46 protein-coding genes and 3 pseudogenes (1 of these 49 cut by a window edge) are annotated in these 47,660 nt (G+C 70.7%); 30 read left to right on the top strand and 19 right to left on the bottom strand.

All coding sequences use genetic code 11. The features are described 5' to 3' along the window. Positions 1 to 798: 798 nt before the first annotated feature. Positions 799 to 1,485, bottom strand: a complete 687-nt coding sequence (locus ACIRG6_RS26525) for a ScbR family autoregulator-binding transcription factor (RefSeq protein ID WP_364684179.1) — start codon at positions 1,483 to 1,485, stop codon at positions 799 to 801. Between the two features lie 532 nt (positions 1,486 to 2,017). On the opposite strand from ACIRG6_RS26525, the gene ACIRG6_RS26520 reads away from it, so the two are divergent. The 3 genes from ACIRG6_RS26520 to ACIRG6_RS26510 all read left to right on the top strand — a co-directional run bounded on the left by ACIRG6_RS26520 (position 2,018) and on the right by ACIRG6_RS26510 (position 5,311). Then, the gene (locus ACIRG6_RS26520; RefSeq protein WP_403324779.1) at positions 2,018 to 2,812 is read left to right on the top strand and encodes an HAD family hydrolase; all 795 of its coding nucleotides are present in this window, start codon (positions 2,018 to 2,020) and stop codon (positions 2,810 to 2,812) included. 408 nt (positions 2,813 to 3,220) lie between these two features. Next, on the top strand, positions 3,221 to 4,492 hold the full coding sequence (locus tag ACIRG6_RS26515; RefSeq protein WP_403324778.1) for an alpha-L-fucosidase: 1,272 nt from the start codon (positions 3,221 to 3,223) through the stop codon (positions 4,490 to 4,492). Positions 4,493 to 4,765: 273 nt separating this feature from the next. Then, positions 4,766 to 5,311 (top strand): EF-hand domain-containing protein, encoded by a 546-nt coding sequence (locus ACIRG6_RS26510; protein ID WP_350720847.1) that lies wholly within the window; start codon positions 4,766 to 4,768, stop codon positions 5,309 to 5,311. A 92-nt stretch (positions 5,312 to 5,403) separates the two neighbouring features. On the opposite strand, the gene ACIRG6_RS26505 is transcribed toward ACIRG6_RS26510, so the two are convergent. Beyond that, positions 5,404 to 6,351: an alpha/beta hydrolase gene (locus ACIRG6_RS26505; protein WP_403324777.1), complete on the bottom strand. Its 948-nt coding sequence runs from the start codon at positions 6,349 to 6,351 to the stop codon at positions 5,404 to 5,406. A gap of 116 nt (positions 6,352 to 6,467) precedes the next feature. Here ACIRG6_RS26505 and ACIRG6_RS26500 point away from each other — a divergent pair, with 116 nt between their 5' ends. The 3 genes from ACIRG6_RS26500 (at position 6,468) to ACIRG6_RS26490 (ending at position 8,033) form a co-directional block, all read left to right on the top strand. Beyond that, positions 6,468 to 6,914 carry a MarR family winged helix-turn-helix transcriptional regulator gene (locus tag ACIRG6_RS26500; RefSeq protein WP_403324776.1) on the top strand — a complete coding sequence of 149 codons (447 nt, stop codon included), beginning with the start codon at positions 6,468 to 6,470 and terminating at the stop codon, positions 6,912 to 6,914. Between the two features lie 119 nt (positions 6,915 to 7,033). After that, positions 7,034 to 7,483, top strand: a complete 450-nt coding sequence (locus ACIRG6_RS26495) for a nuclear transport factor 2 family protein (RefSeq protein ID WP_364684167.1) — start codon at positions 7,034 to 7,036, stop codon at positions 7,481 to 7,483. Positions 7,484 to 7,661: 178 nt separating this feature from the next. Further along, on the top strand, positions 7,662 to 8,033 hold the full coding sequence (locus tag ACIRG6_RS26490) for a hypothetical protein (protein ID WP_364824284.1): 372 nt from the start codon (positions 7,662 to 7,664) through the stop codon (positions 8,031 to 8,033). Positions 8,034 to 8,131: 98 nt separating this feature from the next. On the opposite strand, the gene ACIRG6_RS26485 is transcribed toward ACIRG6_RS26490, so the two are convergent. Together ACIRG6_RS26485 and ACIRG6_RS26480 are read right to left on the bottom strand one after the other, a co-directional pair. Further along, a complete protein-coding gene (locus ACIRG6_RS26485; RefSeq protein WP_364684163.1) occupies positions 8,132 to 8,962 on the bottom strand; it encodes an SDR family NAD(P)-dependent oxidoreductase in 831 nt (276 codons plus the stop codon). 178 nt (positions 8,963 to 9,140) lie between these two features. Beyond that, positions 9,141 to 9,731, bottom strand: coding sequence for a TetR/AcrR family transcriptional regulator (locus tag ACIRG6_RS26480; protein WP_364824280.1), 591 nt, complete (start codon positions 9,729 to 9,731; stop codon positions 9,141 to 9,143). 257 nt (positions 9,732 to 9,988) lie between these two features. Between ACIRG6_RS26480 and ACIRG6_RS26475 the strand changes: the two genes are divergently transcribed. Both ACIRG6_RS26475 and ACIRG6_RS26470 read left to right on the top strand, forming a co-directional pair. Beyond that, positions 9,989 to 10,903 (top strand): alpha/beta fold hydrolase, encoded by a 915-nt coding sequence (locus tag ACIRG6_RS26475; RefSeq protein ID WP_403324775.1) that lies wholly within the window; start codon positions 9,989 to 9,991, stop codon positions 10,901 to 10,903. A gap of 222 nt (positions 10,904 to 11,125) precedes the next feature. Further along, positions 11,126 to 11,251, top strand: a complete 126-nt coding sequence (locus ACIRG6_RS26470; protein ID WP_403324774.1) for a hypothetical protein — start codon at positions 11,126 to 11,128, stop codon at positions 11,249 to 11,251. A gap of 489 nt (positions 11,252 to 11,740) precedes the next feature. Here the strand turns inward: ACIRG6_RS26470 and ACIRG6_RS26465 are convergent. Together ACIRG6_RS26465 and ACIRG6_RS26460 are read right to left on the bottom strand one after the other, a co-directional pair. Beyond that, positions 11,741 to 12,580, bottom strand: a pseudogene (locus ACIRG6_RS26465) (cryptochrome/photolyase family protein); the annotation flags it as partial. Next, positions 12,481 to 13,239 (bottom strand): SMP-30/gluconolactonase/LRE family protein, encoded by a 759-nt coding sequence (locus ACIRG6_RS26460; RefSeq protein ID WP_403324773.1) that lies wholly within the window; start codon positions 13,237 to 13,239, stop codon positions 12,481 to 12,483. The pseudogene ACIRG6_RS26465 and the gene ACIRG6_RS26460, both read right to left, overlap by 100 nt. A 154-nt stretch (positions 13,240 to 13,393) precedes the next feature. On the opposite strand from ACIRG6_RS26460, the gene ACIRG6_RS26455 reads away from it, so the two are divergent. Further along, the gene (locus tag ACIRG6_RS26455) at positions 13,394 to 13,687 is read left to right on the top strand and encodes a hypothetical protein (RefSeq protein WP_403324772.1); all 294 of its coding nucleotides are present in this window, start codon (positions 13,394 to 13,396) and stop codon (positions 13,685 to 13,687) included. Here ACIRG6_RS26455 and ACIRG6_RS26450 read toward each other — a convergent pair. Beyond that, complete coding sequence (locus tag ACIRG6_RS26450; protein WP_318216226.1) at positions 13,671 to 13,832, bottom strand: hypothetical protein; 162 nt, start codon at positions 13,830 to 13,832, stop codon at positions 13,671 to 13,673. The two genes, ACIRG6_RS26455 and ACIRG6_RS26450, sit on opposite strands and share 17 nt — an antisense overlap. Before the next feature lie 465 nt (positions 13,833 to 14,297). Here ACIRG6_RS26450 and ACIRG6_RS26445 point away from each other — a divergent pair, with 465 nt between their 5' ends. From ACIRG6_RS26445 to ACIRG6_RS26415, 7 genes are all read left to right on the top strand, one after another. Beyond that, the gene (locus ACIRG6_RS26445) at positions 14,298 to 14,465 is read left to right on the top strand and encodes a hypothetical protein (protein WP_403324771.1); all 168 of its coding nucleotides are present in this window, start codon (positions 14,298 to 14,300) and stop codon (positions 14,463 to 14,465) included. A 337-nt stretch (positions 14,466 to 14,802) separates the two neighbouring features. Then, a complete protein-coding gene (locus tag ACIRG6_RS26440) occupies positions 14,803 to 15,318 on the top strand; it encodes a lytic polysaccharide monooxygenase auxiliary activity family 9 protein (protein ID WP_225636531.1) in 516 nt (171 codons plus the stop codon). A 309-nt stretch (positions 15,319 to 15,627) separates the two neighbouring features. Continuing rightward, positions 15,628 to 15,999: a hypothetical protein gene (locus ACIRG6_RS26435; RefSeq protein ID WP_392135874.1), complete on the top strand. Its 372-nt coding sequence runs from the start codon at positions 15,628 to 15,630 to the stop codon at positions 15,997 to 15,999. Positions 16,000 to 16,135: 136 nt separating this feature from the next. Then, positions 16,136 to 16,918, top strand: coding sequence for a calcium-binding protein (locus ACIRG6_RS26430; RefSeq protein WP_403324770.1), 783 nt, complete (start codon positions 16,136 to 16,138; stop codon positions 16,916 to 16,918). Between the two features lie 68 nt (positions 16,919 to 16,986). Continuing rightward, positions 16,987 to 17,643, top strand: a complete 657-nt coding sequence (locus tag ACIRG6_RS26425) for an alpha/beta fold hydrolase (RefSeq protein WP_403324769.1) — start codon at positions 16,987 to 16,989, stop codon at positions 17,641 to 17,643. Continuing rightward, positions 17,640 to 18,248: a hypothetical protein gene (locus tag ACIRG6_RS26420; protein WP_364685006.1), complete on the top strand. Its 609-nt coding sequence runs from the start codon at positions 17,640 to 17,642 to the stop codon at positions 18,246 to 18,248. The genes ACIRG6_RS26425 and ACIRG6_RS26420 overlap by 4 nt, the downstream gene beginning before the upstream one ends. Before the next feature lie 225 nt (positions 18,249 to 18,473). Then, positions 18,474 to 19,103 carry a DUF4291 domain-containing protein gene (locus ACIRG6_RS26415; protein ID WP_403324768.1) on the top strand — a complete coding sequence of 210 codons (630 nt, stop codon included), beginning with the start codon at positions 18,474 to 18,476 and terminating at the stop codon, positions 19,101 to 19,103. Between the two features lie 65 nt (positions 19,104 to 19,168). Here ACIRG6_RS26415 and ACIRG6_RS26410 read toward each other — a convergent pair whose 3' ends face one another. After that, positions 19,169 to 20,308 (bottom strand): glutathione-independent formaldehyde dehydrogenase, encoded by a 1,140-nt coding sequence (locus ACIRG6_RS26410; RefSeq protein WP_364685008.1) that lies wholly within the window; start codon positions 20,306 to 20,308, stop codon positions 19,169 to 19,171. A gap of 210 nt (positions 20,309 to 20,518) precedes the next feature. On the opposite strand from ACIRG6_RS26410, the gene ACIRG6_RS26405 reads away from it, so the two are divergent. Both ACIRG6_RS26405 and ACIRG6_RS26400 read left to right on the top strand, forming a co-directional pair. Continuing rightward, the gene (locus ACIRG6_RS26405) at positions 20,519 to 20,710 is read left to right on the top strand and encodes a hypothetical protein (RefSeq protein WP_318216452.1); all 192 of its coding nucleotides are present in this window, start codon (positions 20,519 to 20,521) and stop codon (positions 20,708 to 20,710) included. Between the two features lie 638 nt (positions 20,711 to 21,348). Next, positions 21,349 to 22,185, top strand: coding sequence for a prephenate dehydratase (locus ACIRG6_RS26400; protein ID WP_364685010.1), 837 nt, complete (start codon positions 21,349 to 21,351; stop codon positions 22,183 to 22,185). Positions 22,186 to 22,639: 454 nt separating this feature from the next. On the opposite strand, the gene ACIRG6_RS26395 is transcribed toward ACIRG6_RS26400, so the two are convergent. After that, positions 22,640 to 23,338, bottom strand: coding sequence for a type 1 glutamine amidotransferase domain-containing protein (locus ACIRG6_RS26395; protein ID WP_403324767.1), 699 nt, complete (start codon positions 23,336 to 23,338; stop codon positions 22,640 to 22,642). A gap of 15 nt (positions 23,339 to 23,353) precedes the next feature. Next, positions 23,354 to 23,848 (bottom strand): MarR family winged helix-turn-helix transcriptional regulator, encoded by a 495-nt coding sequence (locus tag ACIRG6_RS26390; RefSeq protein WP_403324766.1) that lies wholly within the window; start codon positions 23,846 to 23,848, stop codon positions 23,354 to 23,356. Between the two features lie 56 nt (positions 23,849 to 23,904). On the opposite strand from ACIRG6_RS26390, the gene ACIRG6_RS26385 reads away from it, so the two are divergent. Further along, the gene (locus ACIRG6_RS26385; RefSeq protein WP_403324765.1) at positions 23,905 to 24,396 is read left to right on the top strand and encodes a hypothetical protein; all 492 of its coding nucleotides are present in this window, start codon (positions 23,905 to 23,907) and stop codon (positions 24,394 to 24,396) included. A 736-nt stretch (positions 24,397 to 25,132) separates the two neighbouring features. After that, complete coding sequence (locus ACIRG6_RS26380) at positions 25,133 to 28,900, top strand: S8 family peptidase (protein ID WP_403324764.1); 3,768 nt, start codon at positions 25,133 to 25,135, stop codon at positions 28,898 to 28,900. Between the two features lie 148 nt (positions 28,901 to 29,048). Here the strand turns inward: ACIRG6_RS26380 and ACIRG6_RS26375 are convergent, their stop codons facing one another. Further along, positions 29,049 to 32,333 (bottom strand): AfsR/SARP family transcriptional regulator, encoded by a 3,285-nt coding sequence (locus ACIRG6_RS26375; protein WP_403324763.1) that lies wholly within the window; start codon positions 32,331 to 32,333, stop codon positions 29,049 to 29,051. 117 nt (positions 32,334 to 32,450) lie between these two features. Here ACIRG6_RS26375 and ACIRG6_RS26370 point away from each other — a divergent pair, with 117 nt between their 5' ends. The 4 genes from ACIRG6_RS26370 to ACIRG6_RS26355 all read left to right on the top strand — a co-directional run bounded on the left by ACIRG6_RS26370 (position 32,451) and on the right by ACIRG6_RS26355 (position 35,261). Further along, complete coding sequence (locus ACIRG6_RS26370; RefSeq protein ID WP_318216246.1) at positions 32,451 to 32,777, top strand: hypothetical protein; 327 nt, start codon at positions 32,451 to 32,453, stop codon at positions 32,775 to 32,777. 747 nt (positions 32,778 to 33,524) lie between these two features. Then, a complete protein-coding gene (locus ACIRG6_RS26365; protein WP_403324762.1) occupies positions 33,525 to 33,740 on the top strand; it encodes an NADPH-dependent FMN reductase family protein in 216 nt (71 codons plus the stop codon). Between the two features lie 86 nt (positions 33,741 to 33,826). Then, on the top strand, positions 33,827 to 34,774 hold the full coding sequence (locus ACIRG6_RS26360; RefSeq protein WP_403324761.1) for a DUF5996 family protein: 948 nt from the start codon (positions 33,827 to 33,829) through the stop codon (positions 34,772 to 34,774). Between the two features lie 229 nt (positions 34,775 to 35,003). Beyond that, a complete protein-coding gene (locus ACIRG6_RS26355) occupies positions 35,004 to 35,261 on the top strand; it encodes a hypothetical protein (RefSeq protein WP_403324876.1) in 258 nt (85 codons plus the stop codon). Here the strand turns inward: ACIRG6_RS26355 and ACIRG6_RS26350 are convergent. The 4 genes and pseudogenes from ACIRG6_RS26350 to ACIRG6_RS26335 form a co-directional block, all read right to left on the bottom strand. Continuing rightward, positions 35,257 to 35,457: pseudogene (locus tag ACIRG6_RS26350) on the bottom strand (protein phosphatase); the annotation flags it as partial. The gene ACIRG6_RS26355 and the pseudogene ACIRG6_RS26350 sit on opposite strands and share 5 nt — an antisense overlap. A gap of 32 nt (positions 35,458 to 35,489) precedes the next feature. Beyond that, positions 35,490 to 35,939, bottom strand: coding sequence for an SHOCT domain-containing protein (locus ACIRG6_RS26345; protein ID WP_403324760.1), 450 nt, complete (start codon positions 35,937 to 35,939; stop codon positions 35,490 to 35,492). A 142-nt stretch (positions 35,940 to 36,081) separates the two neighbouring features. Continuing rightward, a complete protein-coding gene (locus tag ACIRG6_RS26340) occupies positions 36,082 to 37,431 on the bottom strand; it encodes a hypothetical protein (protein WP_403324759.1) in 1,350 nt (449 codons plus the stop codon). A gap of 90 nt (positions 37,432 to 37,521) precedes the next feature. Then, the gene (locus ACIRG6_RS26335; protein ID WP_403324758.1) at positions 37,522 to 37,779 is read right to left on the bottom strand and encodes a hypothetical protein; all 258 of its coding nucleotides are present in this window, start codon (positions 37,777 to 37,779) and stop codon (positions 37,522 to 37,524) included. 233 nt (positions 37,780 to 38,012) lie between these two features. Between ACIRG6_RS26335 and ACIRG6_RS26330 the strand changes: the two genes are divergently transcribed. Both ACIRG6_RS26330 and ACIRG6_RS26325 read left to right on the top strand, forming a co-directional pair. After that, positions 38,013 to 38,318 carry a hypothetical protein gene (locus ACIRG6_RS26330; RefSeq protein ID WP_403324757.1) on the top strand — a complete coding sequence of 102 codons (306 nt, stop codon included), beginning with the start codon at positions 38,013 to 38,015 and terminating at the stop codon, positions 38,316 to 38,318. Beyond that, on the top strand, positions 38,315 to 39,724 hold the full coding sequence (locus ACIRG6_RS26325; protein WP_403324756.1) for a DUF2252 domain-containing protein: 1,410 nt from the start codon (positions 38,315 to 38,317) through the stop codon (positions 39,722 to 39,724). The genes ACIRG6_RS26330 and ACIRG6_RS26325 overlap by 4 nt, the downstream gene beginning before the upstream one ends. 46 nt (positions 39,725 to 39,770) lie before the next feature. Here the strand turns inward: ACIRG6_RS26325 and ACIRG6_RS26320 are convergent, their stop codons facing one another. The 4 genes from ACIRG6_RS26320 to ACIRG6_RS26305 form a co-directional block, all read right to left on the bottom strand. After that, positions 39,771 to 39,968: a hypothetical protein gene (locus ACIRG6_RS26320; RefSeq protein ID WP_239770626.1), complete on the bottom strand. Its 198-nt coding sequence runs from the start codon at positions 39,966 to 39,968 to the stop codon at positions 39,771 to 39,773. Between the two features lie 152 nt (positions 39,969 to 40,120). Then, positions 40,121 to 40,660, bottom strand: a complete 540-nt coding sequence (locus ACIRG6_RS26315) for a hypothetical protein (RefSeq protein WP_254718802.1) — start codon at positions 40,658 to 40,660, stop codon at positions 40,121 to 40,123. Then, on the bottom strand, positions 40,657 to 42,288 hold the full coding sequence (locus ACIRG6_RS26310; RefSeq protein WP_403324755.1) for an MFS transporter: 1,632 nt from the start codon (positions 42,286 to 42,288) through the stop codon (positions 40,657 to 40,659). Before ACIRG6_RS26310 ends, ACIRG6_RS26315 begins: the two co-directional genes overlap by 4 nt. A 229-nt stretch (positions 42,289 to 42,517) precedes the next feature. Further along, positions 42,518 to 45,193 (bottom strand): LuxR C-terminal-related transcriptional regulator, encoded by a 2,676-nt coding sequence (locus ACIRG6_RS26305; RefSeq protein ID WP_403324864.1) that lies wholly within the window; start codon positions 45,191 to 45,193, stop codon positions 42,518 to 42,520. A gap of 131 nt (positions 45,194 to 45,324) precedes the next feature. On the opposite strand from ACIRG6_RS26305, the gene ACIRG6_RS26300 reads away from it, so the two are divergent. From ACIRG6_RS26300 to ACIRG6_RS26285, 4 genes and pseudogenes are all read left to right on the top strand, one after another. Beyond that, positions 45,325 to 45,474 (top strand): hypothetical protein, encoded by a 150-nt coding sequence (locus ACIRG6_RS26300; RefSeq protein ID WP_403324754.1) that lies wholly within the window; start codon positions 45,325 to 45,327, stop codon positions 45,472 to 45,474. A 402-nt stretch (positions 45,475 to 45,876) separates the two neighbouring features. Then, on the top strand, positions 45,877 to 46,110 hold the full coding sequence (locus ACIRG6_RS26295) for a hypothetical protein (protein ID WP_403324863.1): 234 nt from the start codon (positions 45,877 to 45,879) through the stop codon (positions 46,108 to 46,110). A gap of 239 nt (positions 46,111 to 46,349) precedes the next feature. Further along, positions 46,350 to 46,931 (top strand): hypothetical protein, encoded by a 582-nt coding sequence (locus ACIRG6_RS26290; RefSeq protein ID WP_403324753.1) that lies wholly within the window; start codon positions 46,350 to 46,352, stop codon positions 46,929 to 46,931. 388 nt (positions 46,932 to 47,319) lie between these two features. After that, positions 47,320 to 47,660, top strand: a pseudogene (locus ACIRG6_RS26285) (transposase) (its annotated part continues 32 nt past the right edge of the window); the annotation flags it as partial.

The following is a 47,660-nucleotide window of genomic DNA, read 5'->3' as shown; positions in this document are numbered from 1 at the left end:
GGCGCGGGGCCCCGGGGGGGGGGGGGCGGCGGGGGGGGGGTGGGGGGGGCCCCGGGGGGGGGGGGGGGGCCGGGGGGCGCCCCCCCCCGCGGGGGGGGGGGGGGGGGGGGGGGGGCCCCCCCCCCCCCCCGCCGCTGCCTCAGCCGGCCCAGGACGGCGAGCTCGGCCGGGCCGCGCCCTACGAGCTCCGCTCCCGAACAACAGGTCGTAGCCGCAGGAAAGTTGCTTCAGAGCGCGATCGGCGGCGGCCCCCGGCAGCAGCTGGACGGCACTGCGCCACCTGGCTGGCGGTGAGCAACACATCCGGCTCCTCGTCACTCACCCGCCTGCCTGACGCCCCGATCAGCCAGCCAACGCCGCGCAGCCTGGAGCGGACGCGTACGCCCCCGTGTGGGTCCCGCCGGACCATCCAGACGCACCTGCCGGATGGTCCGGCGGGCTGGAGCCGCAGCCGCCGCAGCTCGGGGAGACGGGCATCGCCCGTCCCGGCTTCGACCCCGCCCGTCTCACCGTGCAGGAGGTCACCTACGGCCGCGAGGAGGCGCTGCGCCGCTGGCTGCACCTGGACGGCGCCCGCCCGCCGGCCATCGTCACCACCGATCCCGGCGGCCTGGGCGAGCACACTCCGGGCGAGCTTGCCGTCGCCCGGCTCCTGCACGACACGGACGACGCCCGGCTCACCCGGCAGCTGGCCGACTGGCTCCACCAGCGCAGTACCGCCGCACCGCCGGGAGCAGCTCCAGTGGAGCGCCGCGACGGCTGCCTGGGCGTGCCACATGCGCGCTGCAGGGCCGGCCGCTACCGGGTGCCGCCGTGCCCGGCGGTGGTGGGCGCCGGCGGGGCCGCCCCGAAGGCGAGCGGAGCGCCGTCGGCCGGAGGGGGCACCGGGGCGCGCTCCGGGGGCGGGTCCCGCTGGAGTGAGGGAAGGGTCAGGTGCCACCAGTCGGCGAGACGGCCGGTGAGCGCTTCCGGCCCTTCCAGTGCCTCGGTGAGGACACAGAAACCGAAGAAGGCGCGGACCAGGGTGCGGGCGGTGGGGGCCGGGCGGACATGGGCGGCCAGTTGACCCTCACTGAGGGCCTGGGCGAGCAGCCGCGTGGCCGCGGCAGCCCAGAGGGCGAAGGGGTCGGGAAGCTGCGCGTTGATGGTGTTGCGCTCCGCCCACAGTCGGGCGCCCGCACGCGTCAGGGGGTCCTCAGAAAGGGCGCGGGCGATCTCGTAACTCAGAACGACGAGGCGGTCGAGCGAGGGCACGGTCCGGTCCTCGTACCGCGGGGCGAGGCCGGACCAGGTGGCGAAGCCGTCGCGGACGACGGCGAGGGCGATGCCTTCCTTGTTGGCGTAGTGGAAATAGACGGAGCCGCTGGTCCGCCCGGACCGGGCGCATATCTCGTTGACGCTGGTCCCCGCGTACCCCTGCCGGGCGAAGAGGCAGGCGGCCGCCTCCAGGAGTGATCTGCGGGTTTCTCTGGCCCGTTCCTGCACGTTCCCGTGCCCCTCGCCTCGTTGTCGGATGAACGACGGAAAATGTAGTGCGCCCGCGTACGCCTGGAGCAAACAGGCGTCAACTGCGTGCCGTTATTGCACGTTTTTTCGAATGCACGCGCGCGAGAGTGGCAAGTGACTCTTCAGGGTTGATTCCCGCGCCGTCGGTCGACGGCGTCGTCGCACGTCGGCGGAGTGTGCGTGCCACGGAGGCTCGCGCCAAGTCCCCCTTTTCCACGACGCATTGGCTGACTCGGAAACCGGATCCCGGACTCACCGCAAAGGCCCGTGTACACCCTTTCCGCGCCGCGGTCGAGCACTCGAAGTAGTGATTGTGCTGCCGTTCGCGCTCAAAATAACGTAGCTGTCGCAATGTTTTCCTTTTGCGGCTGATGCCTCGAAATGCGAATCGTTCCGGTCGAGGGGATCGACGACGGGACGGCGACGGCCCTGGAGGGCCCGTCTCGGACGGCCGCAACCTTCACTCCGCGGTCCCGCGACACGCGTGACCGCCCGCCCCCAGGAGGCCACCGTGGCACCGATGTCACGTTTTCTCCAGAACTGGTACCCCGAGGCGGTCGTCTTCGACTGCGACGGGACCCTGATGGACACCGAGCGCCACTGGCAGGACGCCCGCAACCGGGCCTTCCGCGAGTTCGGACTGCTGCCGCCGCCGGGTTTCGCGGAACGAGCCAAGGGCGTGCACTACGTGGACTGCGGGCGCCTCATGGCCCAGGAGACGAACAAGCCCGAACTGGCCACGGAGCTGACGGCGGCGCTCCTCGGGCACTTCCTGGCCCTCGTCGCGGAAGACCCGCTGACCATGCCGGGCGCCGCCGAGTTCGTACGGCTGTGCGCCCGCCGGGTTCCGCTGGCGGTGGCCAGCAACTGCCCGCTGGAAGTGGTGGACGAGAGCCTCGGCCGCGCCGGACTGCGCCGGTACTTCCGCCACGTCGTCGTGCCCACGGTGATGCCGGGCGAGCCCGGCGCGGAGGAGACGGCGAAGGCGGCGGCGCTGGGTGAGGAGGGCCAGGTGGTGCGGCCCAAACCGTGGCCCGACGTCTACAGCACGGCGGCGCGCCTGTGCGGGGTCCCTCCAGCGACCGCCCTCGCCGTCGAGGACTCCCTCACCGGGATCGAGTCGGCGTGGCGCGCGGGTCTGCGGGTGATCGGGGCAGGCCCGCTGCCGAACGGCGGTGACACCGGGCACGCCGACGTCTGGGTCACGGGGCTGGACGCCGAGGAGGTGCTGGCGTGGGCACGGGAGGCGATGCCGGCCCGGGGCCCGGGCGCCGAACGCGCCGATGGGGACCCCACATCGACGTAGAAGGCGTCCCGCGCCGTAGGACGGAGCAGTGGATCTGGGGTGGCACGAACCCGCGTCCATCAAGGTTCGGTGGCACACCCACTGTGCGATGGCATCGAACAGTGGGTGTCCTGCGCCACCGAAGTCCGTTCGTCGTCACCGAAGTCCGCCGATCAGCAGATTCGTGTCAGCGAAGTTCGGCCGAGGGGACGCGGAGAGGCGACGGCCGCCCCCGGCGCGCCGCATCGTCGCCCGCTCCGGCAGTACACACGGGCCGGCGATACATCTGGTTTTCGCCGGTGATCCTGGTCTACCTTCCCAGAAGATCCACGATCCTGAAGTCGAGACGACTTTTCCTCATACCCTGAGCGGCAGCAACCTGGGCTCGTCGGCACGATGTCTTCCCCAAGATCTGCGAGGAACGGTTCCATGACCATGCAGCCCTGGTTCACCGAGGCCAAACTGGGCGTCTTCGTGCACTACGGCATCTACGCGGTCGAGGGAGTTCCTGAATCCTGGGCCTTCTTCGACTCGGTCATGCCGCACGACCAGTACATGCGCCAGCTCGACGGCTTCACCGCCTCCGCCTTCGACGCCGGCGCCTGGGCACGGCTCTTCGCCCGCGCCGGTGCCGGCTACGCCGTTCTGACGGCTCGTCACCACGACGGAGTGGCTCTGTGGGACACGGGGTTCGGCGATCTCAGCGTGGTCCGCCGCACACCCGCGGGCCGCGACCTGGTCGCCGAATACGTGAAAGCGATGCGAGAAGGAGGTCTGAAGGCCGGCCTCTACTACTCGCACTCCGACTGGAACCATCCCGACTACGCCACCGTGCGGCACCCCCGGCCGCCGCACCCCGAGCTGGTCGACAGCCCGTACGTGTCCCCGGCCCCGGGGGCGGAGGACCCGCGTGCATGGAACCGCTACCTCGACTACCGGGACGGTCAGGTACGCGAACTGCTCACCCGGTTCAGGCCGGACCTGATCTGGTTCGACGGTGAATGGGAACGCTCGGCGGAACAGTGGCGCATGTCCGAACTGGCCCGGACGATCCGCGACCTGTCACCGGACACGATGTGCAACGCCCGCCTGCTCGGCCACGGAGACTACGCCACCCCCGAGCAAGGACTGCCCATGTCCGCCCCGGCCACCGCCTGGGAGCTGTGCCTGACGGTCAACGACTCCTGGGGGTACCGGCCGCAGGACGGCAACCACAAGACGGTCGGACAGCTGGTGCGGTACTTCGCGGAGACGATCGGCATGGGAGGCAACCTGCTGCTCGGCGTCGGCCCGCGGGCGGACGGCACCATCCCGGCGGAGCAGGCCCAGCGGCTCGAAGGGCTCGGAGACTGGACACGGCGCCACTCCGCGGCCGTCCACGGCAGCGTCGCCGGACTGCCGCCGGGGCACCACTACGGTCCGAGTACCTTGTCCCCGGACCACCGCACGCTGTACCTGGTCTGCTTCGATCCGCCGAGCGAGACGGTCTCCGTGCGCGGATTGCGCAACGCGGTACGCCGGGTCAGTGTGCTGGGAACCGGGACCGAACTCGCCCACCGGGTCACCGGCGGCCTGCACGACGTCCCCGGCGTGCTGTGGATAGACGCGCCCCCGCAGGCCGACATCGCCCCGCACGGCACCGTCCTCGCCGTCGAACTCGACGGAGAACTGGAGCTCTACACCGGTCGGGGCCGCGACTGATTGAGGAGAGCGCGGCTGGTGCGAGGGCGGCGATACCGGATCACCGGCAACAAGTGCCTGGACACCGCGCAGACCGTCTTCCCCACCGATCGGGCCGGGCGCCGCGTCATCACGGCAGTCAGGACGCCTCGCCCCCCGGGGGCAAACCGGCGCGGGGGGTTGTTCGGACGGGGCGTTGTGTCACGCGCCGGGACTGGAGCGATCCGGTGCGCTGTTGGGTGAGGGGCCGGACGGGACAGGCTGTCCCCAACAGGAAGCGTCAGGGGGCTTGTGGTGGCCAGTGGGTTTCAGAGAGCGAAGATTCAGGCGATGTTCGACGCGTTCGACGCGGACGGCAACGGTTATCTGGAGGAAGGGGACTTCGAAGCGCTCGCGGCGCGCTGGGGTCGTCTGCCGCGGGTGGCGGCCAGTCCGGAGCTCGCCGGGCGTGTGCGCAGCGTGACCCTGGGGTGGTGGCCGTATCTCGCTGAGGCCGCTGACGCGGACGGGGGCGGACAGGTCGGCATGGACGAGTTGATGACCGTGGTCGATCGTCTGCCGTTGATGCGGGAAGCCGTCGCGGCGACGGCAGAGACCATCTTCGACGCGGTGGACGAGAACGGGGACGGCCGAATCTCCCGCGTCGAACACCAGCGGCTGATCGATACGTGGCACGGCCGCAGCACGACCACGGGGGAGGTCTTCGACCGTCTCGACCAGGACGGCGACGGGTACCTCAGCCGTACGGAGTTCGCCCTGCTGTGGACCCAGTTCTGGATCAGCGACGATCCGGCCGAGCCCGGCAATGTGATGTGCGGACCCATCACTCCAGCCGCCTGACGCTGCGTCAGAACTGCTGGCCGGAGTGGTGTCGCGGTGTCCGCCTCGCCGTCGGGTCCGGTCCCTCCGGCCGGCACGCTCGGCCGTCACCGTCAGGTGGTCCGCCACTGTGGACGCACCGGGTCGAGACGGTCGCCGTCCGCTTCGTCGCCGTTCAGGTGGGCGTTGAGGAAACGGGCGGCGCGGTCCAGTGCGGCGTCCGCCTCGTCGAGACGTCCGTAGTGGTGCTGGAAGACATGGGGGAGTCCGGGGCCTACTTCGAGAGTGACCTCGACATCGTCGGCGCCCGCGCGCCCGGCCAGCCGCACCGCGTCATCGAGCAGCACCTCGTTCGCCCCGACCTGCACGAGGAGTGGGGGCAGTCCGGTGAGGTCGGCGAACACCGGGCTGGCGAGGGGATGCGCCCGGTCGCCTGCGCCGAGGTAGAGATCGGCGTAGGCGCGGATGTCGGACTCGGTGAAGATGGGGTCGGCGTCCTCCTTGGAACGGATGCTTCTTCCGGCGAGGGTGAGGTCGGCCCAGGGGGAGAAGACGACCACGGCGGCTGGTTGCGGCAGCCCGGCTGCCCGGGCTGCGAGCAGGGTGGCGATGCTCAGGCCGCCGCCGGCGGAGTCGCCTGCCACCACGAGGTCCCGCGGGTCGGTACCCCCTGCCAGCAGCTCGCGGTAGGCCGCGAGCCCGTCGTCGACGGCTGCGGGGAAGGGGTGTTCCGGCGCCAGCCGGTAGTCCACCGATATCGCTCGCAGCCCGGCACGGCGGGACAGTTCGCCGACCAGGCCGGCATGGGTGTCCGGCGAGCCGATCACGTAGCCGCCGCCGTGCAGGTAGAGCAGCCGGCCGCGGCCGCGGACTCCGGCCGGCTCCAGCTCCAGGGCAGGCCGCCCGCCCAGGACGGTCCAGCGGGAGACCACGCCCTCCGGCGCGGGGCGGGCGACGGCCGCTGTGAAACCGTTGCGCTGTTCCTCGACAGTGGGTCGCGTCTCGTTGCGAGGGGCGGAGCGGAGCAGGGCGTCCAGGGCGTCGCGCTGTTGACGGGACATGCGGGGCCTCCGTGAGTCGGGTGCGGTGCGAGGATGGATTCCAAGGAATCCATCTGCCTGAGCCCAACCGGATTCGATGGAAGATGATTCCCGGGAATCCACTGGAGGTTGTTGTCGTGAGCCGCGTCACCCCGATCTTCACCGACATCGTCCGCGTCGAGACCCGGCTCTACAACGCGGTGAGCGCTCGCCTGCGTGCCGAACGGGGTATAGGGCTGGGGCAGTTCGAGTTCCTGGAGATCATCGACCGCCTACCGGGATGCCGCGTACTCGACATCGCCGGTGAGCTGGCGATCACGGTGGGGGCCGTCAGCAAGGCGGTCGACCGGCTGGTGGCTGCGGGCTGGTGCCTGCGGGACGCGCACCCCCAGGACCGCCGGTCCTCCGTCATCCGCCTCACTCCCCAGGGTGAGAAGGAGCTGGCCACCTCCCGCCCCATCGTCGAAAGCGAACTCGTCTCGCTGACCGCGGTGGTCCCCCCTGAAGACATGTCCCGTATCGCCTCAGCCCTGGCCACCCTCCGCGCGAACCTCGAGGAGAACTCCCACGGTCAGCCGGGCTGAGGGGACCTGGCCTGAGCTCGCGAACGGCGACGCTCCCGTCCTAGCTCAGTCCGGACGCGCCGCACAACGATGTCTGATTGCCGCCAGCAAGGCTCGTCCGTAGTGCTCATGCTGGCGGCATGACACTGTCATTCACCACGGAGTCGGCAGAGGTCCTGACCGGCATGTACGCGGCTGAGGCGGAATATCTGGCGGCGGGAGGACCCGGCGAGGCGTCGTTCGACCTGCTCGCCCCCTTCTTCGCGCCGGATGTCGAGCTGCATCAGGCCGACGCTCTGCCCTACGGGGGTGTTTGGCGTGGGCACGAGGGCATGACCCAGTTCTTCCTCCTGATGGGAGAGGTGTGGGAGTCGTTCCACATGGTGGAGCAGCAGTTCCTTGCCACCGGTGAGACCGCGGTCGTGCTCACGCAGGTCCGTGCTCGCGCTCGCGCGAGCGGCCGTGAACTCGGCTTCCCGATTCTGCAAGCGATCACGGTCAAGAACGGGCGGATCACCGAGGTCCGTCCGTTCTACTGGGACACGCGGGCGATCGCCGATGCCTGCGCCGTGCCGACACCGACAGACTGAGGTCGACGGCGCAGCCACCGATGCACCGACAGCCGGTGTGGAGGCCCGTCGGGCCGCTGGACCCGTGAGATCATCATGTCCTGAGGCTCGGTCCTTGGTGCTGCCTTCCTGCTGACCACAGGCTGAACGGTCGCTCGGGGTCCGGCGGCACCGAACTGCGGCAGGTGGGGGATCGGGCGTGGGGGACAGCAGGGCGACGGATGCGCGCCGGGAGCGTGCTCGTGCCGAGCGGCTGACCGAAGGGCTGACCGTCGCCCTGGCGTCGGCTTTCTCGTTCGGCCTGCTGGCCGGCCCGGCGGTGGTCTTCGGTACGACCACCTGGCACCTGGTCACCGACACCGGCACCACCACGTTCAGCCGATTCTTGGTTCCAGTGGTCTTCCTCGCTCTGGTGGCGCTGCCGCTCATCTCGGCCCGCGAGGTGTTCCGCTCGGGTCGGCGCAAGAACAAGGAGCGACTGACGGCGGCCGTCCCGGCGGCACTGACCTTGCTCGGCGCGTCCGCCGTGCCGTTCGCGGTTCTGTGCCTGGTCTTCGTGTACGCCGACTGACCTCGAATCGGTCCTCGTCATCCATCTGCCGTCACCGTCCGCCTGATCGCCGACCCGGGCATGCTGTGCCGCGACCCTCGGTCACGGGGCGGTGGCTGTTACGCGTGGGGCGGGCGCAGGTCAAGGAGTCGGTGGGTCAGTTCCATCAGGCGCTTGCGGGCCTTTGCGTCGTACGCCTGCTCGTGGGCGCGCGTGTCGGTGAACTGGTCGAAGTAACGCCCGGTGGTGTCTTCCAGGTCCGGGTCGAGCACCAGTCGCACGGTGGGCCGCACGCCCTCCTCGATGCCGGCGACCGGAGTCAGGCCGTACGCGCGCACTCCCGCGGTGTCCATCAGATGCGCGGGGTGGAGGGTGTTGACCGTGACGGAGGTCCCTTTCAGCTCGGCGGCCAGCTCGAACGTCGCCATGATCATCGCGAGCTTGCTGCGGCAGTACGCGCGCAGGCCCTCGTAGCCCCGCTCCAGCATCACATCGTCGAAGTCGACGGCTTCCTGCCCTGTGGAGGCGACGTTGACCACGCGAGCGGGCGCGGAGGCCGTCAGCAGGGGCAGCAGGTCGCGGGTGAGGGCGTACGGGGCGAGGTGGTTGACGGCGAACCGCAGCTCGTGTCCTTGTCGGCTCACTTCCCGGCGGAGGGGTTCCGCGCCGCCGCCGGCGACGGCGTTGTTGACCAGTGCGTCAAGGCGGGGTTCGGCGGCGCGGATCCGGGCGGCCATGTCGTGCACCTGGTCGAGGTCGGCCAGGTCCGCGAGGTAGGTGCGTACGGTGGCGCCGGAGACGGTGTTCCTCACCTCGGAGGCCACCGCCTCGAGGCGCCGGCGGTCACGACCGTGCAGCAGGACGGTGTGGCCCCGCTCGGCGAGTTCGAAGGCGACACCACGGCCCAGGCCCTGGCTCGTACCGGTGATCAAAACGGTGCGTCGGCTCATGTCGATCACCCTGACCGGGGGGCCGGTGACACAGGGAGAGCGTGATGAGCCTGGTGTCAGCACCACCAGCCAGGAGTCACCCGTCATCGGCAAGATCGTGCCGCTCGGCTGCGGAGGGAAGTTCGACACAGGCCTCATCGCGGTGACGCATGCCCCGCAGGAACCTTTTGGGAGCCGCCTATTCGCGAGCGCGCAAAGCGTGCGAGAGGGCGTCAACGGTCACGTTCACTACGGCCAGGAGCTGTGCCGGGCTCGCCCCGGCTCTGCTCATGACGGCGAGAGACTGGTTCACGGCCGCCGCGTGGACAGCGAAGGCTTCGGCGTCCTGGTCGGTCATTCGGCCCGCCGTCAGCGCCGCTCGCAGACGCAGGCGCTGGAGGCCGAGCGCCTGCCTGGCGTGCGCCGCGACGACCGGGCTCAGCACGGGAATCGCCATGGCCGACTGAGTGATCAGGCATCCATCGGGCACTTCGGGATCGGCGATGCGTTCGAGGGTGACGTCGAAGAACGCGCGGACAGCCGCAAGGGGTTCGGAGGCCGCGCACGACAGGGCGGCGTCGTACTTGTCGCCGTAACGCGCGGCGTAGCGATCCAGGCAGCGCAGGAAAAGCGTGTCCTTGTCGCCGAGCGAGGAGTAGATCGAGCTGCGGTTGAGGCCGGTTGCCCGCGACAAGTCGTGGACTGAGGTGTCGGCGTATCCGGCGCGCCAGAACTGGATCATCGCGGCGTCGAGCGCCGTGTCCATGTCGAACTGCTTCTTGCCTGCCACGTGGCACTTCCTTGCCGGTGAGTCGGTGCTCCGGATGCTGCCCGTCATCCTATCTTGAACTGATCGGTTCAAGATGTGCTAGCCTTCCGGCGTGATCATGACCAGGCGTCGCCGCAGACCGATGCAGAGCGGCCTGGCCGTCCTGCCGGCCTCGTCAGGAGCAGTGACCTCCTCAATCGCGGACATCGCCCGAGCGAGCACGGCCCTCGGGCGAACCGCCGGACCAGCACACTCCAACACCACCGATGGAGGAACTCATGACCGTCTCCGGAAGCAGCCCCGTCCGCGACCTGCCTCTGCACGACCTGGCCGGATTCACCCACCGCTGGGTCGACGCAGACGGCATCCGCCTTCATGCCGTCGAAGGCGGCCGGTCGGCCGGCCCGGCTGTCGTCCTGCTCGCCGGGTTCCCGCAGACCTGGTGGGCCTGGCGGAAGGTCATGCCCAGCCTCGCCGACCGGTTCCGTGTCATCGCGATCGACCTGCCGGGCCAGGGCCACTCAGACCGCCCGGAGGGGAGCTACGACACCCACACGGTCGCCGCCCACGTCCACGCCGCAGTCACGGCGCTCGGAGTGCCGGCCTACTGGCTGGCCGCTCACGACATCGGGGCCTGGGTGGCCTTCTCCCTCGCCCTCAACCACGAAAGCCAACTGCGCGGGGTCGCCCTGCTCGACGCCGGAATTCCCGGCATCACCCTCCCGGAAGCGATTCCCACGGACCCCGCCCGGGCGTGGAAGACCTGGCATTTCGCGTTCCACCTCGTGCCCGACCTGCCCGAGACCCTGCTCGCCGGCCGCGAACGGGAGTACGTCGGCTGGTTCCTGAAGGCGAAGGCCCTCGATCCCGGCACATTCGACGACGCCGATCTCGACCACTACGCAGCGGCCCTCGCCGCCGACGGCGGCCTCCGGGCCTCCCTCGCCTACTACCGAGACGCCGCTGAGTCGGCGCGCAAGAACCACCAGGCGCTCGACCGGCAGCATCTGACCGTGCCCGTCCTCGGAATATCCAGCAGCCGCGGCTCCATCCCGGACATGGCGGCCTCCATCAGCCCATGGGCCGACAAGACCACCGGGGTCGTCGTGCCCGGTGCCGGGCACTTCATCCCCGATGAGCAGCCCGAAGCCGTCGCTGCCGCGATAGCCGACTTCATCACCGGCGGCGACTGACGCCGCTCAGGCCTGCCGGGCTGCGCACCCGCCCGGTGCGCACCGCCGGCAGCGTCGTCCTGAACTGTCGGGATGCATGACAGAAGTCCGCCGTGAAGTCCGCCTGTACGTCGGTCAGCCCCGCGTCGCCAGGCCGAGGAGACCCGGCATGGTGAGCGGCTCCATCACCCGCCCTGCTTCCCGGTCGACCGGTCCCGGCACGGACAGCCCGATGCCCCCGACGTGGGAAGCGGGGACATCGGCCGCGGCGATCAGGTCCGGGACCAATTCCGCCCCATCGCGGTCTGCGAGGCGCAGGGCTACGCCTACGACGCGCTGCTGCGCGCGGCAGCAGGCGCGGAGACCTGACCTGCGTCAGGCCGATCGACCGCTGCCTCGGGAGGTACGGTCGCCTGCGTTGGGCGCCTCGGCCCGCGCAGGCCGGCTTCGACCGGCGAACTGCACCTCGGCCGCCGGCCCGGACGGCTTGGGCCCCCTTCTGGTGCGCCACCATACGAACAGCGCGCCGGTGAGCAGGGGGCACGCCAGACAGGCCGTTCGGTGACGGGTGGCGAGAGTGCGGCGCGGGTGACCGGAGGCGGGCGAACACCGGATCCGTGTCGTGGGCGCGTTCCAGCGCGTCGTCGAGGAGACGCCCGAGCTCCGCTTCGACGGCCCGGGCCGCGTCGCGGGCCGTGAGCGGACCGTCGAACCGCCCGACCTGATCGGCCACCGTGGGCCGCGGTCCCAGCATGCACAACCCCTTGTCGCTCCCGATCACCCGCACGCCAGTGCTTCGGCTGAGTGCCCTTCTATGGATGCGCCGATCCCCGGCCCACCGGCCCAGCAGCGGTCGCCTCATGGCGGCGCGTCACCCCGGGTACGCTCCCGGTGGCGCACCTCATCGAGACCCGCCAGCCCTTCCAGTCGGCGCACCGGCCGGGCGGTTCGGTGGTTGTGGACGAGCCGTTCCCGGTGCCGGTCGAGGAAGGCCCAGTAGCCGGACGTGTAGGGGCACGCGCGCTCTCCGGTCCGGTCGCCCGGCCGGTAGCGGCACGGTCCGCACAGGTCGCTCATCCGGTGCACGTAGGCGCCGCCCGACGTGTAGGGCTTGGTCGTCATGCGGCCTCCGTCGGCGTACTGGGACATGCCGACGACGTTGGGCACCATGACCCAGTCGTACCCGTCCACGAAGCAGCGGTGGAACCAGTCCATGACCGCGGCGGGGTCCCAGCCCCGTTGGAGCGCGTAGCTGCCGAGGATCATCAGCCGGGGGATGTGGTGGGTCCACCCGGTGTCCCGCACCTGGGCCAGAACCGTGTGCAGGCACCGCGCCTCCACCGCGTCCGCATCCAGCCCGTTCCACCAGCCGGGCAGCGGGGCGGTGTGCCGCAGGACGTTGGAGCGCCGGTACTCCTCACCGAAATACCAGTACAGCTGCCACACGTACTCGCGCCAGCCCGCGATCTGCCGGACGAACCCCTCCACGCTGTTGAGCGGTGCCCGGCCGGCGCGCCACTCCGCCTCCGCCTGCTCGGCGCACTCGGCGGGATCGAGCAGACCGAGGTTGAGCGAGGACGACAGCAGGCTGTGACTCATCACCGGGTCCGCGGCGAGCACGGCGTCCTCGTAGGGGCCGAAGGTGGGAAGCCGGTGGATGAGGAACCGCTTGAGTGCCGCCCGTGCCTCGGCACGGCTGTGGTGCCCGTTTTCGGGCCGGAGAGCCAGTAGCGGCTGATGCGGTATCCGGTGGTCTCGGCCAGGAGCAGGTAGGAGGCGTCGGGCGCCAGGAGAAGGCCGTTGGCGAATTTCAGCCCGTCGCGCAGCACGGTGACGGTGCCGTCGGAGGTGCGACGTACCAGGAGGCCGGTGCAGGAGTGTTCGAAGACGTCGCCGAGGTAGCTCTCGAGGTGCCAGCGGCGGGTGGAGACGGTGAACCAGATGGTGCCGTCCGGGCCTTCGGTGACGTTGCTGGCGAAGGTCAGGGGCCGGCCCGCGACGGTGTCGACGAGTACGTCGACGGATCCGTCGGGGGACATGCGCAGCAGTCCCCGGTCGTGGTCGCAGATCAGGATCGCGCCGTCCCTGGAGGGCTGCAGCCCCAGCGGGCGGCCTCGGGTGTTGCCGATGGCGGTGCGGTCGCCGGTTGTCGGGTCGATGCGGAGGATGGTGCCGTCGGCGAGTCCGGTGAGCAGGCGGCCCCGTGGGTCGAAGATCACGTCCTCGGGACCGTGGCCGCCGGTCGGGATGCGGCGGGTGACGACGAAGGGACGCGTGGCGTGCGTGCGGCCTTGGTTGGCGGGGGCCGGGGGCGGGTTCCAGCGGCGGGGTGAGAGGAATCGGCGTGTCGGGGTCACGGTTGGCTTCCTGCCTGGGTGTCGACGATGTCGGGGGGCATCTGCGGGGCGGCGGAACCCCCGCCCACCGACAATTCACCGCGTCTGGGGCTGGGCATCCGAGGAAGACGGCCCGGACATCGACCCCTGCTGAACAGCTGCAGCCCGCCACGAGGTGGACCGGCGCGTCCTGCGCTTCCAGCACCTGGCCCAACAGGTGCCCGCCGTCTGCGCGCAACTCGACCTGCCCGAGCGGGAGCGAGCCGACGTGGCCGCCTACATGCGCGTCATGACCCCGTGGATGAGCTGCCACCACGCCTGCCAGGCCGCGAGCCGGCGCCACGACGCCCCTCGGGTGGTGCCGCCTTCGCGCCCCGGGCACTTCGACGAAGTCCTGCGCTCCGGCGCCCGCCGGCCGCGGCGTGGAGCGCGTCCGGAGCGCAGGGCCGCTCTCAGCAGGAAGCGGTGACGTTGCCGCAGTAGATCCAGCCGTAGAAGTCGTGGGGCGTGCCGTTGCCGGCTGTGTACCTCACGTAGTACCAGCGGTTGCCGGCACTGTTGTATGCGTAGTGGCTCCAGTACACCCAGGAGCCGGGGTCCGTCCGTATGACCACGTCGCACGAGGCCGCGTAGCACTCCCTGATCGGCGCTGAGCTCGGTGTGGTGGTCCGGGTCCATGCGGCAGCAACGGCGTCGCCCGTGGGACCGGGGGCGCTTTGGCCGGCTGCTGCGGAGGCGGCAGGGGCCGCAGCGACCAGACCCATGGGCAGTGCGGCCACGCTCATGGCGGCTGCAGTGATCTTTGCGTTGAACACCACGACTTCCCCCTCGCAGAGATTTGGCATGGGCGCGACCATCGTGGGGGCGGGGGTCGCTTCCATGCAGCCTCACGAGAAGGAATGTCCGGTATCTTCCGCGTACTTGTCCTGTTCTCAGGGCCCGTCCCGCGAGAGCTGCTGTGTCCTGCGACTCGGACTTCACGCCTGTGGCAGCCTGTCGTCATGCTGGCGAGCTGTTCGACCTGGCCCCACCTGCTCCATGAACCAGCGCATGATCTCGTAGGGGACGACGAGTTCGTCATGACCGTGGAGGTGGACGGTCGGCCAAAGGTGCGGATCCTCGTCGGGACGAACGCCACCAAGAAGGCGGCTCCGGGACGGTGCCTGTCGGCGCTGGGGTTCTCGACCTTCGCGGCCGGCACCGGGTCGGCTTCGCTCAGCTCCACGGCCCAGGCATCGTCGGGCTAGGCGGCTGCCGCATCGCGTTCCGGCAAGACGGAAAGCAGTGAAGGACGCCAGGGCCGCTCCGTCGCGGCCCCCGATGGCGGTGCGTCGGTGACGCCGGAAAGCCTGAGATATGAGTGTGCTTCGGCTGCGCGAGCGTGTTCCGGAGAAGCGTATGGAAGCTCCGCCGAGACCGCCCTGATACGCGTCGGTCGCGCACGACCCCTAGTTTGGTCTAGACCAAGAAGGGTACGGTTACCTCGCCACCATGGAACGCCCCACGGTCTTGGTGGTGTGATTGACATGCTCATGCCTGACTGCCCTCGGGTGGGCAGGCGCCAACCCCCACACAGGAGTTGTCATGAAGAGCAAGAGGATGCTGGCCGTCGCCATAGGCGCGGGAATCGCCCCGCTGCTGGCCGTGACCCTGCCGGCCGGCAACGCGAGCGCGCACGGCTACATCTCCTCGCCCCCCAGCCGCCAGGCCCAGTGCGCCGCCGGCACGGTCTCCTGCGGTTCCATCAAGTACGAGCCGCAGAGCGTCGAGGGCCCCAAGGGCCTGATGAGCTGCAGCGGAGGGAACTCCGCCTTCGCCGAACTCGACAACGACAGCAAGGGCTGGAAGGTCACCCCGGTCAGCCGGACGACCAGCTTCAACTGGCGGCTGACGGCCCAGCACGCCACCTCCACCTGGCAGTACTACGCGGGCGGCCGGAAGATCGCGGAATTCAACGACGGAGGTGCCCGGCCCGGTGCCACCGTCACCCACCAGGTCAACTTCGGCAGCCTGACCGGCAGGCAGAAGGTGCTGGCCGTGTGGAACATCGCCGACACCGCCAATGCCTTCTACGCCTGCGTGGACGTGAACGTGAGCTGACGCGGTGCCGCCACCCGGCCCTGCTGGGCCGGGTGTGCCACGGTGCCGGGAGCGCCCGTCGCCCCCGGGGGACCCGGCACCGGACCGCCTCTCCCTCACCCGGTCGTCCAGCGGCCGGGGACCATCGGACGACCACATGGAAGGGTGGGTACGACGGTGGAGAGAACCGGCGCGCGAAGCCGTCACCTCCCTCGGCAGTCCGGCCCGGCGGAAGCCGGGAACGGCGGACGGATCACCCGAGCGGTCGGGTCACTGGCCGACAAGATCCAGTGGTGCGGTCCGGCGCTCCTCCGGGTCTCCGTCGGCGCGGTGTTTCTCTGGTTCGGCGTCCTCAAGTTCTTCCCCACGGCCAGCCCCGCCGAGGGGGTCGCCGTCCGCGCCGCGACGAAGCTCACCCTCGGCCTGCTGCCGCCGGACGTGACGCTACGGGTGCTGGCGGCAGCCGAAACGGCCATCGGTCTCGGCCTCGTCACGGGGGTCCTGCTCCGCGTGGCCCTGATGGGGTTCTTCGCCCACATGACCGGCGTCTTCTCCGCGCTCCTGCTGCTCCCGGGCGAGATGTGGCAAGGGGACGTGCCGGTTCCCACGCTGGAGGGCCAGTACGTCATCAAGAACGTCGTCCTGGTGGCGGCCTGTCTCGTGGTGGCGGCCGACGAGTGGAGCCGGACGGCGCCGCCGTGAGCACGCCCGGGGCACCGGATCACGACCGCACGCCGAGCCGCCGCCCGTCCTGCCCCGCTGCGCCGGCCAAACCGCCCCCAGCCGCGGCACGCCTCCCCCCACAGCCCACCAGCCGTCACATTGAAGACGAGGTCCCATGAACCGACACGGAGTCACCGCCGCGGCCGCCGCGGCCTTGCTGGGCACCGTTCTTGCCACCGGCCTCGCCGCCGGCCCGGCGACCGCCGCTCCCACCGCCACCGGCGAGGCCAAGGCCCGCGTCGGCGCCGACTGGGCCACCGGGTCCGTCGTCTACACCGCCGCCGAGGGGCAGACCAACGACCTCCACGTGATCCCCATGGACCATGGCGCCGGGACCCGCCGGATCGGCTTCCGCGACCAGGTCCCGCTCGCACCCGGCGACCACTGCGCGTACCTCGAACCCGGGGACGACACCTTCGTCGTCTGCGAACTTCCCACCGGCGACGCCCGGCCGGAGCGGATCGACGTCTTTCTCGGCGACGGCGACGACACGATCGTCACCAGCGACCCCGCGGTGGGTACGGTGCGGGGCGGCCCCGGCGACGACACCCTGCACGCCCACACCGCGCACACGGTGCGCGGCGACGCGGGCGACGACATGGTCATGGGCCGCGCCGTCCTGGACGGTGGCGACGGCGCGGACCACCTGATGGGCGACGACGGCGACCAGTGGCTGGCGGGCGGCCGGGGCGACGACATGATCGAGACGTACGGCGGCGCGGACACGGTGTACGCCGGCCCCGGCGACGACCACGCCCTCGGCGGAGACGGCGACGACCTGCTCCTCGGCGGTCCCGGCGACGACAGCCTGCATGGTGAGGAGGGCGATGACCTGCTCCTCGGCGGCCCCGGGACGGACACCGTCGAGGGCGGCCCCGGCCGCGACATCGTCCTCTGACACACGCTCCGCGACACGGCCTCCGACCGGGCAGGCGCGTCGAGGCGCGTCGTCCCCGGCGGCACACCGTGTGGTCCCCACCGACAGGGGGGACGGGCGGTGGCGAACGCACGCCCACGGCCCCGCACGGTCCGACGAGACGTTCCTGGACCGCCCCCGAGCGCTGCGGCAGGGTGGTACCGCTGGCGCGGCGGCTGGCGGCGAGGGGATTCACCGTGCTTGTGCCGGACCTGCCGGGCAACGCGCGGTCACGGGCCGTCGTACGCCGGATGCCCGACGTGGTGCGGACCGCCGACGTCCTTGCCCGCTGGCACCGGCGGCTCGTGCCGGGGCCGAGTCTGCTGGTGGCCAACTCGGTCGGCTGTCAGGTGGCCGCGGCCCTCACGTACCGTCATCCGAGTCTTTCCCACAGGCTCGTCATGCTCGGCCCGGCACTCACCCCGGGGGCGTCCGCCTGGCGCCAGGCAGGTCGGTTACTCGCGGACGCGCCCCGAGAGCAGCTCTCCCTGATCGGGTTGGCCGCCGCGGACTACCTGCTCACCCTCGTCGTGCGCGGGGCCGGTGACACCATCGCATCCGAGGCCTGGACCCGGCGCATCACGCAGCTGATCGCCGACGGACGCGCCATCGAGGTACCGGACGCCGCGCACGCGGCGCACTACAGCAAGCCGGAAGCCGTGGCCAAGCTGATCGAGGCATGTGCGGCGGCAGGGGAGCACCGATGAAACCACCGGCCTCGTCCGACCCGCCCGACCGCCCCTCGCCCCGCTTCCCGCACTCGGATCCTCGGCCGCCGTCCCCGCACGGGGCTCACCGTCTGCCGTCCGCCCGCACGGTCCGTCGGTCGCCGTGGGTGCGCCTGCTGCCCGGTATCTCCTCCGAACGCCGCGGCTTCGTCCTCGCCTGGTGGGGATTCGCCCTCACCTTCGGCGGCATGCGCCTGCTCACCTGGCTGATCCACATCGACGTGGCCGGAGTGGGAGACGTCCAGGCCGGCGGCGTGCACATCCACCACTACGTGTGGGGCATCCTGCTGCTCGCGGTCGTGGGCGCGGCGGGCCTGGTCAAACGCTCGGCACGCGCACGGGCCTGGATGGGGCTCACCTACGGCGTCGGCATGGCCCTGATCGTCGACGAGGCGGCGCTGTTGATCAGCCTCGAGGACGTGTACTGGGACACCGAGGGCTGGGTCAGCATCGCGCTGGCCATCGCACTGATCGCCGTCGTGGGAGGCGTGCTGGCGGTGACACGCGGGCGACGTGCTGCGACACGGAACCGAAGCGGCGGTTCGGCCGACGAGCGAGAGCCGTCCCCACGTCCGCAGGAGTGACGGCGCACCCCCCCGACTGCTGATCAAACAGTGACGAGCCAGGTCTCCGGCGGGGAACACGTCTCGGTGCCGGTGCCTGGGCGAGGGCGCTGGGGATGTACCGCAACCGGTACTCCTGAGGCCGGAGCCTCGAGAACAGCGGAAGCGGCGGTGACGGCAGCAGTTGCCGACAAGGCGGTGGTCGGCGGGCCTAGTCCAACGTGTAACTTCCCGCCGCGTAATTCGATGGCGCGTGCGGAGACGTGCGATCACCCTGATCCAGTGACAGAACCCAAGCATCAGATCCGAGCCGTGCACACGGACTCCACGATCACCGTCTACCAGGCGTACTCGCCGGAAATCGGTCTTGCCGCGGCCCGAGACGGCCGTTTCCCGGCGACGTGGCAGCGGGACCGGATGACGTGGATCAAGCCGTCGTTCCTGTGGATGATGTACCGCTGCGGATGGGCCACCAAGGAGGGACAGGAGAAAGTCCTCGCCGTCGAGATCACTCGAGAGGGCTTCGAGTGGGCGCTGCGTCACGCCTGCCTGTCCCACTACGAGCATGGGCTCCACACCGACCGCGCCGCATGGAAGCGCCAGTTGAGAGGAACTCCCGCCCGGGTGCAGTGGGATCCCGAACGCGACCTACAGCTTCAGCCGCTTCCGCACCGATCGCTACAACTCGGCCTCGCCGGCGAAGCCGCACAGCTCTACGCCGACGAGTGGATCGTCTCCATAGCCGATGTCACACCGCTGGCTCGCGCGATCCACGCCCATGTACGAGACGGAGAGTCGGACCTCGCCCGGCAGCTCCTGCCGCGTGAACGCCCGTACCCCGTGAGTGATGAGGTGCTGGCCCACCTGCACCGGTAGGCCAGCGCCACCGACTACGGCGTCGGGCTGGGAAAGCAGCTCTGTCTGGGCTCTGGACCGATTCCTCAGCCGTGGGGGTGGAGGACGACTTTGGTGTAGCCCTCGACGCGCTTGTCGAACTTCTCGTACGCCGACGGCGCCTGGTCGAGAGGCAGCTCGTGGGAGACGACGAAGCTGGGCTGCGCGCGTCCCTCGATGATCAGGTCGCGAAGGTGCCGGTTGTAGCGCTTGACGTTGCACTGACCGGTGCCCATACGCAGCCCCTTCTCGAACATGCGGCCGATGGAAACCATCAGCATGCCCTGCTTGGCCTGCTCGTCCGGCCCGCCCGGATCGCTCGGGACGTACAGTCCCGGCACACCCAGAGCGCCCGTCGGCCGTACCGTCTCGACCAGCGAGTTCAGAACGATCGCCGGTTCCTCGCGCGCCTCGCCGCCGACCTGGGCCTGGTAGCCGACCGCGTCGATGCCCTTGTCCGTGCCCTGCCCGTCGGTGTGCTCCTTGATCTGCTCCACCGGGTTGCCCTCGGCGAAGTTGACCGGGATGGCCCCGATCTCCTCGGCCTTCTGCAACCGCTCGGTCACCCGGTCGACCACGAACACCTTGCTCGCCCCGCGCAGCAGCGCGGAGTAGGCGGCCATCAGTCCGACGGGGCCACCGCCGTAGACGGCTACGGTGTCACCAGGGCGGACGTCAGCCAGTTCGTTGCCGTGGTAGCCGGTCGGGAAGATGTCGGCGAGCAGGATGAAGTCGGTCTCCTTCTCTGTGCCCTCGGGGAGCTTCAGGCAGTTGAAGTCCGCGTAGGGCACCTTCACGTACTCGGCCTGGCCTCCTACGTAGGGACCCATGGCCACGTAGCCGTACGCACCCCCGGCGAACCCCGGGTTCACGGTCAGGCAGAAGCCCGTGAAGCCGGCCGTGCAGTTCTTGCAGAAGCCGCACGCCACGTTGAAGGGCATGACGACCCGGTCACCGCGGCTGAGCGACGTCACCCCCTCACCGACCTCCTCGATGACGCCGAGGTTCTCGTGGCCGAAGACGATCCCCGGCTCGGCGGCGGTCCGACCCTCGTACATGTGCAGGTCCGAACCGCAGATGGCGGTGGACGTGACACGTACGATCACATCGTTCGGGTGCTGAATCCGAGGATCCTCCACCTGCTCGACCGCTACTTCGAACGGTCCCTTGTACACGACGGCCTGCATCGTCGAGCACCTCCACTCAGCGCACTCGCTCGATCACTTTCGGGAACAGTGGCTTCTCGGGAGCGTCTCCATGCTCTGCTGAGAAACCAAGATCCATACAGCTAGTTCAGTTCTTTGTGGGTTCCCTCACTGTCCAGACTGGTCCAGGATGCAATGCTTTGCACGTAGAGAAAGCAAATTTCCGGTTATGTGGCACGGAAAGGATCAGCAATCGTGACACGACGTCTCGGCGTACTGCTCGTCCCGGTCTCCGGGCTGTCCGGCACCAGCTATCCGGTGGGGACACGGGTAGCCATCCGGGGGACCGGGGCCTCCGTCGACGGCTTCGTGGACGGTGACTGGCTGCCGCTCGCGTGGTGGGAGTTCTCGGATGCCCAGCCGGACGACACGCCTCTTGCCTGAGCACGCTCGGGCGTGATGGTGCGACGCCTGAGTGAAGTGCGGAATGCGCGACTGGGTGGTCCCGTCCATGCTCGGCAAAATCTGCCGGCCTCTGTGGTCAGCCTTCGGTGTGCGGTGTCGACGGTCACGGCTGTAGCGCTCCAGTCGGCCCGGCGAATGTGCTGGTCGCGGCTCCGTATCCGGACGCCGGGGGCTTCCCCCGCGGCCGGTGGACCGGATCACCCGCGAGCATCACGCCGGGTCCTCCGCCCTCGGTGTCCCCGCCTCCGCACAAAGGGCCCCGTTGAGGCCGCCCGGACCCGCCACCGGCCTCAAGCGACTGCTCGCGGTCGACGAACCGCGTGCCCTCGCGGGCCCGGCCGGGGCCTCGCGGGCCTCCACCGGCGCCTGCCGGCCGGGTGCCGTGCCTGACCGTGCCCTTACGGACTGCCCCTGGGCCCAGCTGCTACCGGCTCGCCGGCCCCGGCCGCCACGTCCTCGCGACGACCCTCGACCTTGTGCCGACGGACAGGCGCGGCGACGGGAGAGAACCCCGTTGGCCACTGGGAAGACAACTTCACCGATACTTCAGAAGGCGCGGCACGCAACCGAGCGTCCGCCGCCTGATGAACAGACCTCCCTCAGAAAGGCCCAACGCGGTGACGACCGTCGCATACCAGGGTGAACCCGGCTCCAATTCGGCGACCGTCGCGCGTGCCCTGTACCCGGGCGCCGCCGAACTGCCCTGCACCGGCTTCGAGCAGGCCCTGGACGCGGTGACCCTCGGGGACGCCCACCTGGCTGTGATCCCGGTGGACAACTCCGCGGCCGGACGCGTCGCCGACGTCCACCACCTGCTGCCGGAGTCGGGGCTGTTCATCATCGGTGAGTACTTCCTTCCCATCCGCTTCGATCTGATGGGCGTCCCCGGCACCACGCTGGACCAGGTGGAGTGCGTGCGCAGCCACGTGCACGCCCTGGGCCAGTGCCGCAAACTGCTGCGGGAGGGCGGCTGGCGGACCCTGGTCAGCGACGACACCGCCGGGGCGGCCCGGGAGGTGGCCGAGCTGGGCGACGCGCGGCACGCGGCCCTCGCGCCGCCCGCCGCGGCCGGGCTGCACGGCCTCGACGTCCTGCGCGCAGGGGTCGAAGACGACCCGGACAACACCACGCGGTTCGTCGTCCTGTCCCGGCAGGCCGCTCCCGCCCCTGACCCGGGACAGCCGACGATGACCAGCCTGTTCTTCAGCGTGCGCAACATTCCGAGCGCGCTGTACAAGGCCCTCGGAGGATTCGCCACCGGAGGGGTGAACCTCACCAAGATCGAGAGCTACCAGATCGGCGCGGGGCTCAACGCCAGCCGCTTCTACGTCGAGGCCGAGGGCCACCCCGACGAGCGCCGCGTCGTCCTCGCCCTGGAGGAACTGCGGTTCTTCTCGTCCGAGGTGCGCGTCCTCGGCGTCTACCCTGCCCATCCGCACCGGCTGAAGGTCTGACCGGGCGGGGAGGCGGTGTGGTCCGGAACAGCGCCGCGGCCGACGGAACGCCGCTGCGCGACGGCACGTGCCTGTACCCGCGTGCCGTACGACCTCGCGCACACGGCGCCGGTGACGGCCGGATCCTGGCCAGTGTCGTCACCTTCGACGGCGACAGCGGCATCGGCGCCCTTCACAAGAGCACTGACGACGGCCCCACCTTCCACGGGATGGGCCGGTGGGCGACGCGCACGCCAACCCCGCGGACACGGGCACCGCAGCCGGCATGCGCACTGAACTGGAGATACACCGCAATGTCGCGGTGTTCGCCGTACCCGTCCCGGCGGATATCCGGACCGAGCCGCGTGAGGAGGCCTGCTGGACGAACGCACCGGTTTCCGAGCCCTGGCGGCGGACCGTTTCTCAGGCAAGCAGATGCCAGAGGCGTGCCGGTCACCGGGCGGTGGTCCAGCTGTCAGCCGAGGTGTTTGACGACCGCGTCGGCGACTGCCTTGGCACTGGCGGGGTTCTGCCCGGAGATCAGCCGGCCGTCCTCGACGACGTAGGAGTCGAAGGGCTTCTCCGCGGTGCTGTAGGACGCCCCGAGCTTCTTCAGCCCGTCCTGGAGGCTGTAGGGGACGGCGTCAGCGCGCTGCGCGAGTTCCTCCTCGGGCCAGGAGAATCCGGTGACGTCCTTGCCCTTCACCAGGGGCTCCCCGTTGCTGAGGGTGACCTCGAGCAGTCCGCACGGGCCGTGGCAGACGGCCGAGACGAGACGGCCGGTTTCGTAGAACCGGGCGATGAGGGTCTCCAGTGCCTGGCTCTGGTGGAAGTCGAACATCACGCCGTGCCCACCGGTGAGGTAGATGGCGTCGTAGTCCTCGGCCTTGACCTCGGCCACGGAGACGGTGTTCTCCAGCTTGTCCATGAACTTCCGGTCCGCGTAACGCTTGTCGGTGCCCAGCTCCCCGAGGACGTCGTGGGCCAGGCTCTCCGGGTCGAGCGGGACGTGCCCGCCGTCGATGCTGGCGATCGTGAGCTCGTAACCGGCCTGCTCGGCGACGTCGTAGAAGTGGGTCAGCTCACCCAGCCACAGGCCGGTGCGGTAACCGACCTTCTCGTATTCGCCGACGCTCGTGACGATGATCAGGATGCGGTTGGTCTTGGCGGCCATGACGCGGCCTCCCCTTCAGAGTTCCTCGGCGGACGCAGTCCTCCCGCTGCGGCTGGCTTCGTCCCGGGCCTGGCGGGCCAGACGGGACAGCAGCGACCGGAACTGCTTCTGTTCGGCAGGCTGCAGAGCGGTCAGGGCCGCCTCTTCAGCCGCGGTGACCCGCTCCTGCAGCGTCCGGAAGGTCTCGACGCCCAGCGCGGTAGCCACGACCTTGCGTGCTCGCCGGTCGGCTGGATCCGGCTGCCGCTCGACCAGCCCCGCCTCCACCAGGTCGTCGATCACATACGGCAACACCGAGCGGTCGATCCCCAGGTAATCGGCAAGCCGAGACTGATTGGGCATGGCCTTGCACACCACGGTGTACAGCAGCTGATACCCGCGGCCACCGCGCGGAAGATCAGCGACGCACGGCCCCACCTGCGTCTTGTAGTGACGCATCAGCATCCCGATCGACCAGCCAAGATCACACTCGGCCGCTTCGGGGTACGGGCCCTCGCTGAGGCCTGCCATGCCTCGAGCCTAACGCGGACCGTATGTGAGGCAACTCAGTTGCATCACATACCAACGTGCTCGAGCGCGTGCCGTCATCCGCGATGCCCGGGGACGTCGACGGGATGCCGTGGGACGACCTCCCCGCGTGGGTCGCCGGCGTTCAAGGGTCCCGCCCGCCGGCCGACCTGACGGCGTACGAAGCGCGGCTGCCTGTGCAATGCGAGCTGCTCGGCCTGCCGGTCGGCAGCATCGAGGACGCCTTCACGGCGGCGACCGGCCCGAACATGAGCGAGATCAACTGGGACGGCCTGTGCAGTCCCGACGCGCCCGACGTCGCCGCACGGGCGGGCTTTTTGGCACCGGTCACCCGGGCAGCGGGGTGGTGGTCACCGAGTGCGGCGACATGCTCATTACGGGGCTGCGAGAGGGACCGTGGCGACGAGGTGGCCGTCACGGTCCGGCCGAGCAGTATCCAGGGCGTTCATACGGGCGGCCAGGTTCCCGATCACAAAGATGTGACGGCATGTATGCAACCAGCGAATTCGCGATGCCTGAGCACCATTTGAGCAATGCCTCCGGCGGACTGCTTGCACAGGCAATGGCGCCGAGGGCCGAGCTGGGCGCCTGAGCGGCTTCGTCATGCTGGTGGCGCGGAGCGGCCCGGCGGAGACGAGGACGACGAACTGCCGGGGACGGGGCAGTCGCCGAACGCCCCTGAGGAGCAGGCCGGCATCGGCGGGCTGAGGCCCGCCGGCTCAAGGCCATGGCCCGGGTCCCGGTCCTCGCCGACCACGACGAGCCGCTGGGCGACCAGGCCGCGGACCGGGTGGTGGCGCGGGCCGTACGCCGCGAGCTGGCGGCGGCGCCGGCCGGGATCAGGGTGCCCGGTGTGACCGCGCGGCGCCGCCACCCATCGTCCCCTACGGACCGACGGCCCAGTGCCAGGCCGTGCTGCCCGGCTTCTGCGGCGCCCACTCGATGGCCGTCCGGGTAGTGCGGCGGTGTGCGAGATCGGGTCCCCTCCGCAGCTCCAAGTGTCCCGAACGCGCGCTGCAGACAGAGTCCTGCGTTTCGTAGAGACCTACGGCTTGCTGCATCCCCGGTCCCTCCCGGCTGCCATGCTTCCCTGCCGTGCGGAGTTGCCCGGCCGGCCGTGGCGGATAGCGGCCACGGCGTAAACCCGCCGTGGCACATCATCCCTTTACCGCCCGTCGCGCTGCCAATGTGTCGTCACCGCAGCATCAACAGCGTCTGGAAAGCGGGCCCTTGCGCCTTACCGTTCTGGTCTACTTGGGGAGAGCGATGCGTCCGATATCGCGTACGGCATTGGGGGCGGCCACAGCCGCAGTCCTCGCCTGCACGGTGATCGCACCGTCCGTGGCAGCGCCACAGGACGACGTGATCACGAAGAGACCGCTGACCGGCAGTGCGGCTGCCGCCACCGATGGGAACAAGCCGGTCACCGTCACGCTGGTCACCGGCGACAAGGTACTGGTGAGCACCGACAGTTCGGGCAACGCCGCGGCCACCGCACTGGCCCGTGAGGACGGCACCGTCCCCCTCGTCCAGACCCGCCGCTCGGGCAAGGACCTGTACGTCTATCCGGACACCGCGGTGAAGGCGCTCGCCGAGGACACCGTCGACGAGGAACTCTTCAACGTCACCGGGCTTGTTCGCCAGGGGTACGACGACGCCCACGCGGACTCCGTACCGCTGATCGCGACCTACTCAGAAAACACCGCGCGCACTGCGCCCGCCACCCCGCGCGGCGCCGAGCGGGGCCTCGCCCTCCCGGTCATCGACGGCGTGGCGCTCAAGGCCGACAAGAAGCAGACCGCCGGATTCTGGTCGGATGTCACCCGCCCCCGGTCCCGCTCCGCCGCCGGACTGAAGAAGCTCTGGCTGGACCGCAAGGTCGAGGCCAGCCTCGACCGCTCCACCAAGCAGATCGGCGCCGACCTCGCCTGGGCCGCCGGGTACGACGGCAAGGGCACCAAGGTCGCCGTCCTGGACACTGGCGCTGACGCCGACCACCCTGACCTCAAGGGCCGCATCACCGCGTCGAAGAACTTCACCGACTCCGAGACCACCGACGACCGCACGGGCCACGGCACCCACACGCTTTCCACCGTCGGCGGCACCGGTGCGGCCAGTGACGGGAAGAAGAAGGGCGTCGCCCCCGGCGCCGACCTGCTCGTCGGCAAGGTACTCAACGACAGCGGCTCCGGCGACTCCTCCTGGATCATCGCCGGCATGCAGTGGGCCGTCGACCAGCAGGCCGACGTCGTCTCCATGAGCCTGGGCAGTCAGACCCCCACCGACTGCACCGACCCGATGAGCCTGGCTGCCGAGGAACTCGGCAAGAGCAAGGACACCCTGTTCGTCATCGCGGCCGGCAACTCGGGCCCTACTCCGAACACGGTCTCCTCCCCGGGCTGCGCCCCCAGTGTGCTGACTGTCGGGGCGGTCGACCGCGACGACTCCACCGCCTGGTTCTCCAGCCGCGGGCCCGCGATCGGCGCGCACACTCTCAAGCCCGAGATCGCCGCCCCCGGCGTCGACATCTCCGCCGCCGCGGCGGGCGGCCGAGGCGTCTACGCCTACCAGTCGATGTCCGGTACCTCGATGGCCACCCCGCACGTCGCGGGCGCCGCCGCCCTCGTCAAGGAACGCCACCCCGACTGGACGGCCCAGCAGGTCAAGGCGGCCCTCGTGTCGTCCGCCAAGAGCGACATCCCCGGTGACGTACGCGAGACCGGCGGCGGCAGGCTCGACGTCAAGGCCGCCATCGACACGACGCTCACCGGCGCCCCCGCCGTCCAGGGCGGCACCTTCAACTGGCCGCAGGACAAGACGGACCGCACCACGGTCCGGATCCCGTACACCAACACGGGCGACAAGCCGGTGAAGCTGTCGCTCACCCTTCAGGGTGTCACGGGCAACGACGGTTCGGCCGTCCGGTCCTCCGTCGCCGCTCTCGGAGCGAAGAGCGTCACCGTGCCCGCCGGAGGGACAACCGATGTCCCGCTGAAGCTCGACCCGACCGCCCGCCTCCAGGACAGTCAGTACGGCGACGTCACCGGCCGGGTGCTGGCGACCGCCACCGGCGGCGTCAAGGTCTCCACCCCCTTCTCGCTGTACGTCGGGGCCAAGACCGTCACCCTGCGCGTCAAAATGATCGACCGCAACGGCCGGCCCGCCGCCGGCTCGTCCTCGCTCGATGTCATCGGCACCGACACAGCCACCGGCGAGCGCCGCTTCAACGACGGCTCGACCGACCAGGTCTACGAGGTGCGCCCCGGTGCCTACTTCGTCTCCAGCTTCATCGTCTCGACCGACCCCGAGGACGCCACGGGAAGACTCGTCAGTTCTGTCGGCTACCTGGCCAGGCCGCAGCTGAACGTCACCAAGGACACCACCTTGGTGCTCGACGCCCGCAAGGCGCACCGGATGAAGCTGAGGACCAAGGACCGGGTCACCGAGACCCGCAGTGCCACCCTCGCCTTCGGCCGCAGCTGGGACGACGTCTGGCTGCACTCCGGGTCCATCGCCGGCGGCAGCGTCGTCAAGGACTATCTGGTCGACATCCAGGGCAGGGCCCGGGACGGTGACTTCGAGTTCGACAGCTTCTGGCGTGCCTACGCCCCGCAGATCGAGAAACTCGCGGTCGTCGGAGGCGCCACACTGCACCCCACCCCCGCGTCCAGTGGGTCCGTCAACCTCGACGGAACAGGGCAGGCCGCACTCATCGACGTCGGCACCGGTACGCCTGATGAGCTGAAGGCCGCCGAGGTCTCCGGCAAGATCGCCCTGGTCCGTGTCACGGACGACGGCCTCGTGGTCACTCAGGCTCGCAACGCCAAGGCCGCCGGCGCCGTCGCGATCATCGCGCACCGCCCGTCCGCGGGTCCGTGGAAGCCGTCCGTCGGATACGGCGCGGCGCCCCTGCCCTCGCTCGGGATCGAGACGGACGAGGCGGCCGCTCTGGCCGCGGCGCTGGCAGCCGGACCGGTGAAGCTGAGCTGGAAGGCCACCGCGGCCAGTCCGTTCGTCTACAACCTGGCCTTCCCCGAGACGGGCACCGTCACCTCGGACCGCACGTACAAGGTCGAGGACAGAACACTCGGCAAGGTCGAGTCCGCGTACGAGTCGATGGGCGTCACGGCGGACTTCGTCGACACGCTTCTCGCCGCCCGTCCCTACGGCGCCACGTTCGGCGTCGGCGCCTTCGACAGCGTCGCCGCCCCGAGCGCGCGCACCGAGTACTACTCGGCGGGCGACAGCTCCTGGCAGCGTTACCTCTCCTCCAGCTTCCCCTGGGGCGAGTCCATGGTCGACCGGGCGCGCACCTACCAGGCCGGTTCGCACCGCACCGAGAAGTGGTACGGGGGCATCCTCGTACCGTCCGCGCCCCGTGACAGCCAGGGCAGGGAACAACTCGCCGGCGAACGCCAGGACAATCTGATCGGCGTCGCGCCCGGTTTCTGGAGCGACAATGAACACAGCGGCCTCCAGGGCTCCTTCGGAGACGTGGGCAGCATGCGGCTCAGCAGTGGCGGCACGGTGCTGGGCGAATCCGGCTGGCCGTCCGGGGTGTTCACGGTTCCGGCCGGGGACGCCGCGTACGAGCTCAGCATGACGACCATGAAGCTGGGCCAGCCCGCCGCCGTGTGGAAGCGGTCGACCATGACCCAGACCATCTGGAAGTTCCGTTCGCACCGGGACGAGAACGCCTACTCCCAGGGCATACCGCTGCTCTTTCCGGGCTACGACCTGCCCTCGGACGGCATGAAGACCCTGGCGGCGAAGGACGGCCTGAAGATAGGCCTGAGCGTCTCTGGCCATGCCGGCTACACACCCGGCAAGCTCACGGCGGCCAAGGTCTCGTACTCGTACGACGGCGGTGAGACCTGGACGGCGGCCGCCACGACACAGCAGGGCGGCCGTTGGACCGCGACCGTGAACCACGCGGACGCGGCCGGCAAGCCGGTCACGTTGCGCACCGAACTGACGGATGCCCACGGCAACTCCGTGGTCCAAACCGTGACCGACGCCTACGCAGTGCGCTGACGTCGGGTCACCCGGCCGGTCCGCCGGGCGCGCCCTCCCCATGGACGCACCGCGGACCGGCCGGCCGGAGCCGGCCGACCCGCTGTCCCGTGGGCGACCTTGTGGAGGCCCACCGGCCGCAAGAGGGTCTGCGAGACTGACGGGCGCGTCAGTGGTCGGAGTTCCGGCACTCCTGTTCGGGCATGCCGATGTCCGCGAAGATGTCCCGTGCCTGTCGGCTCAGCAGTCCTGGGGTGGTGCTCTCGGTTCGGTGACCGGCCCGGGCCAGTGCCAGGAGAGTGCGGGCCTCGCCCGGGCGGTGGCCGGTCTCGCGGTGGACGGTCAGGGCCTCCTGGGCCAGCTCGGTGTTCGTGGTGCGGGCTGTTGCGAAGAGGGCCGTCAGGGCTTGGCCCTCTGCCACGCGGAAGGAGTGCACGCGGGCCAGGTGCAGTGCCTGGGCGGCGCGGGCGCGGGCCTCCTGAGACCGGCCCATGTGGTGGTAGGTGACGCTGAGGCTCAGGAGGGTGTCGGTCTCGGCGCGTTTGGACATCACCTTGCGGGCGAGGGCGAGTGCCTGCTCGTCGGCCTGGAGCGCCCGGTCCGGATGTGCCAGCTCGCGGTGTGCGGCGGCGACCGCGTTGAGGATGCTCGCCTGGATCCAGTACCGGTTCGTGTCTTTGACCAGGGCCAGGGCTCGCTCGGCCTGCTCCAGCCCCTCCTCGTGGCGGTCGAGGTCGAGACTGATCCTGGCGACGGTGTCGAGCATCATCGCGCGGCCGTCGCGGTGACCGGTCCCTTCATTGGGGGCCACCGCCGGGCCGAGGAGGTCGAGCGCGTCGGCGAAACGGCCGAGTTCCCAGTACACCCGGCCCAGAATCTGCACGGCCGAACTGCTGTTCCATCGGCTGAGCCGTGCACTGAGACTCACGGCGCGTTCGAGGTGACCGGCAGCCTCGCACAGCCGGCCCAGGTCCCGGCAGGCCATGCCGAGGCCGGTCAGCCCGAACGCCTCGTAGTCACGAGGCCCGGTCTCACGAAAGAGGCGCAGGCCGACGGTGAAGTCGTCACGAGCGCTGTCCAGGCGCGCCATGCTCCAGTGCGCGAAGCCCCTGAGGCCGAGGGCCGCGGCTTCGCCCGCTCCCCAACCGATTCCCCGGCTGATGTCCAGTGCGCGTGTGGCGTGCTCCATCGCCTGTCGGACATGGCCCCGGTCCCACTGGGCCGCCGCGAGGCTGAAGTGCATCGCGGCCTGGCCGGGCAGGTCCTTCTCGGCTTCGGCCGCGTCCAGTGCCGTCCGGCCGATGGCCTCCCAGGTCTTCCGTGGCAGGTGGGTCCAGAAGTGGCTGAACAGCGCGGAGACCATGTACCAGGTGACCGGGCGGGGGCCGTGGCGGTCGGCATGTTCGATGACGGCGAGCAGATTCGGTAGCTCCGCCTCCAGCCATTGTTCGGGTTCGGTGGTCGACGGCACGTCCGGGGGACCGACGGGTCGGAGATCGCGGGGGAGTTCCGGGAAGAGCGAGGTCCCCGCGGTGGCGCGAACGGCGTGCAGGTACCAGATCAAGAGCCGTTCCAGCGCGGCGCCGCGCTCTGCCGCCGTCTCCTCCGCCACCGACCGCTCCTTCGCGTACGCGCGAAGGAGGTCGTGGAACCGGTACCGGCCCGGCGTCGCGGGTTCGATCAGATGCGCCGCGGTCAGCGCGCCGAGCAGACGGCGGGCCTGTGTGAGCGGGACGTCCAGGAGGGCCGCCGCGGCCTCGGTCGTGAAGTCGGCGCCCGGAAACAGCCCGAGCAGCCGGAACAGCCGGCGCGCGCCGGACGCGAGCACCCGGTAGGACACCGAGAAGGCCGTACGCAAAGGTGAGTCGGCGTCACTGTCGGGTTCCAGCGCCTCCAGCCTGTTGCCCTCGGTCATCTCGGCGACCAGGTCGGCTGTCCGCAGGGCCGGATCGCCCGCCAGCCTGGCGGCGGCCACGCGCAGGGCCAGGGGGAGGCCGGCGCAGAGCCGGACCAGTTCGTCGGCCGCGTGCCGGTCGCCGTCGATCCGGTCCGTGCCGAGGGTTCGGCTCAGGAGCGCGCGAGCCTCGTCCGGCTGGAGGAGGTCCAGGGGCAGGGAATGGGCGCCGTCGCGGGCGACGAGGTCGCCGAGCCGGTTGCGGCTCGTGACGACGACGCAGCAGGTCGGACCGGCCGGCAGCAGCGGTCGTACTTGATCGGCGGAGGCCGCGTTGTCCAGGAGCACGAGCATGCGCCGGCCGGACAGCAGGGTGCGGAGGACGCGGCCCTGGGCCTCGGGGTGCGGGGGGATCTCCGAGGCCGCGAGGCCCAGGCCGCGCAGCAGCATTTCGAGGGCCTCGCCGGGCTCCAGGGGGCGGCGGTCGTGGTCGAAGCCGTGGAGGTTGACGTAGAGCTGGCCGTCCGGGAACCGGTCGCGAACCCGGTGGGCCCAGTGCACGGCCAGCGCGGTCTTGCCGATGCCGGCGGCACCGCCGATGGCCGAGATGACGACGGTGTTCGCCGGGTCCTGGTGGTCCCGCTCGGGCGGAAGCAGGGCGTGGAGTCGCGTGAGTTCGTCGATGCGGCCAGCGAAACCCGGCATGTCATGGGGGAGTTCGGCGGGCACGGTGCTCGCGCGAGGCCGGGAGGGTGTCGGCGGAGGAGGAAGCAGGAAGGCGTCGTCCTGGTGCAGCACCGCCTCGTGTACCCGGCGGAGTTCCTCCCCGGGGTCGGCTCCGAGCTCGTCGCGCAGTCGTACGCGCATGTCCTCGTAGGTGTTGAGAGCCTCCGCCTGACGTCCGCAGCCGTACAGGGCCCGCATGCGCAAGGCCCTCAGCGACTCGTCGTAGCGGTCCGCCACCGAGGACGCCGACAACCCGCCGAGGTCGTCAAGGGCCTCGCCGAACCGGTTGAGTGATACGAGGCACTTGAGCCGTTCCAACCTGAGCGTCCGTCGGCGTTCCTCCCACCGCTGCCGTTCGTCCCGCGCGAACGGCCCCGGCAGCCCGGCCAGAGGCTCGCCACGGAACAGCCCCAGGGCACCGGCCAGCTGGCCGGCCGCGGTGACCAGGTCACCGGATGCGACGGTGCGCAGTGCCGCGTCGCCCCGCTCCTCCAGCTCCTCCGTGTCGAGCCGGACCTCCTCGACGACGAAGCGGTACCAGCCCTTGCCGCTGCGGATCACCGACTCCGCAGGCGGGGTGCCGTCGGGGTCGAGCGCTCTGCGCAGCGTATTGATGTGGGTGGGCAGCACCTTGCGGCCGCCCGCGGGTGGCTCCGACCCCCAGACCGCGTCGAGCAGTCGCTCATGACTCACCACGGTCCCCCGGCTCAGCAGCAGCGCGGCCAGCACGGTCTGCCGCTTGACCGGGCCCAGCTCCAGCGGCGCTCCGTCCCGCCATGCCCGTAACGGCCCGAGCACCTCGAAACGGAACCGCTGAGGAGATCCCCCACTCACCCGAAGCCTCCGCTCCCACACGTCTTCCAGGTCATCCAGAATTCATCAGCATTGCAGCACGCCACGCCATGGTGATGGCCGCGACATCGCACAATCCGCACAACCAAGGGGGACCGAGTGACCGAAGCGGAGTTGGTGGCCACCGCGTTGGCCACAGGGGCGGCGGCCGGACTCACCGACACCCCACGTGGAGTCGTCCACGATCTCCACTCAGCGCTGCGCGAGGCGGTACGGCGACGGCTGGCCGGCGGCAGCGTGTCGGGCGGCTATGGCGTACGGGTGCTGGACGCGTACGACACAGACCCCGACGTATGGCGGACCCGGCTGCTCCAGGTCCTGACCTCCGGGATGGAGATCGACGAGGAGATCCGCGCGGCGGCCCGCGCCGTGCTCCGCGCACAGCGTCGGACAGGGCACATCGGCGGGGACCTGGTCGGCTCATGACGTGATAGGCATCCCGACGCCGTCGGCCACCTCTCCGATCACGGACGGAATCGGCGGACGCCACTTGGTGTGAGGGTCAGGCCGGTGGCGGTGGGGCAGTCGGCAAGCAGGGCAAGCCGCCGCCGGCGGGCTCGACGTACGACTCGACAGCCGCACTGTCCAGCAGAAGCTGAGCACCGGCTCCGGGTCCCCCGCGACTTCCCGAGCGGGAACGGCCCGGAGCTGACCTGACAGGCGCGCACATCCGATCCCCGCGGACAAAGGGCACAAGCCTTGCAGCGAGGGGGGTCACGTCGACGACCGAGCCGTCGGGCATGGCCATGCCCGACGAGAGAACGACACAGGTCAGGGCCCAGTGTCCGCGTGCCGAGTCCAGACGCAGACGGTCCGCACGCTCTTCGTTCATGTCTCCACGCCGCCGGACGCCCGCCGGGGAGGCGTCCGGCGGCGGCCCGGGAGAACCGGTGCGGCGGGTGTGCGGGAGAAGGGCGGCGGTGGGGCGTCCAAGACGCGAGATCGGCCGGTCGGGCGTAGCGTACCCATAGTTTGTGATGGAGAAGAGGAGCTGGCTCATGGCTGTAGGCCTCGCCGTCGTCTACGACAGTGCTTCCGGCAACGTCCATCAGTTCGCCGAAGCCCTTGCCGGGGGCGCGGAAGGTCAGCGTGCCCCTGAGCTCGCGCCGGACACGGCCATCGACGCCGACCCGGCTTGGCGCGCGCGTCGACGCCACGAAGAACACGGTCCCCGTGGCGACCCCGGAGGACCTGGAGTGGGCCTCGGCCTACGCGTTCAGGACCCCGACCCGGTTCGGCAACTCCTCCCAGCTCAAGCAGTTCTTCGACTCCACCGGCGGCCTGTGGCAGGCGGGCGTGCTCCACAACGATCCCGTCACCAGCTTCACCTCGGCGATGAACCGGCAACCCTCCTGTACGCGGCCAACGGCCAGGGACGGTACCTGGTGACGATCGCGGAGCGGCTGCGCGGCTGACGCCCGCGCGGGTGAGTGCCGCGGTACCCACACTTACGAGCACCGGAAGGTCGGTCGATCGTGGAACTGTTTCCGGCCCTGCCATACGCGTCGTGGACCCCGACCAGAGAAACGATCCATCGGTTCGCCCAGATCGTGGGGAAGGTGCGGCTCGCCTTCTCGCAGCGCCGCAACCACTGGTGGAACGTGCCCTTTCACCTCACCGGCCGCGGGATCACGACGCGCCCCATGGGGCTCACCGACGAAGGGGAGTTCTTCTGTGTGGACTTCGACTTCGTCGACCACTCGCTGAGGATCACGCATTCCGGCGGCGAGTGCCTGACCTTCCCGCTCCAGGGGCTGAGCGTCAGTGCGTTCTATCGGGTTCTGGTGGACTCGCTGCGCCGGATGGGAGTGCCGTGCGAGATCGCGCACCCTTATCCGTACGATCTCCCGGACGCGGACCGTCCGTTCGAGCAGGACACCAAGCACGCCACGTATGACACCGAGCAGGCGCACACCTACTGGGTGGTCCTGTCCCAGGTCAATCTGGTCCTGGAGCAGTACGCGGCGCAGTGGTCGGGCAAGACCAGCCCGGTGCACCACTTCTGGCACACCTTCGACATCGCCGTGACCCGTTTCTCGGACAAGAGGGCGGCGCTGCCCCCGTCGGCCGACGAGGTCACCCGCGAGTCGTACTCGCGGGAGGTCATCAGCTCCGGATTCTGGTTCGGCGATCCGACCTTTCCCGAGCCCGCCTTCTACTCCTACACCGCACCGGAGCCGGAGGGCCTGACGGAGGAGAGACTCAGTCCGCCCCAAGCGTCCTGGGTTCCCCTGCGGGGCGGACACCTGGCCGTGCTGCGCTACGACGACGTCCGCGGCGCCCTCGCGCCGCGGGAGACCGTCCTGGAGTTCTTCGAGAGCGCCTTCCGCGCGGGCGGCCGGCGCGCGGGCTGGGACCTCGACGCGGCGGCGTGCCCCGGCGGGGTCACGAGCGACTCCGAGCGCTCGACGCCCTCTGAGTGACGCGATACAGCCTTCTTCGGTGCCTTCCGGCTGCTCGCCCACACCGCCGCCCACGAGAAGCGGGCCCTACTGTTCTCAGCGGTCTACGTCGTCTGCTGCCTGGCCGTCCCGGCCATCGTCGCCGGCCTCGTCACCCCCAGGCCGGCCCGCGGGACACCGCGATCGGATACGTCGGCGCCGTCACCGGGCTCGCACCGTCCCCTTCCGCTGAGAAGGCAGTCTCGTCGAGGTGCGCGACAGCCATGGGTGGTCGCCCGCATCCTGGATCGCCGTCGACCTCCGGGTGGGCAGGGACGACCGCTCGACGGACGCCGTGGTGCAGAGCGCGATGTCGACGGCTCCGGCCCGGCTGATGCCGAAGCGGACCTCGATCGACTGCGGTGAGCGGACCCAGCCGAGCCGCACCGTGTGGTCGAAGTCGGCACGCGCGGACCCGGCGCCGGGCGGCGGCCTGCTCGGGTCCGAGCGGGGTGTCGTCGGCGTGTGACCTCCTCCGCCCGGTGCACCACGAGCGCCACTCGGCCGTCGAGGCTGGGTACGGGCGCGTTGACGTGGCTCCAGAAGTGCTCCTGCCAGTGGCAGGGACGGTGGGGGTCCTCGATGTCGTAGCGGAGCAGCGCCATGGTGTTCCGCTTGCCGGTGGCGATCACGCGCAGCAGCGACGCCCGGGTCTCGCGTATCCCTGGGCCTCGTTCCATGTGGTGTGCGGCTGCTTTCAGCGAGCGGAGGTGTCCGTGTGTCCTGCCGGGCCGTGACCGCTGAGGACCAGTTCCTTCGCCCTGCGGAACTCCTCGTCCGTGATGGCGCCCCGGTCCCGGATCTCCGAGAGCCGGGCCAGCTCGTCGACGCTGCTGGACCCGCCGGCCGCGGTCTGCCTGATGTAGGAATTGAACTCCTCCTGCTGAGCACGGGCCCGCGCCGCCTCCCGGCGGCCCATGTTCTTGCCGCGGGCGATCACATAGACGAACACGCCCAGGAAGGGCAGGAGGATGCAGAGCACCAGCCAGCCGGCCTTCGCCCAGCCGCTCAGTGCGTCGTCCCGGAAGATGTCGGCGATGATGCGGAAGAGCAGGACGAGCCACATGATCCACAGGAAGATCATCAGCATGGTCCAGAAGGCCCCCAGAATCGGGTAGTCGTACGCCAGGTAGGTCTGTGCGCTCATGTCCGTCCTCCGTCCCGGGCGTGGGCCCGGCCGTCGTGCCGTACTGACGTCAGGGTGGCCACGGGGCTTACCGTCCGGCATCACCCGGCACGGGTGAAAGTGGTCGCCGCAGCCGGTGCCCTGCCGAAACCGCGGCGTTCGTTCATGAGGTCGCCCGGTGCGTCGACGGACGCGCCGGTCCGGCGGCTGCCGCCAGGATCGCCAGGATGATCAGGGCGGCCAGGACGAGCCCGAGGACGAGCGCCACGGCGGCGACCGTGGGCTGGTTCCAGAGCAGCAGAGCCAACACTCCCGCCGCGATGACGGTGCCGGTGACCCCCGCCCGGTGCTTCGCCAGCAGCCGTCCCGTGGACCCGGTGTCCACACCCCCTCGGTGCAGGGCCCGGCCGGTGGCCGCCGTCGCCCGCGCGGCCGTCCCGCGGACGGCACGGGCGGCACGTCCGGGCCCGTACAAGTACGCGGCCAGCACGGTGATCACCGCGACGACCAGCAGCGTGCGGGTGCTGTCCCACAGGAAGCGGACGAACGTGTCGAAGACGGCCGACGCCGCGTCCGGCGGCAGCGCCGCGGACGGCACGGAGTCGAGATAGACCCGCCGGAGCACCGCCAGCGCGACAAGGAGCAGCGCCATCATCATGCCGACGCCGGTCCCGGTGGCCATCAGCATCACCCGGTGGGCCGGGGCGGTCCACACGGCGAGCGCGGCAAGGACCACGGTCAGGACGGGCAGCCAGACGCCGACGACGTCCAGCACCCGCATCACGTCCTGGGCCTTGCCCAGTTGCTCCGTCTCGAACAGGACGATCGTCCGGTCGGTGTCCGGAATCGCGGCGGCCTTGTCGAAGCCCGCGTCGACGAGCCGTTCGCGCGCCTGGTCGACGACGTGGCCCACGTCCACCAGCACGGTGCCGTCCTCCGCCCGCAGGGCCCCTCGTCCGTCACCGGTGAGCATCTGCACCACCGCGGCGTGCGACCGCCGGTTGGCCCCCTCCCACGCTTGCTGGAAGGTGTCGCTGGTGACCACGCCGCTGACGGTGCGCTCGGCGGCGGACCGCACGGCCTCTCGCAGCGGGGCCTCCAGGGACTCGGCACCGTTCACCACGCGGGGTGGCGCCCCGGCGTCGCGGAGGGTGTGTGCGAGCGAGTCCGTCACCGCCTTCACGTCCACCTGTGCCACCACGCGCTCGGTGAGCCGGTCGGTCAGGACGTCCTGCACGGCCGGCTCGGATGCCAGCGGCGCAACGGTCGCCACGTACCGGTCGGTGTCGGAGACGGTGTCCTGCACCCAGGCGGCGACGACGGCCAGGGGCGCGAGCAGCAGGGTCAGCAGGAGCAGGACCGAGGAGCCGGCCACGCGGGCCCGGCGGTGGCGCACGGCCGCGAGCCGGCTCAGACGCTCGTACTCCGCCCGCTCCCGGGTGGTGAAGGCGGGTGACGGGTGCTCCGCGGCTGCGTCGGCGTCCTGGGGGCCCGAGGGGGTTGTCGGGGCCATGGTCGCTCCTTCCGCGGGTGTGCGGTCAGGTTGTGGCGGCGGGTGTGCCCGGTTTCCGGGAGTGTGTTCCGCGGAGCGCGGACTGCCGGTTCAGGGTGACCGCCGCCTCGGCCGGGCCGAGCAGGACCGGCCGAGGCCGAGCAGCCGGGTCAGGGCGCGGTTCGACGCGGCCGGCGGGTCGAGGACCGCGATCTCCGCGACGCCGGCGAGTACCGCGACACACGTGACGAGGCCGCGGTTCGGCATGTTCTGGATGCCGGACACCAGCCAGACCGTTCCGACGCCGGCCAGGACACGCCGCCCGGCCGCTCGCGCAGCCGCTCGTGCCGGAACACGCGGCATGGTCATGGCGCCTCCTCGTGGACGGCCGGCCGCCGCCGGACCGTCAGGCGGGACGGTTGGTAAGGGGCGTGACGCATGGCCCCGACTGGTACAGGGTCATGGCTGTCACCGGGGCCGGGATCACCCGTTGAGGGTGATCCGTCGATGCCGTCGGGGCGGTGAAGTGGAGTTCTGCGAGTGATCGGCCCACATGGGCGCGGACGAGACGAAGAGATGTGTGATGAGCGATTCGGACACAGGTGGCGTGGGTCAGGCCCCACCCGGTCCGGCAGCCCGCGGCCGGCGTCCGAGAGCCGTCGACGGCCCCGGCCGCCACACTCGTGCTGTTCCTGGTCCTCTTCGCCGGGACGGACGCGCTGTACTTCACCCTCACCACCTTCAGCACCGTCTCGATGCTGCCGATGGCAGGTGGACTGCTGCTCGTCCGAGTCGCCGCCCGAGTGCCCGCCGGCACGGTGCAGGCGGGGCTGCACCGGAAGCGCCGGGAAGCGCCGCCTCATCCGCAGTCCGGCACCGGTCACCCGGAACCGGAGGCCAGGTCATGACCGTACCCAGTGCCTTCACCGCGTCCCTGCCACCGGCAGAGCGGGCCGCGTACGGCAGGAAAGCCCGCAAACGGGCTTCGCGTTCGTGCCACGGCTGGTACGAGACCGGACAGCGGCGAGCCGACCCGATCGAGCTGCTGGAGCGCCAGTCCGCCGAGCGCGTCCCTGCGCTCGTACCGATCCGCTACGGCCGCATGCTGGAATCGCCGTTCCGCTTCTACCGCGGCGCCGCAGCGGTCATGGCGGCGGACCTGGCCCCCCTCCCCAGCAGCGGGCTGCAGGTGCAGCTGTGCGGGGACGCTCACCCGCTGAACTTCCGGCTCCTGGCCTCACCGGAGCGCCGCCTGGTCTTCGACATCAACGACTTCGACGAGACGCTGCCCGGACCCTTCGAGTGGGACGTCAAGCGTCTGGCGGCCGGATTCGTGATCGCGGCCCGGGCGAACGGCTTCTCGCCCAAGGAGCAGGACAGCGCCGTACGGGCCTGCGTGCGGGCCTACCGGCAGCGGATGCGCGAGTTCGCCGGCATGCCCACCCTCGACATCTGGTACGCCCAGGACGACGCCGACCAGGTGCGGCGACTGCTGGTGACGAAGGCGGAGGGAGAGGCGGAACACCGTCTTCGCGATGCCGCAGTGAGGGCCCGCACGCGAACCCATATGAGGGCGTTCGCGAAGCTGACCCGCGTCACGGCCGAGGGCCGGCGCATCGCCCCGGACCCGCCGCTGATCACCCCGCTCGGCGATCTGGTGGCCGACCCGTCCGAGGCAGGCCGCAAGGAGGAGCTGCGGTCCGTCGTGAACGGTTACGCACGGACCCTGCCGACCGAACGCCGGTACCTGCTGCGCCACTACCGGCTCGTGGACATGGCCCGCAAGGTGGTGGGCGTCGGCAGCGTCGGCACCCGCTGCTGGGTGCTGCTCCTGCTCGGCAGGGACGACGACGATCCGCTGCTGCTCCAGGCCAAGGAGGCCTCGGAGTCGGTGCTGGCCGCCCACACGGGCGGTGAACGCTACGACAACCAGGGCCGCCGGGTCGTGACGGGCCAACGCCTGATCCAGACCACCAGCGACATCTTCCTGGGCTGGACGCACGTCACCGGCCTCGACGGACAGGGCCGGGACTTCTACGTGCGCCAGCTGTGGGACTGGAAGGGCATCGCGCGGCCGGAGACCATGGGGCCGGGCCTGCTCTCCCTCTTTGCCCGGCTGTGCGGGGCCTGCCTGGCGCGGGCCCACGCCCGCTCGGGGGACCCTGTCGCGCTCGCCGCCTACCTGGGCGGCAGCGACCGCTTCGACCGCGCGCTCACGGAGTTCGCCCAGTCCTACGCCGACCAGAACGAGCGGGACCACGAAGCCCTGCGGGCCGCCTGCCGCTCCGGCCGGATCACGGCCAGGCACATGTGAGGCAGGCGTGAGAGAACGGCCGGGCGGCGAACACCGTCCGCCGGCGTTACTTCGGCAGCTGCCGCATCTCCAGCACGCGCAGGCCCAGCGACTGGCAACGGGTCAGCAGCCCGTAAAGGTGGGCATCGTCCACGACTTGGCCGAACAGGACGGTCTGGCCGGACATCACCACGTGCTCCAGCTCCGGGAACGCGTTGGCCAGCGTCTCCGACAGGTGTCCCTCCACTCGGATCTCGTAGCGCACGAGCGATACCTCCACCGGACGGGCTCAGGACACCGCCCAGGGTCCGGCGCGGACGGTGCTCTCTGTGACGATCGTGCGCCTCGTCGCCCTCCGGCGACCTCACCCGGTACAGGTGACTCCGGCCCCCGGGCTCAGTGCGTCAACCCTCGGGCTCAGTGCGTCAGTGCGATCTTGACGACGACGATCACCAGGCCGAGCAGTACATTGACCGACGCGGTAGTGGCCACCAGCCGCCGCGAGGCACCCGCGCGGCGTGCCGCGGCGACGGACCAGCCCACCTGTCCTGCGACGGCGACGGACAGCGCCAGCCACAGGGCGCCCTGGACGTCCAGCCCCAGCAGGGGACTGACGGCGACCGCCACGGCCGACGGCACGGCCGCCTTGACGATCGGCCACTCCTCACGGCACACGCGCAGGATCACCCGACGGTCCGGCGCGTGCCGGGCGAGACGCGCGCCGAACAGCTCGGCATGGACGTGAGCGATCCAGAACACCAGGCTGGTGAGCAACAGCAGCAGGACCAGTTCGGCACGGGGGAACGATCCCAGCGAGCCGGCGCCGATCACGACAGAGGCGGCGAGCATGGAGCCGTAGACGCCCCCGGTGTAGTCCGCGTGCGCCCGATGTTCGGCCCGGCGCTCCCGTCGGCCCGTGGCCCCTGCGGCGGTGCTGCCCCTGGACACCCGTGTCAGCCCGTCGATCCGGTCGCCCCGGCCGGTTCGGAACCGGGGGCGGGCTCGGGCGGGCGGCCCGCCCGAGCGGTCGGCAGATGTGTGGTGACCAGGAAGCCGGCGAGCGCGACGCCGCCCGTGGCCAGGATCGCCGCCTTCAGCCCGTCCAGTTGAGCGGAGGCGTAGGAGTCGGCCACGGCGTCGACCTCGGACGGTGGCAGCCCGGCCCGCTCGGCCGCGGAACGCACCTGCTCGGTGGAGACGAAGGTGACGCCGGCTTCCAGGCGGACCCCGACCTGCTCGCGGGCCGCCTGGGACAGCCGCGGGTCGTCCGCGACCTGGTTGGTGAAGGCGCCTGCCAGCGCGCCGACGAGGATCGACCCGATGAGCGCGGTGCCCAGCGCCGAGCCGAGGTTCTGCGCCGTGAACTGAAGCCCTCCGGCCTCGCTGCGCTCGTCCTCGCCGACGCCGGACTGGACGATGTTGCCCAGCTGCGAGGCGAGGAGACCGACGCCGACGCCAAGGACGGCCATCGCCCCGGCGAACTGCGCGTCGTCGATGACCGGGTCGATGGTGGCCAGCAGCCACACGACGGCCGCCGCCAGAATGACCAGAGCGAGCCGCACCACCCTGCGCGGCCCCACCCTGCGCCCCAGCGAGGATCCGCACAGAGAGGTCACCAGCATGGTGGCCGACACCGGAACCAGGCGCAGCCCCGTCTCGAAGGCGTCGAAACCCTGCACCACCTGGAGATACAGCGGGATCGCGAAGAACAGACCCAGGAGGATGAGGTTCTGGCTCAGGAGCGTCGTCAGGCCGGCCCGGAGGACGGGCCTGCCCAGCAGAGACAGGTGTACCAGCGGGTCCGCACCTCGGCCTTCACACCGTCGTTCCCAGAGCCGGAAGACGGCCAGCACGACAAGCCCGGCGCCCACGACGAACAGAGTGGGGGAGAACCCGAGGACGGTGAAGGGCGGGTTGCGGGGCTCCACCCAGCCCCAGGTGCTGCTCTGCAGCACCCCGAGCACACCCAGCCCCAGCCCGGCGGCGGAGAGCACCGCGCCGACCCCGTCCAACCGGGGCCGGCGACCGGCCGGCACAGGGGTCGCGATCACCCGCCGGCACAGCAGCACGGCCACGACCACCAGGACCTCGCCCGCGAACACCAGCCGCCAGGTGAGGTACGTCGTCATCCAGCCGCCGAGCAACGGGCCGACCGCGATCCCCGCCCCCGCGAGGCCGCCGATGACCGCGTAGGCGACGGCCCGGTCCCGTCCGCGGTACGACTCCGCGACCAGGGCGGCCATGGCCGGAAGCACCATGGCCGCCCCGAGCCCTTCAATGACGGACCATCCCAGCGTGAGCACCCACAGCGTGGGCGCCACGGCGGTCACGGCCGACCCGACACCGTAGACGGCCAGCCCCGTGAGGAACATGCGGCGCCGCCCAACGATGTCGCCGAACCTGCCGCCGACGAGCATGAAAGCCGCCATGACCAGCGCGTACAGGGTGATGACGGCCTGGATGGCCGTGACCTCCGTGTCGAAGTCCTCGACCAACTGACTGATCGACACGTTCATGACGGAGGTGTCCAGGACCATCAGGAACTGAGCCGTCCCGAGGACCACGAGGGCCCGCCAGTGCTTCACGTCGTCCCACCTCGCCCGGTCGACCGGTACAGCAGGGCATGGACGCTCCGACCGCGAAGCGGCGCTGCATCACACTGCGCCGCTCCCGTCACCGCGTCCGGCGTACGTCCCTTCCATCGGAGCCGAGCGCGGCGCCGCGCGCCTCACCCCCTGCGGGGGAGGCCGGCTCACTGCATTCATGGCGCGCCCCCAGCGAACGAGGCCGCACCACGCGTCCCCAGGCGCCCCGTCACAGCTGGCCGAGCTCGCGCGCGCGGCGCACCGCGTCGCTGCGCCGGTTCACCGCCAGCTTCCGGTACGCGCTCTTCAGATGGGTCTTGACCGTGTTGACCGACACGTACAGATCGGCCGCGATCTCCTGCGTGGTCATCATGCGGGCCAGACGCCGCAGGACATCCCGCTCACGTCCGCTCAGCTCCACCGGCACCAGGGGCGCGGGATCGGCTACGGGCCGCAGTGGCTCGCCGTGCCCTGGTGGCCGGCCGGTCAGGAGCCAGTCCTCGGCAAGTTCGTGCAGCGATGCCTGGGAAAGCAGTGGCTTGATCCAGTCTCCTGCCTGGAGGAAGGGGCGCCGCAGACGCTCGCGCCGGGCATCCAGAAGGGCCCGTGCGACCAGTCTGCGGGCGGCGGCCGCGTCCCCCGACTCCTGCGCTGCCCGGGCCTGCACCAGCGCTGCCCCCACGCTCACCGCGGGGCCGGTGCGTCCCTCGGCACGGATCGCGCCGATCAAGTCGGCCGCTGCCTGAGGACGCCCCGCGGCGGCCTGGATCGCCGCCGCTTCCACGGCGCACACCGGTTGGTCGCCGGAGACGCCGTGGAGAAGTCGCACGGCTTCGTCCGGCCGTCCGTCGGCGAGACAGGCGGCAGAGCGGACGACTGCCGCGTGACTCTCTGCCCAAGGGGACGCCACGGCCGCGGACACGGCCGGCTCCGCCGCCTCGACGGCGGCGTGCCTTTCACCGTCGTCGAGGAGAAGGCGTGACGCGGCAAGCGCCCGCCCCGCCGTCGGTACCGGATCGTGCTCCCGCGCCGGCAGCCGGGCCGTTTCGTCGAGCAGGACCCGGGCCTGTTCCAGTTCCTGGCGGTCCACGGCCACCGCGGCCAAAACCAGCCTGCCGAGGCCCGCGCCGGGAGGCTGGGGCAGACCCGCCCGCTCTCCCTCCGACACCGCGGCCAGAGCCCTGCGTTCCGCCCGGCCGAGCCAGCCGTTCAGGTAGTCGAGCAGAGCCAGGTGCCCCATCGACTCCGCTCGGGGCAGGACCGTGGCGGACCCGCCCGGGGCACCGGCCGCACGGGTCAGCACGGCACGCGCGTCGTCGAAGCGCCCTTCCCACAGACGGGCCGAACCCACATGCGTCATCAGCAGGGCGGTCAGTTCCGGGTGCTCGTCCAGCAGCTGGTCCGGCAAGTCCTGGTGCACTTCCTCGGCCGTCGCGGCGGCCAGCTCGGCTCTCGAAGGGCACCCGGTGAGCCGGGCGGCGAGGGCCTCCAGCAGTGTGCAGCTCAGCCGAGCCGCCGCCAGGCCGGGAGAGTCTTCGGCGTCGGACAGCTGTTCCTGGGCGCGTCGCAGCCGGTTCAGACCGTGATCGAGATCGCGGCGGGCCAGTGCGCCGGCCGCCCGCACAAGGTCGCTGGCCGGGCTTTCGGCTTCGGGCCCCATGCGCGCGAAGAGCTGAGCCAGAGCGTCCGAACGCAGGCCCGTGAAGAGCTGTCCGATCGCGAGATTGTCGACGAGCGCGCCGGCGGCCAGATCCCAGTCACCGCCCGCGGCGCCGTGGGCGAGCGTCTCCGGGAGGAAGCCGGAACGTCGCAGCCATCGCGCGGCCCGCAGATGCAGCTCCGGTTCCACACCGGGCATGCGTTCGTGCAGATGAGCCCGGAGTATTTCCCGGAAGAGCGGGTGCAGCCGGTACCAGGAGTGCCCGAGCCGCTCGATGAACGCGTTCTCCCGGTGCAGCCCGGCGAGGAGGGGTTCGGCGTCGTTCCGCAGTGTCAGGGCGTCGGCCAGGTCAGGGCAGAAACGATCCAGGACGCTGACCCGCAGCAGCAGGTCCTGCGTCTCCTCCGTCCTCCCCTTCAGCACCTCGGCCAGCAGGAAGTCCGCGACCGTACTGTGGTCCGCCTCGAACTCCTTCAGATACCGCTCGGGGTCGGCGCTCTCCCGGGCCGCCAGGGCGGACAGCCGCAGCCCGGCGGCCCAGCCGCGGGTGCGCTCCACCAGGGCGGACGCGGCGTGCGCGGGAAGGTGCAGGCCGTGCAGCCGCAGCAGCGCGTCGGCTTCCGCAGGGGTGAAGGACAGCTCGGCGCCGCGAATCTCGGTCAGCTCGCCGGCAGCCCGGTAGCGGTGCAGCGGGAGCAGCGGTTCGGTGCGGGTGACGAGGACGACCCGCAGTCCCCGTCCGGCGTGGCGCAGGACGAACTCCAGCTGTTCCGCGACCTCGGGGGCGGTCAATCGGTCGTACTCGTCGAGCACGAGGACCACGGGACGGTCGCGTGCGTTCAGTTCGGCAGCGAGCGAGGCCAGCAGTCCGCCTCCCACACCGTCCGAGTCCGCGGGGGCCCCGCCCGTGGCCGCCCGTGCCCCGCAGGCACGCAGCGACTCGAAGACGTAGGCCCAGAAAACCCCGGGCCGTCGGTCTCCCGCCTCTGCGGTCAGCCAGGCGACCGGCTCCCGCAGCCCGCTGGCCCAGTCGGCCGTCAGCAGCGTTTTACCCGCCCCGGCCGCGCCATTGACCAGCGTCAGGGGCGTAGCAAGCGCTTGGTCGAGATGCTCGACGAGTCGCTCCCGGCGCAGGAACGTGGGCGGCCGCGCGGGAAGGGCGAACCGAGTGCGCAGAAACGGATCCCCCTGGGGGTCGGCGTACGGGACGGCCGGTTCTCGGGCATGGGCGTAGGTCTCGACCACCGTGCTCACCCCATCGTCCGTCTACATCACGTCATGGGCAGCGCTCGCTCCTCCCAGCATCCCAGCACTCCTGTCCCGGTGCGCGGCGGCTGAGTCGGAAGCGGTCGCCGCTGCCCGGACACCGCCTGTCCGTGGTCGCCGGCGACCCGCTCCCGTGCACCGCCGTCGACCTCGTCCAGCTGCGCCTGGACCTGTTCGACGGCGCGAAGGTCCTCGGCCCGGTCGACGCCGCGGCCATGGCCCGCGTGGACGCCGTCCCTGCGGCCGTCCAGGACCTGTAGCCGCCGCAGCCGGATCGGACCCGGACGACTCATACCCGACCAACGACGAATCTCCGACTCAGGTCACTAGGTCCGCCGCGGCACGATACCCGGTCAGCAGCGCGAGCGACTGGCAGTGCTTCACTCCATGACGCCGGAGGAACCGCAGTCTTGGCTCGACATATCGCACCGGCTGCATGTTCCCTTCCACGAGGGTGTCATCAGTCAGTTCGACTGGCGCGGCCACCGCTCACGGTACCCGGACCTCAGACGACTCGACCGGATCCTGGAGCGAGAGGGGGGGCCACCCCCGTCGCTACCGGCTGACCAAACAGGCCGACACCCTCATGCTCGGCTATCTCTTCACCCCGCAGGAACTGATGTCTCTCCTCGAGCACATGGGATACCCCGGGCCCCGGACATCTGGCAGCGCACCTGCCCCGTACCACCCACAGGTCCACCCTCAGCGCCGCCGTGCACGCCCATGCAATCGACGCCGTCGGGCACCCGGCGGCGGCTGCCTTCCGCCGTCAGGCCCTGCGGGTCGACATGGACGGCAACGACCGCAACGGCACGTCCTACGGGGTGCACCTCGGCGCCATGGCAGCCGCTCTCCGCCTCGCCACGGAGGGGACGCGATTCAGTGCCCCAAGCTGACGGCCCGACCGCGGCGGTCGCACTCGGGGTGCGCGTGTCGTGGAACGGGGTGTGTTCGGGCGGGCCAGTGTGCACACTGGCCCGCCCGGGTCATGGTGACCCACGGGTTCCGGGGGCATCATGTGGCCTCACCATCAGCGCTGCACACGCAAGTCGGGTCCGTCATGGTCTCGGACACCACGTGAGCCCGGCCGACGCGCACGACAGCGCGGATCGAACCGTCTCGAAAGGAACCAGGAATGTTACGCACTGTGCGCACAAGGATCTCCACGGCCGTCACCGTACTGACGGCCCTCTGTTTCTTCCTGGTCGGCAACGCACTCACGGCATCGCCCGCCACCGCCTCCGCGAACGGGGCGGCTGGCTTGCTGGACGTCACCTGTACACCGCCGAGCAGCGCGGTCGCCCAGTACAACCCACCGCTGACCAACACCCCGCAGACATCCCAGTCCACGGTCTCGTACCAGTTCGGACCGTGCGTCTCGCTGTCGCAGCCGAATGTGACATCCGGATCGGCCATGGTCACCAATCCGCCCCGGCAGCGGACCTGCCTCGACCTGCTGGCGGGCGGGAGCACGACGATCGTCATCACGTGGAACACCGGTCAGACCAGCACTGTGTCGGCCAACTTCAACACGAACGTGGTCGGCGCGCTGCTGGAGGTCGTCATCACCGGGACCGTCACCTCAGGGCTGTTCCAGGGTGACACCGTGCTTCTGGACCAGACCGGCCCGGCGACCCAGGTCCTGCAGTGCACCCTGGGGCTGGGCACCGTCTCGAGCATCTACAGCGTGGCGACGCTGGAGATCACCTCGGTCTGAGCGGCACCCGTGCCCGCCCCACCGGACCAGCCGACTCGGTGACGCCCGGTGGGGCGCTGCGGGCGGTGCCGGCCGCATCTCCCGCGGGTTCCTCCGGGCACCCTTGCCCCTGCGGACGATGATCCGGGCATACCCCGCCGGAACGGCAGGGCGTCTCGGCACCTGTCGCACGTCGCGCCAGGGCGGCGACATGGTCGAACAGAGCCGCTCTCGGATACCTCGGGGCCCGCCTCCAACCTCACCTACCCGAAACAGCGCTGCGCCTGCTCCTCTGCCTTCTCGCACCGCCCGCGGGGATCGCCCCGACGCCGGCTCGGGCGCCGTGGCGGTCGCCGACTGCTCCCCGCGCCCGCGGGGGATGGTCCTACGACCTCCCGAGGAGGAGTCGATGACCGGGGGCAACCGCAACGACATCACTCAGCTCATCCCGCTCCTCCAAGCCGTGCCGTCCGTGCGGGGCAAGCGCGGTCGGCCCAGGCGCCGCCCAGACGTGGTGCTGGCCGACCGCGGATACGACCACGACAAGTACCGCCGGCTGGTCCGGGACCTCGGCGTGAAACCGCTGATAGCCCGCCGCGGCATCGATCACGGTTCCGGACTCGGCACCCAACGCTGGGTCGTGGAGCGCGCGTTCGCTCACCTGCACTGGTTCCGTCCGTCGCCTGCGGATCCGCTGGGAGACCCGCGACGACATCCATGAAGCCTTCCTCACCCTCGCATGCGCGCTCA

The sequence above is a fragment of the Streptomyces flaveolus genome, assembly GCF_044765825.1.
GTDB lineage: Bacteria > Actinomycetota > Actinomycetes > Streptomycetales > Streptomycetaceae > Streptomyces > Streptomyces flaveolus.
This window is presented reverse-complemented; position numbering and strand designations above follow the sequence as displayed.

Coding starts and splice junctions, on each gene's coding strand:
- ACIRG6_RS26515 (WP_403324778.1), top strand. CDS start 3,221: ATGACCATGCAGCCCTGGTTCACCGAGGCCAAACTGGGCGTCTTCGTG.
- ACIRG6_RS26505 (WP_403324777.1), bottom strand. CDS start 6,351: ATGTCCCGTCAACAGCGCGACGCCCTGGACGCCCTGCTCCGCTCCGCC.
- ACIRG6_RS26495 (WP_364684167.1), top strand. CDS start 7,034: ATGACACTGTCATTCACCACGGAGTCGGCAGAGGTCCTGACCGGCATG.
- ACIRG6_RS26485 (WP_364684163.1), bottom strand. CDS start 8,962: ATGAGCCGACGCACCGTTTTGATCACCGGTACGAGCCAGGGCCTGGGC.
- ACIRG6_RS26475 (WP_403324775.1), top strand. CDS start 9,989: ATGACCGTCTCCGGAAGCAGCCCCGTCCGCGACCTGCCTCTGCACGAC.
- ACIRG6_RS26445 (WP_403324771.1), top strand. CDS start 14,298: ATGACCGTGGAGGTGGACGGTCGGCCAAAGGTGCGGATCCTCGTCGGG.
- ACIRG6_RS26440 (WP_225636531.1), top strand. CDS start 14,803: ATGAAGAGCAAGAGGATGCTGGCCGTCGCCATAGGCGCGGGAATCGCC.
- ACIRG6_RS26430 (WP_403324770.1), top strand. CDS start 16,136: ATGAACCGACACGGAGTCACCGCCGCGGCCGCCGCGGCCTTGCTGGGC.
- ACIRG6_RS26420 (WP_364685006.1), top strand. CDS start 17,640: ATGAAACCACCGGCCTCGTCCGACCCGCCCGACCGCCCCTCGCCCCGC.
- ACIRG6_RS26415 (WP_403324768.1), top strand. CDS start 18,474: ATGGCGCGTGCGGAGACGTGCGATCACCCTGATCCAGTGACAGAACCC.
- ACIRG6_RS26410 (WP_364685008.1), bottom strand. CDS start 20,308: ATGCAGGCCGTCGTGTACAAGGGACCGTTCGAAGTAGCGGTCGAGCAG.
- ACIRG6_RS26395 (WP_403324767.1), bottom strand. CDS start 23,338: ATGGCCGCCAAGACCAACCGCATCCTGATCATCGTCACGAGCGTCGGC.
- ACIRG6_RS26390 (WP_403324766.1), bottom strand. CDS start 23,848: ATGGCAGGCCTCAGCGAGGGCCCGTACCCCGAAGCGGCCGAGTGTGAT.
- ACIRG6_RS26380 (WP_403324764.1), top strand. CDS start 25,133: ATGCGTCCGATATCGCGTACGGCATTGGGGGCGGCCACAGCCGCAGTC.
- ACIRG6_RS26345 (WP_403324760.1), bottom strand. CDS start 35,939: ATGAGCGCACAGACCTACCTGGCGTACGACTACCCGATTCTGGGGGCC.
- ACIRG6_RS26340 (WP_403324759.1), bottom strand. CDS start 37,431: ATGGCCCCGACAACCCCCTCGGGCCCCCAGGACGCCGACGCAGCCGCG.
- ACIRG6_RS26335 (WP_403324758.1), bottom strand. CDS start 37,779: ATGACCATGCCGCGTGTTCCGGCACGAGCGGCTGCGCGAGCGGCCGGG.
- ACIRG6_RS26325 (WP_403324756.1), top strand. CDS start 38,315: ATGACCGTACCCAGTGCCTTCACCGCGTCCCTGCCACCGGCAGAGCGG.
- ACIRG6_RS26290 (WP_403324753.1), top strand. CDS start 46,350: ATGTTACGCACTGTGCGCACAAGGATCTCCACGGCCGTCACCGTACTG.